Raw genomic sequence first — 43082 nt, 5'->3', positions numbered from 1 at the left:
TTCATGGCGGTATCGAAGTCAATCGGAAAGCCCGCGACATCATGCGCTTCAGCCCCGCCGAAATAATGCTGAAAGAAATCCGCAAACATTCGCCCTTATCCATGGAAGACAATCAAACCGCACCTACCTTGGGTCTCGCCGATATGCCATCGAAGGCGCGGCAGCTTTGCGAAGAGTGTAAGACGCATCTGGTTGGTTTTTATAACAAACATGGCATTGCTTATAACGAAGCCGATGCGGATAAAACGGCGGCAGCAATCGGTGTTGCCGCTTATCGGGAACGCGTTCCTCATGTGCAATCGCTCCATATCAGGGAAGACGGTCTGCTTTCCGTAGGGCATTTAACACCCCAAGGTGTTTTGAGCTATGCTTCTTTAGATTCTGCCCAAGCGGCTGCAACGCCCATAGAAGAAAGCGTAGCTCAGTCGCGGCAGGCAGAGCAGGAATTGGCTCAAAAGGCGCAACAACGTGAAATGGCAATGGCCGAATATCATTCGCAATCGCGTGGGAGAAGCATCTCTTAGATTGGTGGAAAAGATTAAAAAAAGCCTGTCTGAATCTTTTCAGACAGGCTTTTACTATCAGAATGGGGTCAGCACGCGTATACCAACCAATTGTGATGATCTTCGGTGAAACCGTATTGAATGTCGGTTACCGCTTGGCGAATTGCATAGCCGCGCGCTTGGCCGGATACGGGGATTTCCTGATCGTCAATGATGAAGGAGGTAACGGGGGAAATAACGGCGGCGGTGCCGGTTAAAATGGCTTCCGCGCCGTTTTCTACGGCAGCTTTCAGCTCGGCCACGGTAAAGTTGCGCTCGCTGATTGTGTAGCCCATATCTTTGGCAACGGTCAGCACTGTGTCGCGGGTTACGCCGTGAAGAAACTCGTCGGTCAGCGGTTTGGTGATGATTTCATTGTCGTGAATCAGGGCGAAGTTGGACGCGCCGGTTTCTTGAACGTCGCCGTTCGGGCAGAATAAAACCTGATTGGCGCCGTATTGTGCTTTGGCTTTTAATACCCAAGGCAGGGCGGAGGCATAGTTGCCGCCGCATTTGATGCGACCCATGTGCGGTGCGCAGCGCATGTGTTCGGTTTCCACCAGAATTTTCATGGGTGAGCCGACTTTGAAATAGTCGCCCACGGGTGATGCCAGAATGTATAACAGTGCGCTTTCGGAAGGGGCACCGGCTTTGCCGATAACGGGATCGGTGCCGATTAAAGTGGGGCGCAGGTAGAGGGCGGCCGGTGCGTCGGGTACGTTTTCCGCGGCGCGTTTGACCAGCTCCAGCAAGGCATTCAGATAGGCTTCGCTTTCGGGTACGGGCAGGTGCAGCAGTTTGGCGCTTTGCTGCATGCGGGCGATGTTGGCGCTCGGGCGGAACAGCGCGATACGGTTGTCGTGTTGGCGGAATGCTTTCAGCCCTTCGAAACATTCGCTGCCGTAATGCAGCGCGTGGGCGCCGGGTGCCAGAGTCAAATCTTGCGCCGATTGCCAGCGCAGCGGCTGCCATGCGCCGTTTTCGTAAGCTAATACGGGCATTTCTTGATGAAATACGCTGCCGAACACGGCAGGAACGGTTCTGCTCATAATTATTATCCTTAAACCGGATGGTTGGACCAAATGGGTAAAGAGGTTAAGTAAAGGTGTAAAGATACGCTTGAGAGTAGGGGTTTGGCAAGCGCTTGTTGGGGGAATGCGGCATTTGTAACTTAATGTAGCGGGCGGCGTATAATGCCTGTCTGAAAAAGCCTTTTGTGGTGTCAGGTTTATCTGGTGTTTCTGCATTATCAAGGTTATTTATGTTTTTGAGAGCCTATTTATGAATCTTTCTCGCTTGTTGCCTAAAATGGCCGTGTTTCTGGCGGGTATTGCGGCATTTTTGCAGGTTTATTCGGTGCAAGCCGTTTTGCCGCTTTTGATACATGATTTGCATGCCAGCGAAATCCAAGTGGGGATGGCGGTAGGGGCTACGGTTTTGGGTGTGGCGCTGATGTCGCCGTTTATGGGCATGCTTTCCGATGCAATAGGCCGGAAAAGTTTGATTATCTGGTCGTTGCTTTTATTGAGCATTCCGACGGCGCTGTTGAGCGGGGTAACCGGTATCGAGCAGATGGTGTTTTACCGTTTCTTGCAGGGGTTGGCGGTTCCCGGGATAACGGTGGTGCTGGTGGCCTATGTTGGCGAGGAATTCAGCGGGCTGCAGATGACGCAGTTGTTGTCGGTTTATGTGACGGGCTCGGTGCTGGGCGGCTTTCTCGGTCGTTTTCTGCTTGGGCATTTGAGCGAATGGATGGGTTGGCGCGCTGCGTTTTATGTGTTGGCGGGCTTGAGTGCATTTTGTGCGGTTTTTGTTTGGAAGCAGTTGCCGGCATCGAAGCATTTTGTGGCCAAACCGCGGTTCAAAACGGCTTGGTACACGTTAATCGGGCATTTGAGAAATCGCTATCTTCTGTCGGCCTGCCTGCTGGGGGCTTGTGTGTTGTGTTCGCTCGTCGGCTGTTTTACTTATATCAATCTCTATCTGGCCGAGCCGCCTTATTCGCTTTCCAGCGGCAATCTGGCCAATTTGTTTGCCGTTTACTTAATCGGCATGGTGATTACGCCTTTGTCGGCACGGTTGATTAACCGTTTCGGCAGCGCGGGCACGGTCATGATTGCGGTCGGTTTGTCGATAGCAGGGGTTGTCGGCACGTTGGCTTCGCCGTTGTGGATTGTGATTGTTGCGCTGGCGCTGATGTCGTCGGGCGTGTTTATTACGCAGGCGGCGACCATTAATTATATTGCGGCCAAAGTAAAAGAAGGCCGCTCGTTGGCGTCGGGTTTGTATTATATGGCTTATTACGGCGGCGGCACTTTGGGTGCGCTGATGTGCGGGCTGGCTTATACGCACGGCGGCTGGACGGGCGTGGTAGGCAGCTTGCTGCTGGTGCAGGTTGCGGCTTTACTGATTGCAAGCAAGCGCATGTGAATGCCTGTCTGAAAAAATGGGCTTGCCGTGGCTGAAAATTCGGTTATGATGCGCTTTGATATTCGGAAATTACCCTCTCTTTATGCGTCAAACCATTTTTATCGCCGATCTGCACCTCTCCGACGACACGCCGGCTTTAAACGAACTGTTTCTGCAAACCTTGCAACGCTGGCAGGGCAGGGTGGACGCACTGTATATTCTGGGCGATTTGTTTGAAGTTTGGCTGGGCGACGATGTGCTGAGCGAAATCGCGGTAACTGCGGCAGCGGCGCTGAAAGCGTTTTCCGAAACAGCGCCGGTTTATTTTATCTGCGGCAATCGCGATTTTCTGCTCGGGCCACAATACGCAGATCGCGCCGGCATGATTGTGCTGCCGGAAAATCAAGCAGTGGTGCTTTACGGCCAAATTTATTTGATTACCCACGGCGACGAAATGTGTACCGACGACGTGTCTTACCAACGTTTCCGCCGAATTATCCGCAAAAAATGGCTGCAAAAAATACTGCTTTCTCTGCCGCAAGGCCGCCGCCGCAAAATTGCGGCGAAAATCCGCGCCGCCAGCAAGCGGAAAAAGCAGCAGATGGGGCATACGCCGGTTTCCGACGTAACCGAGCAAGGCGTTCAGGCCGCCTTAAACCGCTATCCTCAGGTGCAGGCCATTATTCATGGTCATACCCACCGACCCGATGTGCACGAGCATCGGTTTGGCGATAAAACGGTTAAGCGTTTTGTGTTGCCTGATTGGTATGGCAATCACGGCGGGTATCTGGTTGTTTCCGAAGGCAGCGCTCAATTGCAGACATTGGAGGCGGGCGGGCAATAGCAATGCCTGTCTGAAATCCTTTTGCCCATCAAATAATGACATCAAAGTATTCAAAAACGTTTACAATCATTCCATGCGCAGATTTTGCGGACGGAAGATAGAAAATACAAAGGAAAACTATGAATTTCAAAGACCTGTTTAATCCAAAGGAATTTGCCGCACGCCATATCAGTTTTAATGACGAAGCGGCGCTTTTAGCAGCGCTGGGCGAGCGGGACATGGCCGGTTTTATCGACAATACCGTGCCGAAAAGCATCCGTATGCCGTCTGAACTTGACTTGCCGGCGGCGCTGACTGAGGCCGACGCACTGGCGAAACTCAAAGCCATCGCCGCGCGCAACCAAGTCAATAAAAGCTATATCGGCCTCGGCTATTACCCGACCCGCATGCCGAACGTGATTTTGCGCAATGTACTGGAAAATCCCGGCTGGTATACCGCTTACACACCTTATCAGGCGGAAATCGCGCAGGGTCGTTTGCAGGCTTTGCTTAATTTCCAGCAGATGTGCATCGATTTGACCGGCTTCGATGTGGCCGGCGCTTCATTGTTGGACGAGGCTACCGCCGCCGCCGAAGCGATGGCAATGGCCAAGCGGGTGGGCAAATCGAAATCCAACCGCTTTTTTGTTGACGAACGCGTTTTGCCGCAAACCTTGGATGTGATGAAAACCCGTGCCAAATATTTCGGCTTTGAATTGGAAACTGGCGATTTTGATGCGGCGCGCAACGGCGACTTTTTCGGTGCGTTGTTCCAATATGTGGGCAAAGACGGTGATGTGGCCGATTTGGGCGATGTGATTGCCTGTCTGAAAGAAAAAGGCGTGATTGTAGCGGTGGCGGCCGATGTGATGAGTTTGGTTTTATTGAAACCGCCGGCCGAACTGGGTGCAGATATCGCATTGGGCAATACGCAACGCTTCGGCGTGCCGATGGGATTCGGCGGCCCGCATGCGGCTTATTTTGCGTTTAAAGATGAATTCAAGCGCTCTGCTCCGGGGCGGATTATCGGCGTTTCCAAAGATGCGTCGGGCAAACCTGCGTTACGGATGGCGCTGTCGACCCGCGAGCAGCATATCCGCCGTGAAAAAGCCACTTCCAATATTTGCACAGCGCAAGCGCTGTTGGCGAATCTGGCCGGCATGTATGCGGTTTACCACGGCCCCGAAGGTGTAAAACGCATTGCCCGCCGCATTCATGCGCTGGCGGCTGCGTTTGCCGATTCTTTGAAGGGCACCAAAGGGTTGCAGGTGGTGCACGAAGTGTTCTTCGATACTGTGGCCGTTGATTGCGGCGCTCAGGCAGACCGGATTTACCGAAATGCGCTCGACGCGGGCTTCAACCTGCGCCGCGTTGGCGATAAAGTTTTGGCGGTCGCGTTTCATGAAGAAAGCTCGTTGGAAGATTTGGCCGTGCTGCATATGCTGTTTACCGGCGATTCTTCGCTTACGGTGCCTGCCGAAGCGCCGCAACGCCTGTCTGAAAATCTGCTGCGTACCGATTCAATCCTGACGCATGAAGTGTTCAACCGTTATCACACCGAACACGAGATGCTGCGTTATTTGAAAAAACTGGAAGAGCGCGATTTGGCGATGAACCGCAGCATGATTTCGCTTGGCTCCTGCACCATGAAGTTAAACGCAACGGCGGAAATGCTGCCGATAACATGGCCCGAGTTTGCCAATATCCACCCGTTCGCTCCGGCAGAGCAAACCGCCGGCTATTGGCAATTGTTGGAAGATTTGCAAACGCAGCTTAAAGCCATTACCGGTTTTGATGCTGTTTGTATTCAGCCGAACTCGGGTGCGCAAGGCGAATACACCGGATTGCTCTCTATCCGCCGCTTTCACGAGGCCAACGGCCAGCCGCAACGCGATGTATGCCTGATTCCCAAATCGGCCCACGGCACCAATCCGGCGACTGCGCAAATGTTGGGCATGAAAGTGGTGGTGGTCGATACCGACGAACATGGCAACGTCGACATTGACGATTTGAAAGCCAAAGCGGCGCAATATCAAGACACGCTGGGCGCGCTGATGATTACCTATCCGTCTACGCACGGCGTGTATGAAGAAGGCATCCGCGATATTTGTCGGATTGTTCACGAGCACGGCGGGCAGGTGTATATGGACGGCGCCAATATGAATGCCCAAATCGGCATTATGCAGCCGGCCGAAGTGGGTGCCGACGTATTGCACATGAATCTGCATAAAACCTTTTGCATTCCGCACGGCGGCGGCGGCCCCGGCATGGGCCCCATCGGCTTGAAAGCCCATCTGGCACCGTATGCGCCCAGCCATGCGGTTTGCCCTGTTGAAGGCGCAACCGAGGGCATGAGCGCCGTTTCCGCCGCGCCTTACGGCTCGGCCAGCATCTTGCCGATTACTTGGATGTACATCACGCTGATGGGCAAGCAGGGTATGGAGCAGGCCACCCGCTGGGCCTTGTTGAATGCCAATTATGTGGCCAAAGCGCTGAGTGCCGATTATCCGATTCTCTACACGGGTAAAAACGGCCGTATTGCGCACGAATGTATCGTTGATTTGCGCCCGCTCAAAGCCGAGAGTGGCATTACGGAAACCGATATCGCCAAACGCTTGATGGACTATGGCTTCCACGCGCCCACCGTTTCTTTCCCCGTAGCCGGTACGCTGATGATTGAACCGACCGAATCGGAAAGCAAAGCCGAGCTGGATCGTTTCATCGCCGCGCTCAAAGCCATCAAGCAAGAAGCGCTGAAGGTGCAAAACGGCGTTTGGCCGAAAGACGACAATCCGCTGGTCAACGCGCCGCACACCGCCGCCGATGTTGCCGGCGAATGGAACCGCGCATATAGCCGCGAAGAAGCCGTGTTCCCATTGGCGTATATCCGCGAAAATAAATTCTGGCCCAGCGTCAACCGCATCGACGATGTTTACGGCGACCGCAATCTGGTTTGCTCGTGCCCGCCTTTATCCGCTTATGAAGATTAACACAGAAGCGTGAGTATTGATTTTAAAGCGCAATGCCTGTCTGAAAAATTTTCAGACAGGCTTCTACCTTAATTTCGGAGCAACTCTTTAGATTAAGCTCTACTCATCCCATTTGACTGATTTTGCGCGATTTGACGATTCTGCTCTTCCTGCGCTACTTGCTGAATACGGTTGATGCTCTCCTCAACGGGAGTGGTAATGGCTTTATCTACATCTATTGAAGCTGTAATCAAGCCCGGATTACGTTCGCCAATTAAAAATTGCCCGTCTTTAACGTTAAATAGAGGCGTATCGCCCATATTTTTTGCATAGCCTAAAGCAGCGAGTGCCATCGCTGAATTCTCCAAACCTTCTTTCTCGTACGGTAGGTTGTTTTTTTGATAATAAGCAGCCAGATGCTCTTTGTTTGTATGGTAAATCTTTTGGGCCGCCTCCGGCATATCGGCGAGACCCAAGGTAGGTGCGGTTTGGTTGTCTTCCATGGATAAGGGCGAATGTTTACGGATTTCTTTCAGCATCATTTCGGCAGGGCTGAAGCGCATGATGTCGCGGGCTTTCCGATTGACTTCGATACCGCCATGAACGCCTTCTCTGATGCTGGCGACATCGCTGCGAAAATCCTCAATCATATGTTTGTTGTCTTCCGCCAGCGAGCGGGCGTGGCGGAAATTCTGTCGGGAAAGAATCGAATCGGGGCCGACGAAGTTATCGATGGTATGGGCGGCACCCATAGTGGAAGCCGCGGCACCGAAGGCTCGGGTCAGCATTGTGTTGCTTTTATTGTTGTAGCCGTATTCGGCCAGATCGTTGAGCTCTTGCTGTGTGGCGAGAATCACGACTTTGCCGTAATGAGAGCTGGCAGCGGATACAACATCGGCGGCTGTTGAGAAATTGGTAACCATGCTACCGCCTTCGGGGATGTGATACATGCCTGCGACACCGTAGGCATTGAAGGTCATACCTTCCTGATGGAAGCGGTAGGCGCAGATTTGGGCGAGTGCGCCGCCGAGGGAATGGCCGGTTTGGGTGATTGTAGGCATGGGCAACTCAGGATTATCTTCATGAAATTTCTTTGCCTTTTCCATCGCTATTCGAGTTAGCTCTGCAGCATCTTCAGCCTGATTGTTGGCCTTATCGGTAACCATCTTGAGGTCAGTTTGGGCATCTCTCCAGTCTTTGAGAGGCGATTCTGTTCCCCGATGAACAACGATAATTTCATTGGTCTCGGCATCTTGATAGACTGCGCCGTAATAGCCTGTTTTAGGATTGGTATGAACTTTAAGTACTTTATAGTTATGACCGCCAATAGGAATAGTTTGATCCTTTTTGGTTTCAACTCGATTTTTATAAGCATCCTCAGCAAGGTCTGCATTTTGTTGTTGAGTAATCATGACTTCATTTCCTCAAGTGTAATAGTTATATTAAATAAATCTTTTTGCCTATCTGTACTGTATTTAGTTGGGGAGTCAGCACCATAAGAAACTACATCGTCATCATATTTTGAGCCATTTTCATCTTTAAGATAAGGGTATGCACCTTTCCAATAATATTTGGTCAGTGTTTTTTTCTCTATCAGTTTTTCCATCACATCACTAATACTGAATCCTGTTTCCTCAGGCTTACCTGTTGCTTTAAATATGCCACCGAAACCATCAGGCTTCCAATGGCAAACACCCTTTCTAAAGTAGTCTTCATCCTGTACGGCATCGAAATAAACAATAGTCTCATATTCATCTTTTCCTGTTTGATGCAGGTCGTAATCAATATGTTTTTCAGGCATAGCTTTTGCTCCCTCAAGTTCATTAATGACATAAGAACAGTTCCTAGCCATATACCGGATATAAATATTTTCTGTTACCTTCAAAGGCCCGGGCGCATCATTGATTTTGATTTTAATGCGGTAGGCTTTTGTAGGGTGCGGGTTGAGTTGGAAACGCTTTTCAGTCTGCTCTTGAATGCTCATACGGTTCTCCGACCCGCCGCAGGCGCTCAGGCTGGCGGCGGATAATAAGGCTGCGGTTAGAAGGGAAGTAAAGGGTTTCATAAAGGCTCTTTCTTTACGAATGGATAATCACGCTGTTCGAGGCTTTCAGACAGCCTGATTATCAATCCGTTCGATAAATAGGTTTTTTGATGCGAAGCGAGCATTTTGTTGTCTTGTAGTCATGGTTTCATTTCTTCAAGAGTAACAGTTATATTGAATAAGTTTTTACGTTGCTTTGTTCCAAAATCATTAATTGAATCCGAACCAAACTCGGTATAGCCGATGGCCCGCTCTGGCATTCCTTCAATACCGTCATTTTGTAAAGCAATGGAACCGTCTTCATTTCTATAATAAGGATAGCGAGCCTTCCAATAATATTTGGTCAGTGTTTTTTTCTCTATCAGCTTTTCCATTACATCGCTGACATTAAATGTTGTTTCTTCAGGCTTACCCGTCGCTTTAAAGGCAGTGCCGAAGTTTTCAACTTCCCATTTGCAGACGCCTTTTCCAAAATAGTCTTCATCCTGCATAGCATCAAAGTAAATGATGCTCTCATACTCATCTTGTCCGATTTGACGAATTTTATTCGGAATATCTTTATGCGGATTGGTTGACGCACCTTCAAATTCATTAATGACATACGAACAGTTTTGAGCCGTATAGCCTACATACATATCGCCAATCAGCTTCAAAGGCCCGGGTGCATCGTTGATTTTGATTTTAATGCGGTAGGCTTTTGTGGGGTGTGGATTGAGTTGGAAACGCTTTTCAGTCTGCTCTTGAATGCTCATACGGTTCTCCGATCCGCCGCAGGCGCTCAGGCTGGCGGCGGATAATAAGGCGGCGGTTAGAAGGGAAGTAAAGGGTTTCATAAAGGCTCTTTCTTTACGAATGGATAATCACGCTATTCGAGGCTTTCAGACAGCCTGATTATCAATCCGTTCGATAAATAGGGATTTTGATGCGAAATTGACATTCTGTTGTCTTGTAGTCATGGTTTCATTTCTTCAAGAGTAACAGTTATATTAAATAAATCTTTTTGCCTTTCATTGCTGAATTTATTTAAAGGTTCTCCAAAATCTGTAAACCCAACACCATCACTCCTTATGAAGATGGAGCCATCATCATTTTTGTAATAAGGGTATGCACCTTTCCAATAATACTTGGTTAGTGTTTTCTGCTCTACTAGCACTCTCATCACATCACTAATGCTGAACCTTGTTTCTTCGGGTTTACCCGTTGCATTAAATGCTCCGCCGAAACCATCAGGTTTCCAATGACAAACACCCTTTCCAAAGTAGTCTTCATCCTGTACAGCGTCAGAATAGAAAATAACTTCATATTCATCATGCCCAATTGGACGAGCTTTATAATTAACGTATTTGGTGGGCTCTGCTGACGCGCCTTCAAGTTCATTAATGACATAAGAACAGTTTCTGGCCATATATCGGATATAAATATCTCCGGTTAGCTTCAAAGGCCCGGGGGCATCGTTGATTTTAATTTTAATGCGATAGGCTTTTGTAGGATGCGGGTTGAGTTGGAAACGCTTTTCAGTCTGCTCTTGAATGCTCATACGGTTCTCCGACCCGCCGCAGGCGCTCAGGCTGGCGGCGGATAATAAGGCTGCGGTTAGAAGGGAAGTAAAGGGTTTCATAAAGGCTCTTTCTTTACGAATGGATAATCACGCTGTTCGGGGCTTTCAGACAGCCTGTTTGATTTTAAGATAGGATGATTGAAAAGTATTTTATATCAGATTATCGGTAGTTTTGTTGTTAATATGTTTAGTATGCTAATATGTTTAGTATACTAAGAACACTTAGTTTCATTTTTGGTTGTTTTATAAAGTATGAAAAGCCTGTCTGAAAACTTTTCAGACAGGCATTATTGTTTACATCTAAACATGAATTATTTTAATATAAACATCTGTTGAAGCCTGTCTGAAAAATTATGGAAACCATTCTTGATTTGCGTCATTTAAAGACTTTGCTCGCGTTGGAGGAAACCGGCAGCGTATCGCTGGCGGCCAAGCGCGTGTTTTTAACGCAATCGGCGCTCTCGCACCAGATTCGCGCACTGGAGAATTATTACGATACGCCCCTGTTCGAGCGGAAATCCAGCCCGTTGCGGTTTACTCCGGCGGGTAAGCGGCTTTTGCAGCTGGCGCGCGACCTGTTGCCGCAAGTGGCGGCGGCGGAGCGGGATATGGCGCAGATTGTCGAGGGCGAGGCGGGCGAGTTGCGGCTGGCCGTCGAATGCCATACCTGCTTCGACTGGCTGATGCCGGCAATGGGCGTGTTCCGCCCGTTATGGCCGCAAGTGGAATTAGACATCGTATCGGGTTTTCAGGCCGATCCGGTAGGGCTGCTGCTGAATCATCGGGCCGATTTGGCTATTGTGTCGGAGGCGGTGCCGCAGCAGAGTATCGTTTACCAGCCGTTGTTTGCTTATGAAATGGTCGGCATCTGCGCCCAAGATCATCCGTTGGCGCAAAAAGAAGTATGGGCGGCGGAGGATTTTGCCGAAGAAACGCTGATTACTTACCCCGTGCCAGACGATATGCTCGATTTGCTGCGCAAGATCTTGCTGCCTCAAGGCATCAACCCGCGGCGGCGGCACAGCGAATTAACAATCGCGATTATCCAGTTGGTGGCCAGCCGTCGAGGGATTGCCGCGTTGCCTTACTGGACGGTGATGCCTTATTTGGAAAAGGGTTATGTGATTTCGCGTAAAATCACCGCTTCCGGCTTGAAAAGCGAGCTTTATGCGGCGATGCGGGCCGAAGATACCGGAAAAACGTATTTGGATAACTTTTGCCAAATCGTTATCGAACAAAGCTTTGCCGACTTGCCCGGTTTGAGCGTATTGGAAATGAAGCCTGTCTGAAACGGTTTAACGGATAGGTTTGATGCGGCCGATTGACTTGTTTTGCCATGCGGCCGACGGGTCTAAATCCGTTATAATTCGGGCTGGCCGAAACAGAGGATGATGAAGATGAACATGGTGCGGGATGAGGCACAAATCGCCATATTGGGCGGCGGCTTGGTCGGACGCTTGTTGGCTTGGCAGCTTGTGCAAGCAGGTATCTCAACAGCTTTATTTGATAAAGGCCTGCGCGATGGCAGCGAGGCGGCGGCTTTCGTTGCGGCCGCTATGTTGGCGCCGCAAGCCGAATCGGTGGAAGCCACGCCGTTGGTTACCCGGCTCGGGCGGCAGAGCATTCTTCTGTGGCGCGATATTTTAAGCCGTTTGAGCAAGCCGGTTTTTATGCAGCAAAACGGCAGCCTGATTGTGTGGCACCACCAAGACAAGCCTCTGGCAACGCAATTTAAACAACATTTGCAGCGTGCCGACGGCGGCGAGCTTACCGCATGGCAGGCGGCTCAGATTGGCGAACATGAACCGCAGCTGGCCGGGCGTTTTCAGACAGGCTTTTATCTGCCCGGCGAGGGCCAGCTCGATGGCCGCCAAGTGTTGGAGGCGCTGGCTTGTGCCTTGGAAGAAAGCGGCGTAGCCTGCCATTGGCATACCGAAAGCGATGTGTCGGCTTTGCGGCAGCGGTTCGGCTGGGTGATTGATTGCCGCGGATTTGGCGCGCAGAATGAATGGAACCGCCGCCATGATGCCGGCGGCAGCCGATTGCGCGGCGTGCGCGGTGAAGTGGTGCGTGCATATGCGCCGGAAGTGACCTTGAACAGGCCGGTGCGTTTGCTGCATCCGCGTTACCCGCTTTATATTGCTCCGAAAGAAAACCATGTTTTTGTAATCGGTGCCACCCAGCTTGAAAGCGAAAGCCGCGCGCCAGCGAGTGTTCGTTCGGGCTTGGAATTGCTGTCGGCGCTGTATGCCGTCCACCCTGCGTTCGGCGAAGCGCAAGTGCTGGAAATCGCCACCAATCTGCGCCCGACGCTCAATCATCATAACCCCGAAATCCGATATAGTCTGGCCGAACGTGTTGTAGAAGTGAACGGTTTGTTTCGCCACGGTTTTATGATTTCTCCCTCCGTTACCGCCGCCGCCGCACGGCTGATGGCGATATTGTTGGCGGGTAAAAGCGTGCCGCCGGGCGACGAAGCCAGCGGCATGGCTTATGTTGACAACGGAATGCCTGTCTGAAAACAGAGCTACCCGCTTGAATGGAAAGAATAGATGATAAATATCATATTGAATGACGAGCCGGTTGCGCTGAGCGGCGAAACCGTGGCCGACCTGATTGCGCAGATTATGCCGGAAAAGCCGTTTGCAGTAGCCGTGAACACGGCATTTGTGCCCAAAACGGCTTATGAATCCACCCGACTTAACGGCGGGGATAAAGTCGATATCGTGCGGCCCGTGGTGGGCGGGTAACATTTATTAATGTCTGAATCGAGTGCTGTTATGACTGCATTAACCCTTTATCAACACCCCTTTCCCAGCCGTCTGTTGTTGGGAACCGCGGCTTATCCGACGGCGGAGGTTTTACGCCAATCCGTTGCAGCGGCGCGCCCTGCCATGATAACCGTATCACTGCGCCGCGCAGGTTCGGCGGGCGAAACGTTTGGCCAAGGTTTTTGGGCATTGTTGCAAGAAACAGGTATACCCATTTTGCCGAACACCGCAGGCTGCCAGAGCGTGCAGGAAGCGGTTACAACCGCGCAAATGGCACGCGAAGTGTTTGAGACCGATTGGGTCAAGCTCGAATTAATCGGCGACGACGATACCTTGCAACCCGATGTGTTCCAGCTGGTCGAAGCGGCGAAAATCCTAATAGACGACGGCTTCAAAGTGCTGCCTTATTGCACCGAAGACCTTATCGCCTGCCGCCGCCTGTTGGATGCCGGTTGTGAGGCGCTGATGCCGTGGGCGGCGCCTATCGGCACGGGGCTGGGCGTGGTGCATGAATATGCCTTGCGCGTTTTGCGCGAACGGCTGCCCGACGTGCCGCTGATTGTCGATGCTGGATTGGGTCTGCCTTCGCAGGCGGCACAGGTTATGGAGTGGGGCTATGATGCGGTGCTGTTGAATACGGCAGTATCGCGTTCCGGCGACCCTGTAGCCATGGCGCGTGCATTTGCCGGCGCCGTCGAGGCGGGGCGGCTGGCTTACGAAGCTGATCCCGTGCAACCGCGTACGCAGGCACAGGCCAGTACGCCGACCGTAGGCCAGCCTTTTTGGCATGCGGCGGAGTATTGAAAAACAGGCGGTTTTTGCCGCCCGTTTTTATTTACGTTCGGTGCAAAGTAATTTTCTGAAAAATCTTTTCAGACAGGCATGAAAAACATGGCATATCTTCTTTGCACACTTTAAAATAACAGGTTTTTAAACCTTTGAATCAGGTGGCGCCGGAAACGGCTATGCCTGTCTGAAAAAAAGCGCAGATTGGAAGTACGGTTATGATGAAAAGCAGAGTAAAAAACATCCATTTCGTCGGTATCGGCGGTTCAGGCATGTGCGGCATTGCCGAAGTGCTGCATAACCTAGGCTTTACCGTGTCCGGCTCCGATCAGGCGCAAAGTGCGGTAACCCGCCATCTGACCGGTTTGGGCATACAGGTTTATCCTGGTCATACCGCCGAGCATGTTAACGGGGCAGACGTAGTGGTTACGTCCACCGCGGTTAAGCGCGACAACCCTGAAGTGGTGGAAGCGTTGGCGCAGAAAATTCCGGTTATCCCGCGCGCCTTGATGCTGGCCGAGCTGATGCGTTTTCGCGAAGGCATCGCCATCGCCGGTACGCACGGCAAAACCACTACCACCAGTTTAACCGCCTCCATTCTGGCGGCAGCCGGGCTGGATCCGACCTTTGTTATCGGCGGCAAACTGACTGCCGCGGGCACCAACGCCCAATTGGGCAACGGCCAATACATCGTGGCGGAAGCCGATGAATCCGACGCTTCTTTTTTGCACCTTACGCCCGTGATGTCGGTGGTGACCAATATCGATACCGACCATATGGATACTTACGACCATAGCGTCGACAAACTCTATCAGGCGTTTATCGATTTTATCCACCGCATGCCGTTTTACGGCAAGGCGTTTTTGTGTATCGACAGCGAGCATGTGCGCGCTATTTTGCCGCGCATCAGCAAACCGTTCGCCACCTACGGGCTGGACGACTCCGCCGATATTTATGCAACCGACGTGCAGACAGAAGGCGCGCAAATGCGTTTTACCGTGCATATTCCCAAAAGCGGCAGCGCCCCGTTTGATGTGGTGCTGAATATGCCCGGTCGTCATAACGTGCTTAACGCGTTGGCTGCCATCGGCGTGGCGCTGGAATGCGGCGCCGACGAAGAAGCCGTTCGTAAAGGATTGGCCGGTTTTGCCGGCGTAGGTCGTCGCTTCCAGAGTTACGGCGAGATTGCGTTGCCGCAAGGCGGTAAGGCTTTGGTGATTGACGATTACGGCCACCATCCGGTTGAAATGGCGGCAACATTGGCCGCGGCACGCGGCGCCTATCCCGATAAACGCTTGGTATTGGCTTTTCAGCCGCACCGCTATACCCGAACCCGCGATTTGTTTGAAGATTTCGTAAGCGTGTTGACTACCGTCGACAGCTTGGTATTAACCGAAGTATATGCAGCGGGCGAAGAGCCGATTGTGGCCGCCGACAGCCGCGCCTTGGCACGTGCCATTCGTGTGCAGGGAAAACTCGAGCCGATTTATTGTGAAGACGTCAACCAGCTGCCCCAAACCCTGTTTAACGTGCTGCAAGACGGCGATGTGCTGCTGACCATGGGGGCGGGCAGCATCAACAAAACGGCACAGGCTTTGGTTGACGCTAGTAAGTAAACACCCCGAATGCCTGTCTGAATCATTTTTTCAGACAGGCATTGAAAGAGAAGATTGAGTAAGGATTGCAGATGCAGAATTTTGGAAAAGTAGCCGTTTTGATGGGCGGATTCTCCAGCGAGCGAGATATTTCGCTGAAAAGCGGAGAGGCAATTGTGGCGGCTTTGAAAAGCAAAGGGGTGGATGCCCACGCGTTTGACCCGAAAGAAAGGCCGCTGAGTGAATTGAAAAGCCAAGGATTTGACGTTGCATTTAATATTCTGCACGGCACTTACGGAGAAGACGGCATCATACAAGGCGCTTTGGAAATGTTGGGCGTTCGCTACACAGGTTGCGGCGTATTGGCTTCTGCCATCGGCATGGATAAATACCGCTGCAAGCTTTTGTGGAAAGCGCTGGATTTGCCGGTGCCCGACTATGCGGTTTTAAATGACGATACTGATTTTGAAGCGGTCGAACGCCAGTTGGGCTTGCCCTTGTTTGCTAAACCGGCGGCGGAAGGCAGTAGCGTTGGCGTGATTAAAGTCAAAACAGCCGGCGGCTTGAAAGCGGCATATAAAGAAATCAAACATATGCACGGTGAGATTCTGGCCGAACAATTTGTCGGCGGCGGCGAATATGCCTGTTCGGTATTGAACGGCGAAGCATTACCCAGCATCCGTATCATTCCGGCCACTGAGTTTTACGATAAAGAAGCCAAGTACGAACGCAACGACACGGTTTATATGTGCCCGTCCGACTTGAGCGAAGCTGATGAACAGAAAATGGGCGAGCTGGCGCTCAAAGCGTTTGCCGCGGTTGGCGGAGAGGGCAGCGGTCGCGTGGATTTTCTGAAAGACGAGCAAGGTAAACTCTACCTGCTTGAAGTCAACACTCTGCCGGGTATGACTGCGACCAGCCTGTTTCCGAAAGCTGCAGCTCACAAGGGCATGACTTTTGCAGATTTGTGCATCGAAATACTGAAGAGCGCCCATGTCGGATAGATTCAAGCTCCTGCGACGGTTTCGCAGCTGGCTGGTTTTATTGGCAGTCTTGTTGTCGGTGGGAGTGATTGTTGCATGGTTATATAATTCCAACTATTTTCCGATCAAACAGGTTAAAATAGAAGGCAATTTGGCGCATGCCGATAATAGTGAATTGGAAAAAATCGCTCAGAAATACATGCGTGGGAATATTTTCCAGGCCGACCTCAACGGCGCCCAAAAAGCGTTTGAAGCCGTCTCATGGATAGATGGCGTTACCATCAACAGAAAATTGCCCGATACAGTGGAAATCCATCTGGTGGAGCATCAACCGATTGCCCGTTGGAAAGACAACCGCTTGGTTGACAGCAACGGAAAACTTTTCAAGGCTTTAAGCGAGGAGCGCTTCCCTGCATTTGAAGGAGAGCCTGGTACCGAGAAAAATATGGTGGAGCATTATAATTTGTTCCGGCAGCAATTGGCGCCGTTAAATTTGAACATCAGCCAACTGATTTATTCGCCCCGCTCGGCGTGGTCGATTGTGTTGGATAACCGCATTACCATATACCTTGGCCGGGAAAATGAAAAAGAGCGGCTGACCCGTTTTGCCGAAGTATGGCGCAGTATTTTGAAACCTCAGCAAGCTGAGCTTGATTATGTAGACATGCGCTATAAAGACGGATTTGCCATCCGCAAAAAAACAGCGGGCGCAGCGTCGCTCGACAGAAGCGAACCAGAGAATTAAACGAAGCGAATTCAACCGAATGGAAAATTATGACTAGCAAACAATACATCAGCGCATTAGACATTGGTACGTCGAAAGTGATTGCTCTGATTGGTGAAATCGGTGACGACAATGAAATCCATATCGTAGGCTTGGGCCAGGCGCCTTCGCGCGGGCTGAAAGCGGGCATGGTAACCAACATCGACGCTACGGCGCAGGCCATCAAGCAGGCCATGGAAGAGGCCGAGCGCATGGCGGATTGTAAAGTCGACAGCGTAACCACCGGTATTGCAGGCAATCATATCCGCAGTTTGAATTCGCAAGGCGTCGTTAAAATTAAAGACGGCGAAGTGACTCAGGCCGATATTGACCGTGCGATTGAAACGGCCAAGGCAGTCAACATCCCGCCGGATCACAACATTCTGCATACCGTCGTGCAAGAATACATCATTGACAACCAGCCCGGTGTAAAAGAACCTATCGGCATGAGCGGCGTGCGTTTGGATACCCGCGTGCACATCATTACCGGCGCGGTAACCGCGCTGCAAAATATTCAGAAATGCGTTAACCGTTGCGGTTTGAATATGGAACAAATCATGTTGCAGCCGCTTGCCAGCGGTCAGGCCGTATTGACTGAAGATGAAAAAGATTTGGGTGTGTGCGTCATCGATATCGGCGGCGGAACCACCGATATTGCCGTTTATACCAATGGCGCTATTCGCCACACCGCCGTGATTCCGGTGGCCGGCGATTTGATTACCAGCGACATTGCCCATGCTTTGAGGACACCTTACGTTCATGCCGAATACATCAAAATCCACCATGGCTTGGCCATTTCGGATATGGAGATGGAAGATGAAATGGTTGAGGTGCCTAGTGTGGGAGACCGTCCGATGCGTCAGGTGCCGCGCAGTGTATTGGCTCAGGTAATCGGCCCGAGGGTGGAAGAGATTCTGGAGTTGACGCTCAATGAATTGCGCCGCTCAGGTTTCCCTGAGGAAGTATTAAATTCTGGTGTCGTGTTGACCGGTGGCGCATCATTATTGCCAGGCATGGTGGAATTGGCCGAAGAAATTTTCCAAGTTCCCGCACGTATCGGCGTACCGCAAGATATGGCAGGTGTTTCCGAGCGCATCCGTAATCCGCGTTATGCAACTGCGATTGGTTTGTTGCAAGCGGCTCGTGGCGAAACGGAAGGCAGGCAGGTCAGCGGTGCGGTCGCAGTAGGCGATGCCAAAGAAAGTCTTTGGACTAAAATCAGAGATTTTTTAAGAAATAATTTTTAAATAAGCGATATAAAACACGCGAGAACTCTTTTGCCAAGTATAAAAGTTCTTTATAATAACACCATTTACGCAATTATTTTCCGTCCTAACGCAGGGCGCTAAGGAGCATATTAAATGGATTTGGTTTACGACGTAGTAGAGTCTGCCGCAAGCCCTGCGGTAATTAAAGTAATCGGCATAGGGGGCGGGGGCTGTAATGCAATTAACAATATGATTCGCAACACAATTGCCGGTGTTGAATTTATCAGTGCTAATACCGATTCTCAGGCCTTGGGTAAAAACCAAGCGCCTAAGCGTATTCAGTTGGGCACGAATCTGACTCGTGGTTTAGGCGCCGGAGCCAACCCGGAAGTGGGTCGGGCGGCAGCTCAAGAAGATCGCGAAGCGATTGCGGATGCCATTCGCGGTGCCAATATGCTCTTTATTACAACAGGCATGGGCGGCGGTACCGGCACTGGAGCGGCTCCTGTTGTTGCGGAGATTGCCAAAGAGTTGGGTATTTTGACCGTTGCCGTAGTAACACGCCCGTTCGAGCATGAAGGTAAACGTATCAATATTGCGCATCAAGGCATTGAGCAATTGAAAAGCCAAGTGGATTCACTGATCGTGATTCCGAATGACAAATTGATGACGGCTTTGGGCGAAGACGTAACAGTGCGCGAGGCGTTCCAAGCCGCGGATAATGTATTGCATGCCGCGGTGGCCGGTATTTCCGAAGTAGTAACCAGCCCGGGTTTTATCAACCTTGACTTTGCCGACGTGAAAAATGTAATGAGCATTACAGGTATGGCGATGATGGGTTCCGGAACAGCTCAAGGTGTAGATCGTGCGCGTCTGGCAACAGAACAGGCGATTGCCAGCCCGCTGCTGGATAATGTCAGCCTTGATGGCGCACGCGGTGTGTTGGTTAATATCACGACCGCGCCCGGTTGCCTGAAAATGTCGGAATACCGTGAAATCATGCGTGTCGTCAATGAATATGCGCACCCGGATTCCGAGCGGAAATACGGTACTTCAGAAGATGAAAATATGGCGGAAGATGCCATCCGTGTTACTATTATTGCAACAGGCTTGAAAGAAAACTATGTTCAGCCTACCCATTCAGGTAGCTTGCGTCAGAACGCCCGCAATCAATCGGGGGGTGGTCACGGTGGAGGTAGATCACAAGGCTTTTCGCCTTCCGAATTCGACGAGATGGCTGCAGCGGCGGCTTTGGCAGATGATCGCGGTTATCCGAACATCGATAACATTATCCGTTCGGGTCGTGGTGCGCGTAATATGAATTTATCCGCTGCCGATTTTTCCAACCAAACCATTTTGGAAGATTTGGAAATTCCGGCAATGTTGCGTCGGAAACAGAACCAAAATAATCAAAACGATTAATTTGGATAATGATAGAAACAAAGCCGAGTCGATACTCGGCTTTGTTTTTTCAGACAGGCATGGTTTACGCTTTTGCACTTTATTTCATACGACTTTTAAAAGCAGATGGATACGCGTAAAATATATAAATTATTTATTCTTAATAGGCTCTACGCCTTTATTTTCGGAAAACGATCATGAGCGAACAACACAATTCCCATACCGAAGAAACCTTATTGGACGAAAACCAGATTATTGCGCTGCGCCGTGAAAAGCTGAATGAAATCCGCCGCAAAGGTATTGCGTTTCCTAATGATTTTCGGCGTGACAGCTTTGCCGCCGATTTGCACCAAAAATATGACGATTTAGATAAAGAAACGCTTGATCCGCAAGCAATACCGGTGAAAGTGGCCGGTCGTATGATGCTCAAGCGTGCGATGGGTAAGGCGAGCTTTGCTACGATTCAGGATGTTTCGGGTCAGATTCAGCTCTATATTAATAATCAGGGCGTGGGCGAAGAAGCTCACGACGATTTTAAACGTTGGGATTTGGGCGATATAGTGGCCGCAGAAGGCACATTGTTTAAAACCAATCACGGCGAGTTGACCGTGCGGGTATCGCAAATTCGTCTGTTAACCAAATCGTTGCGTCCGTTACCAGATAAACACAAAGGCTTGACCGATCAGGAGCAGAAATATCGTCAGCGCTATGCGGATTTGATTGTGAATCAGGATTCGCGCGCTACGTTTATCAAGCGTAGCCGAATCATTCAGGCAGTGCGCAACTATATGGTCAACGAGCGCTACCTTGAGGTGGAAACGCCGATGATGCACCCGATTCCCGGCGGTGCGACGGCGAAGCCGTTCGTTACCCATCATAATGCGTTGGATATTCCACTCTATCTACGCATTGCGCCCGAATTGTATTTAAAACGACTGGTGGTTGGCGGTTTGGAACGGGTGTTTGAAATCAACCGCAGTTTCCGTAACGAGGGTATGAGCACGCGCCATAATCCTGAATTTACTATGATGGAATTTTATGAGGCGTTTTGCACTTACGAGCGCATGATGGAAATGACCGAAGGAGTCATTCGCTCGGCAGCACGCGAGATATGTGGTACGGCCAAAATCAGCTACGGCGGTAAAGAGGTAGATTTGGAAAGCCCGTTTGAACGATTGACGATTTTGGAAGCCATTAAAAAATACAACCCGCAATATACCGACGAGCAGTTGGGTGATGAAGCCTGGCTGAAACAGGAAATTGTGAAACACGGCGAAAAAATTCCGCCGTCGCCCGGTATAGGTAGCTTGCAATTGGCTTTGTTTGAAGGCTGCGCCGAAAGCAAGTTATGGAATCCGACCTTCATCATCGATTACCCGGTGGAAGTATCGCCGTTGGCACGGGCATCCGATACCAAGCCCGGCTTGACTGATCGGTTTGAATTGTTTGTGGTGGGTCGTGAGTTGGCGAACGGCTATTCTGAGTTGAATGATCCGGAAGATCAAGCCGCCCGTTTCCGCGCACAAGTGGCGCAGAAAGATGCGGGCGATGACGAAGCCATGCACTACGATGCCGATTACATTCGTGCGATGGAATACGGTTTGCCGCCTACGGGGGGCAGCGGTATCGGCTTGGATCGTTTGGTGATGCTGCTGACCGATGCTCCGTCTATCCGCGACGTGATATTGTTCCCGCAAATGCGGCCTGAATAATATAAACGGATAAAGCGAATGCCTGTCTGAATATCTTTTCAGACAGGCATTCTTTTTGGTAAAACGGTTGTTATGGGAGCTAAGCCGGCTTTTGGGGATACGGTTTCGGTTTAAAGCGGCGGAAAAGAATACTTCATGCCGGCACGCAGCAATCGCATGAAGAAAAATGTTCAGACAGGCATAGAGCCTGTCTGAAAATCATGGGTTAAGGCCACAAAGCCTGAAATGCTTTTACTGTTGCTTCAGGATCGGCCGCTTCTGTTACGGCACGGACGACCGCCAATGAGGATACACCGGTGGCGAGCACGTCGCGCGCATTGCTCAGGTCGATACCGCCGATGGCAACCACCGGCGTGCTGCCCGCCTGCTCAACATATTCGCGTAATTTTTCCAAACCTTGCGGATCCGTTTTCATCACTTTTGTTGTGGTGGGAAACACAGCGCCGCTGGCCACGTAACTTGGATGAACCGAGAGTGCGCGGTCAAGTTCGGCCACGGAATGGGTGCTCAAACCCAGCCGCAAGCCGGCCTTGGCAATGGCTTGCAAATCGGCATCATCCATGTCTTCTTGTCCGAGATGCACACCGTAGGCGCCGGCCATAATGGCCTCTTGCCAGTAATCATTGATAAAGAGTTGAGTGCGGCTGCCGGCGCAGGTAGCGACGCTGCGTTTGATTTCCTGTTGTAAATCTTGACCGCTTAGGGTTTTATTGCGCAGTTGCACGGTGTTTGCGCCAGCTCGCACCATGCGCTCCACCCAGTCGGCTGTCGGAACCACAGCATAAAATTTCAGCGGAGAAACCGGAGGGTTAAAGCTCAAAGGTTTTGACATAATTTTCTTTCAGATACGGGGTAACGCAATTATAATATCAGGGAAGCATTCGAGAAGCACAAATCATCCGTATCGGGTTTTGCGGTATTTAAACTAAGATGATGTTTTGAAGAAACATTTATTGCGGCTAATTCGAGGATTGGCCAAACGGATTGATGTGGTATAAAAATGCTTATTGGCTATATGTGATAACCCGATTTCGGTTACCTCGTTTGAGAAGGAAAAATTATGGTGCAGGCGAAAACCGGCCAGATGTATAAAACCAATCTTTTTTTTGCCGTCATGCTTATCGGTATGCTCGGCTATTTTATATTTTGGGGTTTGGATTACACCGGACACCAATTTAATACGATTTTTATATTGGCCACGCTGTTCGGCGTGTTCATGGCGTTTAATATCGGTGGCAACGACGTTGCCAATTCTTTTGGTACCAGCGTGGGTGCGGGAACGTTAACCATTCCGCAGGCATTGTTGGTAGCGGCTGTTTTCGAGGTGAGCGGCGCGGTTATTGCGGGGGGCGAGGTAACGGAAACCATCCGCAGCGGCATCGTCAATCTCGAAGCATTGCCTATGGATCCGATACAATTTGTCTTTATCATGATGTCGGCATTGTTGGCGGCGGCATTGTGGTTGTTGTTTGCCACCTATCGAGGCTTGCCCGTGTCGACCACGCACGCTATTATCGGCGGTATTGTGGGCAGCTCGATGCTTTTGGGTTATCAGCTTACCGGCGGCGGCAGTTTGTCGATGTCGTTGGTGCAATGGGACGCCATTGGTTCGATTGCGATTTCGTGGGTGGTTTCTCCGATACTGGGCGGCTTGGTCTCTTATGTTTTATTTTTCCAAATTAAAAAACATGTGTTGGATTACAACGAAGCGGCGGAAGAGCAGCTTAAACTGCTGAAGGCTGAGCGTAAGGCTTATAAGGAGCAGCAAAAGCTGAGTTTCGAATCGTTGGAAGAGCATGAAAAAATTAAAGTGGCCACGGCCATGGCTCGCGACGCGCAGATTTACAGCGAGCCCGATGTTGATCCGGCCGAGCTGGAGTCCCAGTATTATAAAGGCCTGTATGTCATGGATCAGCGCAAACAGGAAGTGGATGCTTATCGCGCATTGCATTCTTGGGTGCCGATTATTTCTGCATTGGGCGGCATGATGATTGCTTCGATGCTGATTTTCAAGGGCCTGAAAAATCTGGATTTGGGCATGACCACTTTAACCAGCTTTTTGGTTATCGGCATGATCGGTGCCGGTATTTGGTTGGCAACGTTTATCTATGCCAAAACGCTGAAGCGCAAAGACTTGGCCAAGTCCACCTTCCTAATGTTTAGCTGGATGCAGGTGTTTACTGCCGCCGGTTTTGCCTTTAGCCACGGCGCCAACGATATTGCGAATGCTATAGGCCCTTTTGCGGCGATTATGGATGTTTTGCGTACCGGCGATATGGGTTCGGTTTCGCCTATTCCGCCGGTGGTGATGCTGACTTTCGGTATCGCGCTGATTGTGGGTTTATGGTTTATCGGTAAGGAAGTGATTGCGACGGTGGGAACCAACCTTGCCAAAATGCATCCGTCTTCCGGTTTTACGGCTGAATTGGCGGCGGCATCTGTGGTAATGATGGCCTCATTATTTGGATTGCCGGTATCGAGCACGCATATTTTGGTCGGCTCGGTATTGGGTATCGGTTTGGTTAATCGCAATGCCAACTGGAAAATGATGAAACCGATCGGCTTGGCTTGGGTGGTAACGCTGCCTGCGGCTTCTCTGCTTTCGGTGTTGTGCTTCTGGGTATTGAATATGGTATTCCGCTGATGGAATGAGATTAAAAAATGCCTGTCTGAACTTTTCAGACAGGCATTTTTACATGGAATGCTGCTCGTTTACTGCCGTTTTAATTCGCTCTGGATGGCTTTGACATTGGCTAAACGATCGCGCACGGTCTGCTCCAGTTCGCCGGTATTGCCGCCGGCTTTGCGCGCTTTGGCAAGTTGGGCTTGGGCGCGTACTAATGCGGCCTGTTCGCTGGCGATTTCGCGTTGCAAAATCTGTTTTCGTGTCAATTTGGGTTTCGGCGCTTCTACCGGAGCGGGGATGTAATTGACCGGCAATCGAGTATTGGCTTTGCCGGATGGCGAACCGGCTTTGTCAAACGGCTGGTTGCGGATTTTCACATTCATATCGGCCGGTTTCTGATCTTCGATGCGCGGCATGATTTTAACATCGTCATAAGAACCGAACTGTTCCTTTTCCCAGATTTTGGTGATTTGATCGTTTTCGTTGGGCTGGGTAAAGTCGAAGGTCGGCTCGCCATATAGCTCGACGTTGGTGCCCAAAACGATGGTTTCAGGCGTTTGGCCTTTGGCGGCGGCTAAGCTGGGTGTGCTGGTGCGGTTGATGGAAACGGTTTCTTCGGAGATGCCGTCCATTTCCGATACTTGGCATGAGGCGTTGATTTTCTGGGTGGTGTAGACGGCTTTGCCGTCTAAGCGGCAGATGTAGCTGGTGCGGGCGGCAGCGCTTTGTATCAGTACCAGGCCGAATATGCTTGCGCAAAGAAGGGTTTTTTTGTTCATTTTGTACGGTTTGTTAGGATCGGGTTTCTGCGGATTATAACGAACCCTTATGTAAAATTGGGTTTGATGCTAAAGCTAAAAATAAAATGCCTGTCTGAAAGCTTTCAGACAGGCATTTTGTCGGCAGGGGTTTAGCTTAGCTTAGCTTAGCCAGAATGAAGGTCCAAATGCAAACGAATACCAGCAGGCTGAAGCTGTATTTCAAGGTCATTTTCAGCAAGGTGGATTCCTGACCTGATTTGCCGACCGCTGCGGTTGCAATGGCAATCGATTGCGGTGAAACCAATTTGGCCATGGTGCCGCCGGCCGTGTTGGCTTGCACCAGCAGGGCGGAATCGATTTGCAGGCGGTGTGCCACGATGGATTGTACCGGCGCAAACAAGGTGTTGTTGTTGACAACGGAACCGGTCATGAATACACCAATCCAGCCCAATACCGGAGAAAGCAGCGGGAAGATGCTGCCGGTAACAGAAACCGCTTCGCCCAGCGCCTGAGTCATGCCGGAATAGGTGGTTAGCTTGGCAATGGCGAGGATAAAGGAAATGGTGGCGATGGAAAGCCACAATTCTTTGCAGGTTTTGCGCAAATCTGCCACCGCGCGGGATAGCCCCAGCGATTTGCCGGAAATCAGGATGGTGGCGATAACGGCAAACAGAATCGCGGTGCCGGTCGAATTAATCACAGCGATGTCGACGCCGATTTTCTTGCCGCCGGTCTCGGCCAATACCCAACTCAGATTGGTGAAGGAGAGCACGGCATCCGCTTTGAATAAAGATTTGAAGAGCGGCAAGCTCCAAACAATAACGAAGGCGCTCAGGATATAAAACGGTGCCCAGGCAGAAAGAATCTCACCCCCGCTATGACGTGTGGCTTCTTCCTTATCTTCCGGCACAATTCTGAATACATTCTTCGGCTGCCAGCGGGTGGAGAGCGCTGCCAGTGCCACCAGAGAAAGCAAAGGAGGCAGGATATCGGCCAGCTCGGGGCCTAGGAAGTAGGTTACCGCCATTTGGCTGGCGGTGAACACACCGGAAGTAACCAACAAGGCCGGCAACGTTTCTTTGATGCCTTTGAAACCGTCGATAATCCAAACCAACAGGAAAGGTATGCTGGCTGCGATAAAGGGCAGCGTGGTGTTGGTGGCTTTGGAAACATCCATCGCTGTAACGCCTTCCAAATGGAAGGTATCGATGATGGCCACCGGAATGCCGATGGCGCCGAACGCGCCGGAAGCAGCATTGGCAATCAGACACAGCATCGCCGCTTGCAACGGGTTGAAGCCCAACGCAGCCAGCATCACGCCGCAGATGGCAATCGGTACGCCGAAACCTGCCGCACCTTCCAAGAAGGCGCCGAAGCAGAAAGCGATGAGCAATAATTGGATGCGCTGGTCGGGCGAGACCATGGCCAAACTGCCTTTGATGACGTCGAATTTACCGGAGGCAACGGTTAGTTTGTAGAGCCAGACGGCCATGATGATGATATAGCCGATAGGCCACATGCCTTGTACTACCCCTTGTACGACGGCTGCCACGGCCACGTTGGCGGGAAGGTTGAACGGGAAGAACGAAAGCACCAACGTGACGATGAGCGTCAGCAAGGCGGCATGGATGCCCTTCATTTTCAGCACGGTCAGGCTGAGCAGGAATAGAATAATCGGAACAGCGGCAACAGCGGCGGAATACCAGATGTTGCCTAAGGGGTTAGCTATAGAAGAAAGCATTTTGTGTGTACTCGTAAATAATCGCACCTTGCTCTCGTGAAGCGCGGTGGCATAGCTTAAAAAAGTAACGGGCGTCCCGATGAAAAACCGGACTGCCCGTTTTCAGCGTGCTGCCGGTAAACTGAATTTATTTCAGGTACTCGGCAACTTTTTGTTGGTATTCCCGCAGAATGCCTGCCGATTTGGCAAATTGGGCAGCTTCGGTTTCATTCAGCGGTTTTTCGATAATGCGCGTGATACCTTGGCGGTTAAGCACGGCAGGAACGCCGATGTAAACGTCTTTTTCGGCATATTCTCCGTCCAGCAGGGCGGATACGGTCAATACGACGTTCTGGTTGTGCAGAATGGCTTTGGTAATGCGCGCCAAGCCCATGGCGATGCCGTAATAAGTGGCGCCTTTGCCTTCGATGATGGAATAGGCGGCATCGCGTACGTCGGCATGGATTTTCGTCATGCGGGCTTCGCCGTCGGGCATTTTTTCCAATGCTTCTTTCAGCGACATGCCGGCAATGGAAGCGGTGCTCCATGCGGCAATCACGCTGTCGCCGTGTTCGCCGATCATTTGCGCGTCAACGCTGACAGGCGCAACGCCGAAGGCTTGGCCCAAGCAGTTGCACAAGCGGGCGGTATCCAGAATCGTACCGGAACCGATAACGCGCTCTTTGGGCAAGCCTGAGAATTTCCAAGTGGCATAGGAAAGAACGTCAACCGGATTGGTTGCCACCAAGAAGATGCCGTTAAAACCGGATTTCATCACTTCGCCGACGATGTTATGAAAGACTTTCAGGTTGTTGTCGATCAGGTTCAGGCGCGTTTCGCCCGGGCGTTGCGGCACGCCGGCGCAAATACATACCACGTCGGCTTCGGCGCAATCGGCATAGGTGCCTTGTTTGACTTTGGTTGGGGTCGGTGCATACAAGACGCCGTGACGCAAATCACGCACTTCGGCATGTGCGCGTTTTTCGTTTAGGTCGATTAACACCAATTCGTCGCAGTTACCTTGGTTCAGCATTGCAAAAGCATAGCTGATACCCACGGCGCCCGTGCCGATAACTACAACTCGATTTCCTGTTTTTTGAACCATTTTGTGAACTCCCTCAATCAGTGAACATCATTACAATAGAATGAAATAATATTACTACTTTTCCTTCAAAAAAACCATATGGCTGCTTGCTTTGTATCAAAAAACGGAAACATAAATCGACGGCGGAAGCATTATGGTTGTTTTTTGGGGCAGGCGTAGCGTGATAAAATTACAAAGCCTGTCTGAAAAAGTTTTCAGACAGGCTTTTTTGATGGCGAAAAACCGTTTAGCGGCCGATGACGACAATATTCATGTCTTCCGCTTTAACCCGTCGTTGCCAAGCTTTTTTGACGTCTTCGGCGCTGAGTGCGTTGATGCGTTCGGGGTAGCGGTCGAGCCAGTCGGCGGGCAGGTTGTAGAAGCCGATGACGCTAAGATAACCCAACAGTTTTTTGTTGGTGTCAAAGCGCAGGGGAAAGCTGCCGGTAATGTTGTTTTTGGCCTGTTGCAGCTCGGACTCGGTCGGGCCGTTTTTAATGAAATCGGCCAACACTTGTTTGGCGGTGGCGAGCGCGGCTTTGGTGTTGGCTTTTTGGGTGGCGAAGCTGATGGCGAATTCGCCCGCTTCGCTTTGCGGGCTCATGCTACTGGATACGCCGTAAACATAGCCTTTTTCGTCGCGCATTTTTTTCATCAGGCGGCTGTCGAAACTGCCGCCGCCGAGGATGTAGTTGCCCAATATAAGCGCATAGTAATCCGGGTCGTCGCGTTTAATCAGCGGCATGCTCAATACGACTTGCGCCTGTTTGCCGGCAAAGGGAATGTCGGCAGTTTGCGCGGGATGCTTGCCGACGGGCGGGATGGCGGATACGGCTTGAGCTTTTTCAGGCAGGCCGCTTAAGATATCGCTTGCGATTTGCCCCGCTTGCTTTTTGTTGACGTCGCCGACTATCGAAACGACGGCGTTGTCGCGTGCGTAATGGGCGTGGTGGAAGGCTTTCGCGTCTTCAGGTGTTACGGCACGCAGGCTTTGTTCGCTTTGGTAGGCGTCGGCCGAATAGGGGTGGTTCGGGTAGTTGAGGCGGACAGAGGCGCGCTCGGCGAGAAAGCCGGGATTGCTTTGTTGTTGCTTCAGGCCGATAACGGCTTGCTCTTGCATGCGTTTGAACACTTGGCCGTCATAGCGCGGCGTGGTGATGGCATCGTGCAACAAGCCGAGCGCGGGTTGTAGGGTTTGCGGGCGAGACAGACTGCGCATGCTGATGCCGCTGCCTTCCGTATCGGCGCTGCTTGTCATGTAGATGGCCAAGTCTTCGCCTTGGGCTTTGAAGGCTTCTTCGTCCAGCTTTTGTGTGCCGCCGGTTAACAGGGCTGCCGTGAATTCGGCGGTGCCGTTTTTATCTTTGGGATCGGCGGCGGAGCCGCTGCCTTTGAACGATACGTGGATGTCGACAATCGGATTCTCATGACGCTCTACCAATAAAACGGTGGTGCCTTCGCGGGTCTGCCAACGCTGAATATCGACGGCAAAGGCCGGAAGTGCGGCCATCAGGGCGGCGGCGAGTATCAGTTGTTTCATAGCTTCCTTTCGGATGTCTGAATGCCTGTTTGAAAAGGCGGGACAGGCTTATATGCGGTTCATCGGGTTTATAACCCAAGCTCCCAAGTATGCGAGGATGGAGCGCCAGTGTTGTTTTGCGTGTTTTCGTAATGCTCGAAAATATGCGCGACGATGTCGTCTTCGTTGTCTATGATGCACAGCAAATCCAAATCGTTTTCGCCAATCAGGCGGTTGGCGAGCAGTTGCGCTTTAATCCAATCAAGCATGCCGCGCCAGAAGGTTTCGCCCACCAGAATAATCGGCCGCATCGGTGTTTTTCCGGTTTGCACGAGGGTGAGGCTTTCAAACAATTCGTCTAGCGTGCCGAAGCCGCCGGGCATGGCAACATAAGCAACTGCGTGCTTGACAAACATGACCTTGCGCGGGAAGAAATGTTGAAAGGTGACGGAAAGGTCTTGATACGGGTTGGCGTGTTGTTCGTGCGGCAGTAGGATGTTGAGGCCGACGGCCGGGCTTTTGCCGGCAAATGCGCCTTTGTTGGCTGCTTCCATGATGCCGGGGCCACCGCCGGAAATAACCGAGAAGCCGGCGTCGGAAAGTTTGCGGGCAAGGCGCTCGGCAAACTGATAATCGGGGTGTTCGGCTGGAATGCGTGCACTGCCGTAAATGCTGACGGCGGGTTGGATGGCTCGCAATTCCTCGCCCGCCTCCACAAATTCCGACATGATTTTCAACAGGTGGTAGGATTCGCGCGAGCGGATGTCTTGGCGGGTTTCTTCAGGCAGGCTGGGAGACGGCAATTTGGTGTTCAGGCTCATAATAGGTATCGGATTCGAGTCTTCTTGAACTGGCATCTTACCATAAGGCGAATGGAATATGCCCGTCTGAAGATATTCATATGAATATAAACAATACCGTACAGTTTAAGTATCAAGTCTGACGAGAGATGAAAATCAGCTTGAACTCTGTTTGTTTGGGCATCAGAAGGGAGCCGGCTAAAAAAAGAAAAAGCCTGTCTGAAAATTTTTCAGGCAGGCTTTTTGATGGTTATACAGTTTGCTTAGTGTACGCTGATAACCTGTAAGGTGTTGGTCGAACCGGATTCGCGCATGGCGGAGCCACTGGTCAGGATGTATTGGTCGCCTCGGTTCAAAACGCCGCGCTCCAGCAACATGCTTTCCACTTCAGACAAGGCTTTGTCGTGGTCTTTGCTGGTGGCGATTTGCAGCGGGCGCACGCCGCGATACATGGCCATGCGGCGTTGTGCGGCCACGCTCGGTGTTAGTGCGTAAATCGGCAGTTGGATGCCGTAACGGCTGACTTGAAATGCGGTGGTGCCGCTTTCGGTTAGCGCGACAATCGCTTTGGCATTGACTTGACGGGCTACGTGCACGGCGCCGCTGGCAATGGCTTCGTCAACTCGGCTGGCTTGCTCGACCGCTTGCTCGTCAACGCCGATGAGCGAATCTTGTTCGCTTTCGGCTGCGGCGCAGATGATGGCCATTTGACGCACGGTTTCGAAGGGATAGGCGCCCACGGCGGTTTCGGCGGAGCACATAACCGCATCGGTGCCGTCGAGTACGGCATTGGCAACGTCGCTTACTTCGGCGCGGGTCGGCACAGGGTTGGTAATCATGCTTTCCATCATCTGGGTGGCGGTAATGCTGAAGCGGCGCATTTCGCGGGCGCGTTTAATCATGCGTTTTTGCAGCGCAGGAACCGCGGCGTTGCCTACTTCGACGGCCAAATCGCCGCGGGCGACCATGATGCCGTCGGAGGCTTCGATGATTTCGTCGAGATTGGTAATGGCTTCAACGCGCTCGATTTTGGCAACCAAACCGGGGCGGACGGCATCGCTGCCGGCCATTTCTTTTTCAACCAATTCGCGTGCGGTGCGCATGTCTTCGCCGGATTTGACGAAGCTGACGGCCATGTAGTCGCAACCGATGCCGATGGCGGTTTTCAGGTCGCGAAAGTCTTTTTCGGTGAGCGCGCCGGCAGAAAGGCCGCCGCCTTGTTTGTTGATGCCTTTGTTGCTTTTGAGCTTGTGGCTGTTTTGCACGGTGGTCAGGATTTCGCTGCCGCTCACGCTGTCGACAATCAGAGTCAGCAGACCGTCGTCCAGCAACAATACGTCGCCGGCTTTAACGTCTTTCGGCAGGTCGCGGTAGTCGAGGCCGACGCGGTCGCGGTTGCCTTCGCCTTCCAGCGCGGCATCCAGCAGCAGTTTTTCGCCTGCTTCCAATTCAACGGCGCCGCCAACCAGTTTGCCGACACGGATTTTCGGGCCTTGCAAATCGGCCATGATGGCGACTTCGCGGCCGGCGCGTTTGGCGGCTTCGCGTACGATTTTGGCGTTTTCCTGATGGAATTCGGGTGTGCCGTGGCTGAAGTTGAAGCGGACGACATTCAGGCCGCCGATGCGGATCATGTCTTCCAGTAATTCTACGCTGTTGCTGCCCGGGCCTAAGGTGGCCACGATTTTGGTGTTATGGCGGATGCGGGTTAAATCTCGTTTTTGGGTACTCATTTTGTTATATTCCTTTTCGGCTGGATTCAGGAGTTTGAAATTGCCGTTATTTTAACGCAATCTGCTGATTTTTGAGTATTAAAATTACATAGTTTTATGATATAGCTCAGTTTTTGAATGGTATTCTACGAAGATAAAGGCGGAATATATTGTTTTTACGGTGTTTATTGATTTGTAAAACAGGAAAAGACGGTTCAGGTAAGTAATATTGCTACAAGATAAAGAGGGAGGAAAATAGAATGCCTGTCTGAATATTTTTCAGACAGGCATTCTGTGAAGCGGCTTGTTCTAGGGTTGTTGAAGGTAGTTGGCGGCCACCTTGACGTAATGCGCCGCCGAATAAAGCAGCCCGGCGATTTCTTCTTCCGTCAGCTTCCTGACCTGCTTTACCGGCGAGCCGACATAAAGGTAACCTCGTTCCAAACGTTTACGCGGCGGTACCAAGCTGCCGGCACCTATCATGACGTCGTCTTCGATGACCGCATCGTCCAGAACAATCGTTCCCATGCCTATCAGCACGCGGTTGCCGATGGTGCAGCCGTGCAGCATCACTTTATGGCCGATGGTAACGTCGTCGCCGATGTTAAGCGGTGAACCTTGCGGTTTTTTGTCTGTCTTATGCGAAACGTGCAACATGCTCAAATCCTGCACATTGCTGCGTTTGCCGATGCGTATGGCATTTACGTCGCCCCGGATAACCGCAAACGGCCATACCGAAGCGCCTTCTTCCAGCACCACGTCGCCGATGACAACGCTGGCAGGGTCAACATAACAGCCCGGCATAATCCGCGGGGAAGCAGCCAGATAATTTCGGATATTGTGTCCACTCATAAACAAAGCCTGTCTGAAAATAGAATGCCTATTGACATCTATTATAGAATCGAAAGAATACATCTTATCAAAGCGTTTTCGATATGAATACCACAGAATGGCTCGGCCGCCTCATCGCCCACGATACCACCAGCCACCTTTCCAATTTGGTGCTGATAGACGATGTCGCCAATTATCTTGATGCGCACGGGCTGCATCCTTGGCTGGTCAAAAACGAAGATTATTCGAAAGCCAATCTGTTCGTTACCTTGCCTGCCGCCGACGGCAATACGGAAGGCGGCTTAATTTTGTCCGGCCATACCGATGTGGTTCCCGCCGTACCCGAAGGCTGGTGCTCTCATCCTTTTCGGGCTGATATTCGCGAAGGCAAAATTTACGGGCGCGGAGCGGCCGATATGAAAGGTTTTATCGCTTCCGTGCTGGCCGCCGTACCGAAAATCCAACGTACGCCGCTGGCTCGCCCGCTGCATATCGCATTATCGTATGACGAAGAAGTCGGCTGCCTCGGTGTGCCGCATATGCTTGACGAAATCCGAGCGCGCGGCCTGAAACCGGAATATTGCATCGTCGGCGAACCGACCTCTATGCGTGCGGTGCTGGCGCACAAAGGCATCCATCTTTTCCGCTGCCGATTGCATGGCAAGCCGGCACATTCTTCGCTGCCCCATTTTGGCGTGAACGCAGTGGAATATGCCGCCCGTTTGATTTTGTTTATCCAGAATTTGGCCGCGAGTTTCAAACAGCCTCCTTTTGCTGACGATAGTTTTAACGTTCCTTATTCGAGCCTCAGCATTAATAATATCCGCGGCGGAATGGCCGATAATATCGTTCCTCCGCTGTGTGAGTTGCGCTTCGATTACCGTAACCTGCCGCAGATGAGCGTGCTTGATGTGATTGATCCGTTGTCTCACTATATCCGGCACGAATTGGAACCGCAAATGCAGCGAACCGATCCCGACGCCTTGATTGAAATAGAGGAATTGGTCAGTGTGCCGGCGATGCCGGCTTCCGACGATACCAGGCTCGGTGCCCTGCTTAATCTTTTGGAAATGCCGACCGGTGCGGAGCGGGTTTCCTATACGACGGAAGGCGGGCTGTTCCGCCAGGCAGGCATTCCTACCGTTATCTGCGGCCCCGGCAGCATTGAGCAGGCTCACCGCCCGAACGAATACATCGAACTGAGCCAGCTGGCGCAATGCGACGCTTTTCTGGAGCGTGTGCTGAAAGCATTTGCAAAATAAACGGATAAGCCGGTTGGGTTGCTTTATATTAATAAAAAAGCCTGTCTGAACATGTTCAGACAGGCTTTTTGCTTAAATGGTTTTGACTGCAAAGAAAGCGCAACATCCATATCGGCAGCGCGGTTTTATCAGCTGTTCAGACGGTTTACCCAACGAAATGCAAGACGATCCCGATAACAAACATAATAGCGACAAAGACCCATAGAACCGGGTTTTTTGACCTCTCAGTGGGAACAGTAACCCATCCTTTCTTAACAAGAAAATAGGTTGCGACCCAGACGATAAGTAATAAAACACCTAAAACATAATATTTCGAATCTATATTCAACATATCGGTGCCTCATTTAGAGCATAAGCCGTCATATTTTAGTATTCGGAGTTGAGGTTTTTGTTTTTAAAAGAGCTGAAGAACCACTTTATCCCCATATCTACCATGGTAGGGTCTAGATTGCCTCCTATCAAAGTGGTTCCTATAAAAGTGTTTATTGCTTGAGTTGCGCCTCCGGAAGCCAGTTCTAATTCTTTATATTCTAATGTTTTCATCAATCAATCCTTTTAAACATAAAATTCAAATAGCATAAATTAGAATGGCGGCTAAATATTAAAGTTTGATAAATCCTGTAATTTATTGTTTTGTAATAATGTGTTAGCCATTTGCAGCAATGAAAAACGGCTATACCACCACATTCTGCGGCGTGCCCGTAGCGAATTTCTCTACGTTTTCCCGCACGATATCATACAGGCGGTTGCTGGCTTCGATGCTGCCCCAAGCTATGTGCGGCGTGATAATCAGATTGGGCAGGCGGGCTTTCAAAAGCGGATTGCCGTTGCGCGGCGGCTCTTCGGTTAATACATCAAAACCCGCGCCGCCCAAATGGCCGTATTTCAGTGCGGCAACGAGCGCATGTTCGTCAACCAAACCGCCGCGCCCGCAGTTGATTAATACGGCGCCGGCTTTCATGTTTTGCAATTCGGTTTCCCCGATCATATGGCGGGTTTGCTCGGTCAGCGGGCAATGCAGCGAGATGGCGTCTGCGTTACGAATGGCTTCGTCAAACGACACATAGCCTTCACGCACGGCGGTGGCATTTTTGTGTTCGCCGAACACGACGTTCATTTTAAATGCCCGTGCATAATCAGCCAGCATGTTGCCGATGTTACCGCGGCCGAAAATGGCCAAGGTTTTGCCGTTTAAGTCGCGCATCGGCGCGCCGAAATGGCAGAAAAAAGGCGATTTTTCCCACAGCCCGGCTGCAATGTCGCGTTGGTAGGCAGGAAGGTTGCGCATCAGGGCGATCATCAGCATAAAGGCGTGTTCGGCAACCGATTCGTTGCCATAAGCGCGCACGTTGCACACGGTTACGCCGGCGGCTTTGGCCGCTTCGACATCGACATTGTTGTAGCCTGTGGCGGTAACCACAATCAGCTTGAGCTGCGGATTGGCTGCGATGTGTTGTGCGTTAATCACGGCTTTGTTGGTGATGACGGCATCTGCTCCGGCCAGCCGCGCGGCGGTTTCTTCGGGAAGGGTGTACGGGTATTCGGTTAATGTGTGCGGGCAAGCGGGTTGGAAAGGGCGATCCGGCATGGTGTTTCGCTCAAGGATAACGATGTTCAGCATAGGAACTCCTAATTAGGCTATCAAAATGGGAAGTTGATTAATTTTAACTAAAACAGGTTTGGTAAAATCATGTTTACTTTCTTAGGTGAAAACGATATCGTTTCTCAAACATAACAATATCAAGAAAGGCCCTATCATGTTGAAAACTTTTACTTTTGCCATTTTACACTTTTGCGTTGCGTTCAGCATCGCGTATCTGCTGACAGGCAGTATCGGCGTTTCCAGCGCGCTGGCATTGGTGGAGCCGCTGGCGAATACGGTGGTATTTTATTTTCATGATAAAGCATGGAATCACTACGAGCGTAAAAAAGGAATACGCATTGTCGGCAAAAAGCCGTTTCCGCTGCATTCGTGTGTCAATGGCTGAAATATGCTACTCTTGCGGCATGTTAACCCGTGAATAGTTAGGAAAATCGTGAGTTTGATTATTGAAGACATCGAAGCAGGAAACGGCCGTGAAGCGGTAAAAGGCAAAGAGATTACCGTGCATTACACCGGCTGGCTGCAAGACGGCACTAAGTTTGATTCCAGCTTAGATCGTCGCCAACCTTTGACCATTACGCTGGGCGTAGGCCAAGTGATTGCCGGCTGGGACGAAGGTTTCAACGGCATGAAAGAGGGCGGTAAACGTAAGCTGACCATTCCGCCTGAAATGGGCTACGGCGCGCGCGGTGCCGGTGGCGTGATTCCGCCGAACGCAACGCTGGTGTTTGAGGTGGAATTATTGAAAGTACATGATTAACGTTGGTTTTGCCGGGTATTGATAAAGCCTGTCTGAAAATGTTTTCAGACAGGCTTTTGATTGCTCGGCTGTTTGTGTTACCGATGGTTGAAAGCGGATGCGATGGCGTCGACAAAACGGTCGGTGCATTCCGGTGGAGCGTGTTCCAGATAAAGCGCGGGTTCGATGAGTTCCAGCTCGTTTAATAAAAAACGGCCGCGGGCGGTTAGGGTGCCGTCTATGCGGGCGTAGAGTGGGGTTTGGGGCAGCAGGCTGAGAACTTCGGCGGCTTGGTTTATTAGAGGCGAGGGCGCCTGCCACGATAAAATGCGAACGCCGTAGCGGCTGTTGGCACGCCATTCGCCGGCAGCGGGTTGTCGGATGATGGCGTGGCTGAATGTGCCGTTGAAAAAAATGAGGCTGCGCTCGCCGGTTTCGGCTACTTCTTTAATAAATGGCTGGATGACTGCGCCGTAGCGATAAGAGGCGTTTGTTTCGGGCAGGGTTTGAGGCGTGAGACGGCTGACGCCGTTGCCGCTTTGGCCGATAAGGGGCTTGATGACGGCGTTTGACCACTGATGTTGTGCCAATGTTTGTTTTAGGCTTTCGGCAAAGTTTTCAGACAGGCATTGTGCTCCGCTCAGGCAAACGGTGGGAATCACATCGGCGCCGCGCTCGGCCAAATCGGCCAAATAGCTTTTTTGCATGTTCCAGCGGATGATTTCGGGCGGGTTGAGCAGGGTGCTGCCTGCTGCCTGGCAGGTTTGCAGCCAGGCGAGGAATTGTTGTGGCGATGCGGTGTAATCCCATGCGCAAAGGGGGAGGATAAGGCCCTCTGCCGGGCATTGTTGCCAAGGAATGGCTCGGGTGGGGATTTTGCGGGCGTTTAATTGTGCGGCCAGATTGTGCAGCCCTTGCGGCAGTTGCGGCCATTCGTTGCAGGTGGTTAGGGTAACCGGCATATTGTGCTTTCTGTGTGTGGGGGTGGGTTGTTTGTTAGCTAAGTTTGGTTTGGTCGATCGAGCCGGTGGTTAGCCGCAGGGAAAGCGATAGTGCAGCGTTTTTGAGTGCGGATAGGGCAAGGAAATGCCTGTCTGAAAAGCTGTTGAGTGGCTTTCAGACAGGCATGGTCGGTTTATTTTACTTTCTGCATCAGCTTGGTTAACCGGCCTTTGTTTTGCATGGCGCGTTTGTCCAATTCGGTGGCCACGGCTTGCGCAGCGGCTTTGTTAACGGGTTTGCCGACTTGGATGATGCCGCTCATGTTCATCATGCGGTGCGGCGGGCAGGTGTAAACGTATACGCCTTCTTTTTCTAGCTTGACGGAGAAAGGTTTGTCGGCCTGCGATAGAAATTCCGCTGCGCCGGGCGGTACGGCTTTGCTTTGCACCCAATGACCGGTGTTGACCGGTTTGAAAGTTACGGTATCGCCGGGCGCGACTTTGAGAAAGGCCGGCTCGAATACCATGTTGCCACCGGGGCCGTTATCCAGCATTTTCACTTCGTGGTTGGCGGCGAAGGCGCCGCCGCTGGCGAGTGCCAGTGCTAAAAGTAGATGTTTCATATCGGGTTTCCTGTTTGAGGTTGTTGTAAACGTACGGGGCGGATGACGGGCAGACCCATGCTGTCGGTCAGGCATTCAACCTGTACGCGGTAAAGACGGCTGATTAAGTCGGCTTGCAAAACGTCGGCGGGTGCGCCTTGCGCTTGAATTTTGCCTTCGGCGAGCAGCAGCAGCTCGTCTGAAAATTGAGCGGCCAGACTTAAATCGTGCAGAATCATCAGAGTAATCAGCCCTTGCTCGCGGGTATGGTGGCAAACATGCTCCAGCAAAACGAGCTGGTGGTGCATGTCCAGCGCGGAAACGGGCTCGTCCAGCAGCAGGATTTGCGGCTGGCGCAGCAATACTTGGGCAAACATTACCAATTGCCGCTGGCCGCCGCTTAAACGGGTGATGTCGTGATGAGCAAGATGGGCGATGCCCAGCGCGTCCATAATCTCTACGGCGGCACGCAGGGTTTCGTCGCCGATGTGCATGTGCAGCGCATCCATTTTGCCCAACAGCACGACTTCCAGCGCAGTCAGCGCGGCTTCAACCTTGCTGTCTTGCGGCATGTAACCGATGCGTTTGCGCCATGATGGCAGGTGGGTGGCCGTCAGTTTTTGCTTGTCGTAACGAATGTCGCCGTGGTGCGGAATTTCGCCGAACAGAGCTTTAATCAGCGAAGATTTGCCGGCGCCGTTGGGGCCGAGAATGGTATAGACTTTGCCTGTCTGAAAGGTGGCGGAAATTTTATCGGCTGTTGTGAGCGTGCCGCGCTTAACGCTCAGGTGTTCTAAAGTCAGCATATTCATCGTTTGCTCAGTACAATCCAAAAGAAAAACGGCACGCCGACAAACGACGTTACAATGCCTACTGGAAACAAAGCGCCCGGAATAATCACTTTCGATAACACGGAAGCCACCGACAAAAACGCCGCCCCGGCCAGCATGGCGCCGGGAAGAAAAAAGCGCTGGTCTTCACCCAATAGCAGACGCGATACATGCGGCGCAACCAATCCGATAAAGCCGATAACGCCGACGAAGCTGATGGCAGTGGCCGTCATAATGGCTACCAGTATCAATGTTTTAATGCGCAAAAGGCGCAGATTGATACCCAAACTGAGCGCCCGCTCTTCTCCCAAACGCAAGGCGGTCAGTTTCCATAAATCGCGCGTCAGCAAAACAATGCATACCAGCGTTACGCCCGAAGTAATTGCCAGATTCGGCCAGGTTGCCTTGTTCAAGCTGCCGAACAGCCAAAATAAAATCTGCTGCGATACTTCGGGTGCCGCGATATATTGGATAAGCGAAAGCAACGATTGGAAGAGAAAAAGCAAGGCAATGCCGACCAGCACCAACATGGAAGAGCTGAAGCGGTTCGACGAAGCGAATAGAAACAAAATGCCCGAAGCCAGCATGGTCATGGCAAACGCGCCCAACGGCACCGCTACCGCCAGAGGCAGGCCGAGCGTGCCGAACGAAATAACCGCCGAAGCGCCGAAGCCCGCCGCGGCCGCCAAACCCAGCGTATACGGGCTGGCCATCGGATTGTTTAAAAGGGTTTGGATTTCCGCCCCGCCGGTGGCCAAGGCCGCGCCTACTACGAGCGCCATCAATGCCATCGGCAAGCGCAAATCGTGCACGATCACATTGGCCATTTCGTCTGCGCCTTCCAAGCCTAGCAAGGATTTAACAACGTCGACTATCGGCAGCATTGAAGGGCCGGTGGCAATGTCGAGCACCAGCCCGGCGATGCAGATAACGAAAAAACCGAATAAAACCGACCAGCGCCGTTTTTCCAAACGGCGCTGGTCGGCAATAACGGCCTCCACCATATTAGATTTGGCCTGCTCCATCATATTATTGGCCTTGAGGGTAAAGCGTAAACGTACCGGCGGGCACTACGGGTAGGTATTTGCGGTGGAAATCCAGATAGGTTTTTTCCGGGCTGACGTCTGCAAACACTTTCGGATACATGGCTTTGGCTAAAAACTGAATCATCGCCTGATCAGACATGGTGCGTGAAGCCGCGTGATAAGCGCCGTAAACACGGTTGTTTTTCACTGCGGGCAGTTGAGCCCAGCCTGCGCGTTGTTTGAATCCGTCTAAACGGCGGCGCGCTTCGTCGGCGGGAATGCCCACGCCCATAACCATCGCCTCTTTGTTTTTCTTCAATTCGGTTTCACGGCCGGTAATCACAATCACATCCGGCTTCGCCGCCAGCACTTTTTCAGGGCTCATCGGGCCGTAAAATTCAATGTAAGGCGCTGAAATGTTGTTGCCGCCGGCCATGGTCGACATAGCGCCCCACATGCTTTTGCCAAATGAAACGCTATATTCTTTAGGCCCTTTGTTGCCGAACTCGGTATAAATCTTCGGTTTGGGCAGGCCTGCTTTTTTCAGACGGGCATTAATGTCGTCCACCACGCTTTTGTATTCGTTGGAGATGGTTTTGGCGCGTTCTTCTTGGCCGGTCAGTGTGCCGAGAATCTGCGTGCTTTTAAGGTGTTTGTCTAAGGTTTGCGCATTGTAGTCGAGAACCACCACCGGAATCTTGGCTTTTTCCAAGCGTTCCAGATCCGAGCCGAGTGCCTGATATTGCCAATCAGCCAGAATGACCAAGTCGGGTTTCAGCGACAACACTTTTTCGATTGAAAACGTTCCCACTTCCACTTCGCCCACATCGGTCAACGTGTTCAACTTGGGTACCGCCTTGAGGTAAAGCGCCCAGCTGTCGGGTGTCCACTCCGACCAAACGTCTTTGGAAAAACCAACGACATTGTTCAGCGCATCCTTGCCGCCAACGGCCATATAGTCTTGATAATAAAAGGCTAATACTACGCGTTTGGCCGGTAAATCCACGGTAACTTTGCGGTTGAGTATGTCGGTTATTTGAACGGGTTTGGCAAAAGCGACGGCGGCAGACAGCACAAGTGAAGCGGCTAAAACAGATTTTTTCAGCATGTATTTTATTCTCTCTGAAAGGTAGTAAAACTAGAAGATAGTAAAAATAATTATTATTTATAATAATATAAATGCATGTTTTGTCAAACAATGCATGATGGATTGTAAACATTCGGCATTAAGCGGTAAGAAAAAGCTGCTGAACCGTCTCTGTTATAATCGCCCGGATACATTGATAAAAAATTAAGGAATGAACAACATGAACTACCCAGCTTGCCCTCAATGCCATTCAGGCTTAACTTATCATGACGGCGCCGCTTTGGTTTGCCCCGAATGCGGTCATGAATGGAGCGAAAGCGAGCATTCCGCAGATGAGGGGCTTGTGGTTAAAGATGCCAACGGTACCCCGCTTTCCGACGGCGATACCGTTGTTTTAATAAAAGATTTGAAAGTTAAAGGCAGCTCGCAAGTCATCAAGCAAGGCACCAAAGTCAAAAATATCCGCCTGCAAGAAGGCGATCACGATATAGCCTGTAAAATCAACGGCAGCGCTATGAACTTGAAATCGGAATTTGTGAAATTAAATCGATGAATTTGGTATTTTGAATAAATCAGCGTGCATGCAGATGATGAACGGGCTGAAGAGTCTGGTTATGGTCGGCAATTAACTAACTTAATGCCTGTCTGAAAAAACGTTCAGACAGGCATAGTTATGACAGCAAACCGATTTCTTCAAAGAACTCTTTGTATGCTGCTGCTTTCTTTGTCAGTGCCAGCGGATAAGCCCGGGAAGAAGAGGGCATCCGGAATAAGCGCACATCCCGACCGCAAAATGGCGCCGTCGTATAGCTGCCGATGGTTGGTTTGGCTGTATTCGGTGGCATCAGCGAAAGTAGTGTTTCCGTTGCCAATTCGCCCGTAGTCATGATTTTGTCGCACGCCGGCAAACGATTCATCAACTCGGCTAAGTTTACCGGCGCGACAATTTGTAAAAACTTATCCGAAGCATTGCCTTGCAAGCGCCGCACTTGGTAGGCGGTATCGCTGATGGCAATGCCTTTGTTGATTAGAAAATCGCGTATCGCCTTCTCTTTGAATGATTTGGCATCCGTCGTCAGAAAATAATCTTTGTCGTTAAAAAAGACCAGACCGAAAATCCGCCACATATCGTTTTGGAAATTCGGATAATAAAAATCCATTTTCCAACGAGCCCGGGGCGGCGGAAAAGAGCCGAGCATCAGCAGCCGTGCATTGGGCGGGGCGAAAGGCGGTAGCGGATGGGTTTCAACCGTATCTTGATTCATTAAATTACCTGCTCGTTAAATCCGAAAAGTTTTCCAAAGCTTACTATATAATAGCGCTTTTATGTTTTAAACCGCCGATTTCAGGAAACCCAATGACCGAACAAGAATTGCAAGATTTGCAACGTATGGTAGACGTAGCGACCAATGCGTTGGAAGACATCAAAGCCAAAGACATTACCCTGCTCGATACCAGTGAAAAAACCTCGCTTTTTGCCCGTATGATTGTTGCCAGCGGCGACAGTACCCGCCAAGTAAAAGCATTGGCCAACAATGTGGCGGTTGATTTGAAAACTGCCGGATTTGAAATTTTGAGCACCGAAGGCCAAGAATCGGGAGAGTGGGCGCTGGTTGATGCCGGCGATTTATTAGTGCACGTGATGTTGCCCGCAGTGCGTGATTTTTATGACATCGAAGCTCTGTGGGGCGGAGAAAAACCGTCATTCCATTCCGGCGCGCAAAAACCGTGGCATGCTGCCGATAACTAACCTTGTGGCTAAGCCATGAATATTACCGTATTAGCCGTCGGCAACAAAATGCCGCAGTGGGTGGAAGACGCCACCGCCGAATACGCCAAACGATTCGGGCGCGATATTCAATACAAAATCAAAGAAATCAAACCGGAAAAGCGTGGTTCCGGTGTGAATGCCGCCCAAGGCATGCAAGCCGAAGAGCGTCGGATATTGGATGCCCTTCCCGAAGGCGCGTATCTGGTTGCGCTGGATGAACGCGGTAAAGCGCCGACATCGGTAGAATTGGCGGAATATCTGGCGCAATGGCAGCAAAACGGTCGTCATGCCTGTTTTGTTATCGGCGGCGCCGACGGCATGACCGATGCGCTCAAACAACAAGCCGACTTGCTGATGCGTTTGTCTAACATGACGCTGCCGCACGGCATGGTGCGCGTCTTATTAACCGAGCAGCTATACCGCGCCGTGTCTATTCTTAACCGCCACCCTTATCATCGAGAATAAATGACAATGCCTGTCTGAAAGCGATATTGTTGATGAAATGGTTGACGAGCTGAAAGAAGCTTACTATAATTGCAGCTTATTCCCTGATAGCTCAGTCGGTAGAGCGACGGACTGTTAATCCGCAGGTCCCTGGTTCGAGC

General features: G+C 51.2%; 42 protein-coding genes. 21 read left to right on the top strand and 21 right to left on the bottom strand.

Annotated elements, in window-relative coordinates:
- A partial coding sequence (locus Q4A84_RS09800) for a hypothetical protein (RefSeq protein WP_303088747.1) occupies window positions 1-524 on the top strand: 524 nt, incomplete at its 5' end.
- A gap of 68 nt (window positions 525-592) precedes the next feature.
- Here the strand turns inward: Q4A84_RS09800 and ilvE are convergent.
- Window positions 593-1591 carry a branched-chain-amino-acid transaminase gene (gene ilvE, locus Q4A84_RS09795; protein ID WP_303088746.1) on the bottom strand — a complete coding sequence of 333 codons (999 nt, stop codon included), beginning with the start codon at window positions 1589-1591 and terminating at the stop codon, window positions 593-595.
- A 232-nt stretch (window positions 1592-1823) separates the two neighbouring features.
- Between ilvE and Q4A84_RS09790 the strand changes: the two genes are divergently transcribed.
- The 3 genes from Q4A84_RS09790 to gcvP all read left to right on the top strand — a co-directional run bounded on the left by Q4A84_RS09790 (window position 1824) and on the right by gcvP (window position 6764).
- Window positions 1824-2972 (top strand): MFS transporter, encoded by a 1149-nt coding sequence (locus Q4A84_RS09790; RefSeq protein ID WP_303088745.1) that lies wholly within the window; start codon window positions 1824-1826, stop codon window positions 2970-2972.
- 82 nt (window positions 2973-3054) lie between these two features.
- The gene (locus Q4A84_RS09785; protein ID WP_303088744.1) at window positions 3055-3795 is read left to right on the top strand and encodes a UDP-2,3-diacylglucosamine diphosphatase; all 741 of its coding nucleotides are present in this window, start codon (window positions 3055-3057) and stop codon (window positions 3793-3795) included.
- A gap of 119 nt (window positions 3796-3914) precedes the next feature.
- On the top strand, window positions 3915-6764 hold the full coding sequence (gene gcvP / locus Q4A84_RS09780) for an aminomethyl-transferring glycine dehydrogenase (RefSeq protein WP_303088743.1): 2850 nt from the start codon (window positions 3915-3917) through the stop codon (window positions 6762-6764).
- 92 nt (window positions 6765-6856) lie between these two features.
- On the opposite strand, the gene Q4A84_RS09775 is transcribed toward gcvP, so the two are convergent.
- The 4 genes from Q4A84_RS09775 to Q4A84_RS09760 form a co-directional block, all read right to left on the bottom strand.
- The gene (locus Q4A84_RS09775; RefSeq protein WP_303088742.1) at window positions 6857-8155 is read right to left on the bottom strand and encodes a DUF6792 domain-containing protein; all 1299 of its coding nucleotides are present in this window, start codon (window positions 8153-8155) and stop codon (window positions 6857-6859) included.
- Complete coding sequence (locus Q4A84_RS09770; RefSeq protein WP_303088741.1) at window positions 8152-8808, bottom strand: hypothetical protein; 657 nt, start codon at window positions 8806-8808, stop codon at window positions 8152-8154. Before Q4A84_RS09770 ends, Q4A84_RS09775 begins: the two co-directional genes overlap by 4 nt.
- A gap of 119 nt (window positions 8809-8927) precedes the next feature.
- A complete protein-coding gene (locus tag Q4A84_RS09765) occupies window positions 8928-9620 on the bottom strand; it encodes a hypothetical protein (protein WP_303088740.1) in 693 nt (230 codons plus the stop codon).
- A gap of 119 nt (window positions 9621-9739) precedes the next feature.
- Entirely contained in the window at window positions 9740-10405 is a 666-nt protein-coding gene (locus Q4A84_RS09760) for a hypothetical protein (RefSeq protein WP_303088739.1), read from the bottom strand.
- Window positions 10406-10698: 293 nt separating this feature from the next.
- Here Q4A84_RS09760 and Q4A84_RS09755 point away from each other — a divergent pair, with 293 nt between their 5' ends.
- From Q4A84_RS09755 to lysS, 10 genes are all read left to right on the top strand, one after another.
- Window positions 10699-11634 (top strand): LysR family transcriptional regulator, encoded by a 936-nt coding sequence (locus tag Q4A84_RS09755; RefSeq protein ID WP_303088738.1) that lies wholly within the window; start codon window positions 10699-10701, stop codon window positions 11632-11634.
- Between the two features lie 108 nt (window positions 11635-11742).
- Window positions 11743-12864 carry an FAD-dependent oxidoreductase gene (locus Q4A84_RS09750; protein WP_303088751.1) on the top strand — a complete coding sequence of 374 codons (1122 nt, stop codon included), beginning with the start codon at window positions 11743-11745 and terminating at the stop codon, window positions 12862-12864.
- A 36-nt stretch (window positions 12865-12900) separates the two neighbouring features.
- Window positions 12901-13095 carry a sulfur carrier protein ThiS gene (gene thiS / locus Q4A84_RS09745; protein ID WP_303088750.1) on the top strand — a complete coding sequence of 65 codons (195 nt, stop codon included), beginning with the start codon at window positions 12901-12903 and terminating at the stop codon, window positions 13093-13095.
- Between the two features lie 30 nt (window positions 13096-13125).
- On the top strand, window positions 13126-13920 hold the full coding sequence (locus tag Q4A84_RS09740; RefSeq protein WP_303088737.1) for a thiazole synthase: 795 nt from the start codon (window positions 13126-13128) through the stop codon (window positions 13918-13920).
- Window positions 13921-14120: 200 nt separating this feature from the next.
- Window positions 14121-15518 carry a UDP-N-acetylmuramate--L-alanine ligase gene (gene murC, locus Q4A84_RS09735; protein ID WP_303088736.1) on the top strand — a complete coding sequence of 466 codons (1398 nt, stop codon included), beginning with the start codon at window positions 14121-14123 and terminating at the stop codon, window positions 15516-15518.
- 71 nt (window positions 15519-15589) lie between these two features.
- On the top strand, window positions 15590-16501 hold the full coding sequence (locus Q4A84_RS09730; RefSeq protein WP_303088735.1) for a D-alanine--D-alanine ligase: 912 nt from the start codon (window positions 15590-15592) through the stop codon (window positions 16499-16501).
- Window positions 16491-17225: a cell division protein FtsQ/DivIB gene (locus Q4A84_RS09725; protein ID WP_303088734.1), complete on the top strand. Its 735-nt coding sequence runs from the start codon at window positions 16491-16493 to the stop codon at window positions 17223-17225. Before Q4A84_RS09730 ends, Q4A84_RS09725 begins: the two co-directional genes overlap by 11 nt.
- 29 nt (window positions 17226-17254) lie before the next feature.
- Entirely contained in the window at window positions 17255-18490 is a 1236-nt protein-coding gene (gene ftsA, locus Q4A84_RS09720; RefSeq protein WP_303088733.1) for a cell division protein FtsA, read from the top strand.
- A gap of 114 nt (window positions 18491-18604) precedes the next feature.
- Entirely contained in the window at window positions 18605-19873 is a 1269-nt protein-coding gene (gene ftsZ, locus Q4A84_RS09715) for a cell division protein FtsZ (RefSeq protein ID WP_303088732.1), read from the top strand.
- A 176-nt stretch (window positions 19874-20049) separates the two neighbouring features.
- Window positions 20050-21564, top strand: coding sequence for a lysine--tRNA ligase (lysS, locus tag Q4A84_RS09710; protein WP_303088731.1), 1515 nt, complete (start codon window positions 20050-20052; stop codon window positions 21562-21564).
- A 205-nt stretch (window positions 21565-21769) separates the two neighbouring features.
- Here lysS and thiE read toward each other — a convergent pair whose 3' ends face one another.
- Window positions 21770-22384, bottom strand: coding sequence for a thiamine phosphate synthase (gene thiE / locus Q4A84_RS09705; RefSeq protein WP_303088749.1), 615 nt, complete (start codon window positions 22382-22384; stop codon window positions 21770-21772).
- 240 nt (window positions 22385-22624) lie between these two features.
- Here thiE and Q4A84_RS09700 point away from each other — a divergent pair, with 240 nt between their 5' ends.
- A complete protein-coding gene (locus Q4A84_RS09700; protein ID WP_303088730.1) occupies window positions 22625-24208 on the top strand; it encodes an inorganic phosphate transporter in 1584 nt (527 codons plus the stop codon).
- A 68-nt stretch (window positions 24209-24276) separates the two neighbouring features.
- On the opposite strand, the gene Q4A84_RS09695 is transcribed toward Q4A84_RS09700, so the two are convergent.
- The 7 genes from Q4A84_RS09695 to Q4A84_RS09665 form a co-directional block, all read right to left on the bottom strand.
- The gene (locus Q4A84_RS09695) at window positions 24277-24969 is read right to left on the bottom strand and encodes a hypothetical protein (protein ID WP_303088729.1); all 693 of its coding nucleotides are present in this window, start codon (window positions 24967-24969) and stop codon (window positions 24277-24279) included.
- Window positions 24970-25105: 136 nt separating this feature from the next.
- Window positions 25106-26692, bottom strand: a complete 1587-nt coding sequence (locus Q4A84_RS09690; RefSeq protein ID WP_303088728.1) for an L-lactate permease — start codon at window positions 26690-26692, stop codon at window positions 25106-25108.
- Window positions 26693-26819: 127 nt separating this feature from the next.
- Window positions 26820-27776, bottom strand: coding sequence for an L-lactate dehydrogenase (locus Q4A84_RS09685; protein WP_303088727.1), 957 nt, complete (start codon window positions 27774-27776; stop codon window positions 26820-26822).
- A gap of 226 nt (window positions 27777-28002) precedes the next feature.
- Window positions 28003-29295 carry a pitrilysin family protein gene (locus Q4A84_RS09680; protein ID WP_303088726.1) on the bottom strand — a complete coding sequence of 431 codons (1293 nt, stop codon included), beginning with the start codon at window positions 29293-29295 and terminating at the stop codon, window positions 28003-28005.
- Window positions 29296-29363: 68 nt separating this feature from the next.
- Window positions 29364-30095, bottom strand: coding sequence for a TIGR00730 family Rossman fold protein (locus Q4A84_RS09675; protein ID WP_303088725.1), 732 nt, complete (start codon window positions 30093-30095; stop codon window positions 29364-29366).
- A 242-nt stretch (window positions 30096-30337) separates the two neighbouring features.
- A complete protein-coding gene (pyk, locus tag Q4A84_RS09670; RefSeq protein ID WP_303088724.1) occupies window positions 30338-31807 on the bottom strand; it encodes a pyruvate kinase in 1470 nt (489 codons plus the stop codon).
- Window positions 31808-32095: 288 nt separating this feature from the next.
- Complete coding sequence (locus Q4A84_RS09665) at window positions 32096-32638, bottom strand: gamma carbonic anhydrase family protein (RefSeq protein ID WP_303088723.1); 543 nt, start codon at window positions 32636-32638, stop codon at window positions 32096-32098.
- A gap of 83 nt (window positions 32639-32721) precedes the next feature.
- On the opposite strand from Q4A84_RS09665, the gene argE reads away from it, so the two are divergent.
- Window positions 32722-33879 (top strand): acetylornithine deacetylase, encoded by a 1158-nt coding sequence (gene argE, locus Q4A84_RS09660; RefSeq protein ID WP_303088722.1) that lies wholly within the window; start codon window positions 32722-32724, stop codon window positions 33877-33879.
- A 366-nt stretch (window positions 33880-34245) separates the two neighbouring features.
- Here argE and Q4A84_RS09655 read toward each other — a convergent pair whose 3' ends face one another.
- Together Q4A84_RS09655 and Q4A84_RS09650 are read right to left on the bottom strand one after the other, a co-directional pair.
- Complete coding sequence (locus Q4A84_RS09655) at window positions 34246-34422, bottom strand: hypothetical protein (protein ID WP_303088721.1); 177 nt, start codon at window positions 34420-34422, stop codon at window positions 34246-34248.
- 130 nt (window positions 34423-34552) lie between these two features.
- Entirely contained in the window at window positions 34553-35500 is a 948-nt protein-coding gene (locus Q4A84_RS09650) for a D-2-hydroxyacid dehydrogenase (RefSeq protein ID WP_303088720.1), read from the bottom strand.
- A gap of 136 nt (window positions 35501-35636) precedes the next feature.
- Here Q4A84_RS09650 and Q4A84_RS09645 point away from each other — a divergent pair, with 136 nt between their 5' ends.
- Both Q4A84_RS09645 and Q4A84_RS09640 read left to right on the top strand, forming a co-directional pair.
- A complete protein-coding gene (locus Q4A84_RS09645) occupies window positions 35637-35867 on the top strand; it encodes a DUF2061 domain-containing protein (protein WP_303088719.1) in 231 nt (76 codons plus the stop codon).
- Window positions 35868-35912: 45 nt separating this feature from the next.
- A complete protein-coding gene (locus tag Q4A84_RS09640) occupies window positions 35913-36242 on the top strand; it encodes an FKBP-type peptidyl-prolyl cis-trans isomerase (RefSeq protein ID WP_303088748.1) in 330 nt (109 codons plus the stop codon).
- Between the two features lie 77 nt (window positions 36243-36319).
- Here the strand turns inward: Q4A84_RS09640 and Q4A84_RS09635 are convergent, their stop codons facing one another.
- The 5 genes from Q4A84_RS09635 to Q4A84_RS09615 form a co-directional block, all read right to left on the bottom strand.
- Window positions 36320-37183 carry a RimK family alpha-L-glutamate ligase gene (locus Q4A84_RS09635; protein WP_303088718.1) on the bottom strand — a complete coding sequence of 288 codons (864 nt, stop codon included), beginning with the start codon at window positions 37181-37183 and terminating at the stop codon, window positions 36320-36322.
- Window positions 37184-37356: 173 nt separating this feature from the next.
- Window positions 37357-37785 (bottom strand): plastocyanin/azurin family copper-binding protein, encoded by a 429-nt coding sequence (locus Q4A84_RS09630; RefSeq protein WP_303088717.1) that lies wholly within the window; start codon window positions 37783-37785, stop codon window positions 37357-37359.
- On the bottom strand, window positions 37782-38570 hold the full coding sequence (locus Q4A84_RS09625; protein ID WP_303088716.1) for an ABC transporter ATP-binding protein: 789 nt from the start codon (window positions 38568-38570) through the stop codon (window positions 37782-37784). The genes Q4A84_RS09630 and Q4A84_RS09625 overlap by 4 nt, the downstream gene beginning before the upstream one ends.
- A 2-nt stretch (window positions 38571-38572) precedes the next feature.
- Entirely contained in the window at window positions 38573-39622 is a 1050-nt protein-coding gene (locus Q4A84_RS09620; protein WP_303088715.1) for an iron ABC transporter permease, read from the bottom strand.
- 1 nt (window position 39623) lies between these two features.
- The gene (locus Q4A84_RS09615; protein WP_303088714.1) at window positions 39624-40727 is read right to left on the bottom strand and encodes an ABC transporter substrate-binding protein; all 1104 of its coding nucleotides are present in this window, start codon (window positions 40725-40727) and stop codon (window positions 39624-39626) included.
- A 199-nt stretch (window positions 40728-40926) separates the two neighbouring features.
- Between Q4A84_RS09615 and Q4A84_RS09610 the strand changes: the two genes are divergently transcribed.
- Window positions 40927-41259 carry a zinc ribbon domain-containing protein YjdM gene (locus Q4A84_RS09610; RefSeq protein WP_303088713.1) on the top strand — a complete coding sequence of 111 codons (333 nt, stop codon included), beginning with the start codon at window positions 40927-40929 and terminating at the stop codon, window positions 41257-41259.
- Between the two features lie 118 nt (window positions 41260-41377).
- Here Q4A84_RS09610 and Q4A84_RS09605 read toward each other — a convergent pair whose 3' ends face one another.
- The gene (locus Q4A84_RS09605) at window positions 41378-41971 is read right to left on the bottom strand and encodes a uracil-DNA glycosylase family protein (RefSeq protein WP_303088712.1); all 594 of its coding nucleotides are present in this window, start codon (window positions 41969-41971) and stop codon (window positions 41378-41380) included.
- 92 nt (window positions 41972-42063) lie between these two features.
- Here Q4A84_RS09605 and rsfS point away from each other — a divergent pair, with 92 nt between their 5' ends.
- Window positions 42064-42456 (top strand): ribosome silencing factor, encoded by a 393-nt coding sequence (gene rsfS / locus Q4A84_RS09600; protein WP_303088711.1) that lies wholly within the window; start codon window positions 42064-42066, stop codon window positions 42454-42456.
- 15 nt (window positions 42457-42471) lie between these two features.
- A complete protein-coding gene (gene rlmH, locus Q4A84_RS09595; protein ID WP_303088710.1) occupies window positions 42472-42942 on the top strand; it encodes a 23S rRNA (pseudouridine(1915)-N(3))-methyltransferase RlmH in 471 nt (156 codons plus the stop codon).
- Window positions 42943-43082: the final 140 nt, after the last annotated feature.

This window comes from Neisseria sp., from assembly GCF_030527965.1.
Taxonomy (GTDB): Bacteria; Pseudomonadota; Gammaproteobacteria; order Burkholderiales; family Neisseriaceae; genus Neisseria.
The sequence above is the reverse complement of the archived record's forward strand: the minus strand, read 5'-3'. Positions and strand labels throughout refer to the sequence as shown.

What these genes read in the sequence shown, in the direction of transcription:
- ilvE (WP_303088746.1), bottom strand. Translation starts at nt 1,591, where the DNA reads ATGAGCAGAACCGTTCCTGCCGTGTTCGGCAGCGTATTTCATCAAGAA.
- Q4A84_RS09790 (WP_303088745.1), top strand. Translation starts at nt 1,824, where the DNA reads ATGAATCTTTCTCGCTTGTTGCCTAAAATGGCCGTGTTTCTGGCGGGT.
- Q4A84_RS09785 (WP_303088744.1), top strand. Translation starts at nt 3,055, where the DNA reads ATGCGTCAAACCATTTTTATCGCCGATCTGCACCTCTCCGACGACACG.
- gcvP (WP_303088743.1), top strand. Translation starts at nt 3,915, where the DNA reads ATGAATTTCAAAGACCTGTTTAATCCAAAGGAATTTGCCGCACGCCAT.
- Q4A84_RS09775 (WP_303088742.1), bottom strand. Translation starts at nt 8,155, where the DNA reads ATGATTACTCAACAACAAAATGCAGACCTTGCTGAGGATGCTTATAAA.
- Q4A84_RS09770 (WP_303088741.1), bottom strand. Translation starts at nt 8,808, where the DNA reads ATGAAACCCTTTACTTCCCTTCTAACCGCAGCCTTATTATCCGCCGCC.
- Q4A84_RS09765 (WP_303088740.1), bottom strand. Translation starts at nt 9,620, where the DNA reads ATGAAACCCTTTACTTCCCTTCTAACCGCCGCCTTATTATCCGCCGCC.
- Q4A84_RS09760 (WP_303088739.1), bottom strand. Translation starts at nt 10,405, where the DNA reads ATGAAACCCTTTACTTCCCTTCTAACCGCAGCCTTATTATCCGCCGCC.
- Q4A84_RS09755 (WP_303088738.1), top strand. Translation starts at nt 10,699, where the DNA reads ATGGAAACCATTCTTGATTTGCGTCATTTAAAGACTTTGCTCGCGTTG.
- Q4A84_RS09750 (WP_303088751.1), top strand. Translation starts at nt 11,743, where the DNA reads ATGAACATGGTGCGGGATGAGGCACAAATCGCCATATTGGGCGGCGGC.
- Q4A84_RS09740 (WP_303088737.1), top strand. Translation starts at nt 13,126, where the DNA reads ATGACTGCATTAACCCTTTATCAACACCCCTTTCCCAGCCGTCTGTTG.
- murC (WP_303088736.1), top strand. Translation starts at nt 14,121, where the DNA reads ATGATGAAAAGCAGAGTAAAAAACATCCATTTCGTCGGTATCGGCGGT.
- Q4A84_RS09730 (WP_303088735.1), top strand. Translation starts at nt 15,590, where the DNA reads ATGCAGAATTTTGGAAAAGTAGCCGTTTTGATGGGCGGATTCTCCAGC.
- Q4A84_RS09725 (WP_303088734.1), top strand. Translation starts at nt 16,491, where the DNA reads ATGTCGGATAGATTCAAGCTCCTGCGACGGTTTCGCAGCTGGCTGGTT.
- ftsA (WP_303088733.1), top strand. Translation starts at nt 17,255, where the DNA reads ATGACTAGCAAACAATACATCAGCGCATTAGACATTGGTACGTCGAAA.
- ftsZ (WP_303088732.1), top strand. Translation starts at nt 18,605, where the DNA reads ATGGATTTGGTTTACGACGTAGTAGAGTCTGCCGCAAGCCCTGCGGTA.
- lysS (WP_303088731.1), top strand. Translation starts at nt 20,050, where the DNA reads ATGAGCGAACAACACAATTCCCATACCGAAGAAACCTTATTGGACGAA.
- Q4A84_RS09700 (WP_303088730.1), top strand. Translation starts at nt 22,625, where the DNA reads ATGGTGCAGGCGAAAACCGGCCAGATGTATAAAACCAATCTTTTTTTT.
- Q4A84_RS09695 (WP_303088729.1), bottom strand. Translation starts at nt 24,969, where the DNA reads ATGAACAAAAAAACCCTTCTTTGCGCAAGCATATTCGGCCTGGTACTG.
- Q4A84_RS09690 (WP_303088728.1), bottom strand. Translation starts at nt 26,692, where the DNA reads ATGCTTTCTTCTATAGCTAACCCCTTAGGCAACATCTGGTATTCCGCC.
- Q4A84_RS09685 (WP_303088727.1), bottom strand. Translation starts at nt 27,776, where the DNA reads ATGGTTCAAAAAACAGGAAATCGAGTTGTAGTTATCGGCACGGGCGCC.
- Q4A84_RS09680 (WP_303088726.1), bottom strand. Translation starts at nt 29,295, where the DNA reads ATGAAACAACTGATACTCGCCGCCGCCCTGATGGCCGCACTTCCGGCC.
- Q4A84_RS09675 (WP_303088725.1), bottom strand. Translation starts at nt 30,095, where the DNA reads ATGAGCCTGAACACCAAATTGCCGTCTCCCAGCCTGCCTGAAGAAACC.
- pyk (WP_303088724.1), bottom strand. Translation starts at nt 31,807, where the DNA reads ATGAGTACCCAAAAACGAGATTTAACCCGCATCCGCCATAACACCAAA.
- Q4A84_RS09665 (WP_303088723.1), bottom strand. Translation starts at nt 32,638, where the DNA reads ATGAGTGGACACAATATCCGAAATTATCTGGCTGCTTCCCCGCGGATT.
- argE (WP_303088722.1), top strand. Translation starts at nt 32,722, where the DNA reads ATGAATACCACAGAATGGCTCGGCCGCCTCATCGCCCACGATACCACC.
- Q4A84_RS09655 (WP_303088721.1), bottom strand. Translation starts at nt 34,422, where the DNA reads ATGAAAACATTAGAATATAAAGAATTAGAACTGGCTTCCGGAGGCGCA.
- Q4A84_RS09650 (WP_303088720.1), bottom strand. Translation starts at nt 35,500, where the DNA reads ATGCTGAACATCGTTATCCTTGAGCGAAACACCATGCCGGATCGCCCT.
- Q4A84_RS09645 (WP_303088719.1), top strand. Translation starts at nt 35,637, where the DNA reads ATGTTGAAAACTTTTACTTTTGCCATTTTACACTTTTGCGTTGCGTTC.
- Q4A84_RS09635 (WP_303088718.1), bottom strand. Translation starts at nt 37,183, where the DNA reads ATGCCGGTTACCCTAACCACCTGCAACGAATGGCCGCAACTGCCGCAA.
- Q4A84_RS09630 (WP_303088717.1), bottom strand. Translation starts at nt 37,785, where the DNA reads ATGAAACATCTACTTTTAGCACTGGCACTCGCCAGCGGCGGCGCCTTC.
- Q4A84_RS09625 (WP_303088716.1), bottom strand. Translation starts at nt 38,570, where the DNA reads ATGCTGACTTTAGAACACCTGAGCGTTAAGCGCGGCACGCTCACAACA.
- Q4A84_RS09620 (WP_303088715.1), bottom strand. Translation starts at nt 39,622, where the DNA reads ATGATGGAGCAGGCCAAATCTAATATGGTGGAGGCCGTTATTGCCGAC.
- Q4A84_RS09615 (WP_303088714.1), bottom strand. Translation starts at nt 40,727, where the DNA reads ATGCTGAAAAAATCTGTTTTAGCCGCTTCACTTGTGCTGTCTGCCGCC.
- Q4A84_RS09610 (WP_303088713.1), top strand. Translation starts at nt 40,927, where the DNA reads ATGAACTACCCAGCTTGCCCTCAATGCCATTCAGGCTTAACTTATCAT.
- Q4A84_RS09605 (WP_303088712.1), bottom strand. Translation starts at nt 41,971, where the DNA reads ATGAATCAAGATACGGTTGAAACCCATCCGCTACCGCCTTTCGCCCCG.
- rsfS (WP_303088711.1), top strand. Translation starts at nt 42,064, where the DNA reads ATGACCGAACAAGAATTGCAAGATTTGCAACGTATGGTAGACGTAGCG.
- rlmH (WP_303088710.1), top strand. Translation starts at nt 42,472, where the DNA reads ATGAATATTACCGTATTAGCCGTCGGCAACAAAATGCCGCAGTGGGTG.